52 protein-coding genes and 1 tRNA gene (1 of these 53 only partly in view) are annotated in these 56,829 nt (G+C 63.7%); 50 read left to right on the forward strand and 3 right to left on the reverse strand.

The window, feature by feature from the left end; translation table 11 throughout:
* Nucleotides 1-30 precede the first annotated feature (30 nt).
* The 15 genes from AC3WMU_RS28750 to AC3WMU_RS28820 all read left to right on the forward strand — a co-directional run bounded on the left by AC3WMU_RS28750 (nucleotide 31) and on the right by AC3WMU_RS28820 (nucleotide 17,475).
* Entirely contained in the window at nucleotides 31-903 is an 873-nt protein-coding gene (locus AC3WMU_RS28750; RefSeq protein WP_492283341.1) for an MOSC domain-containing protein, read from the forward strand.
* Between the two features lie 178 nt (nucleotides 904-1,081).
* Nucleotides 1,082-1,450, forward strand: a complete 369-nt coding sequence (gene panD, locus AC3WMU_RS28755; RefSeq protein WP_006224022.1) for an aspartate 1-decarboxylase — start codon at nucleotides 1,082-1,084, stop codon at nucleotides 1,448-1,450.
* A gap of 70 nt (nucleotides 1,451-1,520) precedes the next feature.
* A complete protein-coding gene (locus tag AC3WMU_RS28760; protein ID WP_280029095.1) occupies nucleotides 1,521-2,567 on the forward strand; it encodes a CDP-6-deoxy-delta-3,4-glucoseen reductase in 1,047 nt (348 codons plus the stop codon).
* 344 nt (nucleotides 2,568-2,911) lie between these two features.
* Nucleotides 2,912-4,168 (forward strand): D-amino acid dehydrogenase, encoded by a 1,257-nt coding sequence (locus AC3WMU_RS28765; RefSeq protein WP_492283342.1) that lies wholly within the window; start codon nucleotides 2,912-2,914, stop codon nucleotides 4,166-4,168.
* Between the two features lie 4 nt (nucleotides 4,169-4,172).
* On the forward strand, nucleotides 4,173-5,513 hold the full coding sequence (locus tag AC3WMU_RS28770; protein WP_006224019.1) for an extracellular solute-binding protein: 1,341 nt from the start codon (nucleotides 4,173-4,175) through the stop codon (nucleotides 5,511-5,513).
* A 214-nt stretch (nucleotides 5,514-5,727) separates the two neighbouring features.
* Nucleotides 5,728-6,543 (forward strand): TrbG/VirB9 family P-type conjugative transfer protein, encoded by an 816-nt coding sequence (locus AC3WMU_RS28775; RefSeq protein ID WP_280029096.1) that lies wholly within the window; start codon nucleotides 5,728-5,730, stop codon nucleotides 6,541-6,543.
* On the forward strand, nucleotides 6,540-8,141 hold the full coding sequence (locus AC3WMU_RS28780) for a hypothetical protein (protein WP_280029097.1): 1,602 nt from the start codon (nucleotides 6,540-6,542) through the stop codon (nucleotides 8,139-8,141). Before AC3WMU_RS28775 ends, AC3WMU_RS28780 begins: the two co-directional genes overlap by 4 nt.
* A 9-nt stretch (nucleotides 8,142-8,150) precedes the next feature.
* Nucleotides 8,151-9,470 (forward strand): type IV pilus inner membrane component PilO, encoded by a 1,320-nt coding sequence (locus AC3WMU_RS28785; RefSeq protein WP_492283343.1) that lies wholly within the window; start codon nucleotides 8,151-8,153, stop codon nucleotides 9,468-9,470.
* The gene (locus AC3WMU_RS28790; RefSeq protein ID WP_081534127.1) at nucleotides 9,457-9,954 is read left to right on the forward strand and encodes a hypothetical protein; all 498 of its coding nucleotides are present in this window, start codon (nucleotides 9,457-9,459) and stop codon (nucleotides 9,952-9,954) included. Before AC3WMU_RS28785 ends, AC3WMU_RS28790 begins: the two co-directional genes overlap by 14 nt.
* Nucleotides 9,951-11,687, forward strand: coding sequence for an ATPase, T2SS/T4P/T4SS family (locus AC3WMU_RS28795; RefSeq protein ID WP_006224014.1), 1,737 nt, complete (start codon nucleotides 9,951-9,953; stop codon nucleotides 11,685-11,687). Before AC3WMU_RS28790 ends, AC3WMU_RS28795 begins: the two co-directional genes overlap by 4 nt.
* Nucleotides 11,684-12,775 (forward strand): hypothetical protein, encoded by a 1,092-nt coding sequence (locus AC3WMU_RS28800; protein WP_006224013.1) that lies wholly within the window; start codon nucleotides 11,684-11,686, stop codon nucleotides 12,773-12,775. The genes AC3WMU_RS28795 and AC3WMU_RS28800 overlap by 4 nt, the downstream gene beginning before the upstream one ends.
* A gap of 31 nt (nucleotides 12,776-12,806) precedes the next feature.
* Complete coding sequence (locus AC3WMU_RS28805) at nucleotides 12,807-13,424, forward strand: type 4 pilus major pilin (RefSeq protein ID WP_006224012.1); 618 nt, start codon at nucleotides 12,807-12,809, stop codon at nucleotides 13,422-13,424.
* Between the two features lie 86 nt (nucleotides 13,425-13,510).
* Nucleotides 13,511-14,503 (forward strand): prepilin, encoded by a 993-nt coding sequence (locus AC3WMU_RS28810; protein WP_234704776.1) that lies wholly within the window; start codon nucleotides 13,511-13,513, stop codon nucleotides 14,501-14,503.
* 78 nt (nucleotides 14,504-14,581) lie between these two features.
* Nucleotides 14,582-17,206 (forward strand): alanine--tRNA ligase, encoded by a 2,625-nt coding sequence (alaS, locus tag AC3WMU_RS28815; protein ID WP_006224010.1) that lies wholly within the window; start codon nucleotides 14,582-14,584, stop codon nucleotides 17,204-17,206.
* Nucleotides 17,206-17,475: a sulfurtransferase TusA family protein gene (locus AC3WMU_RS28820; protein WP_006224009.1), complete on the forward strand. Its 270-nt coding sequence runs from the start codon at nucleotides 17,206-17,208 to the stop codon at nucleotides 17,473-17,475. Before alaS ends, AC3WMU_RS28820 begins: the two co-directional genes overlap by 1 nt.
* An 89-nt stretch (nucleotides 17,476-17,564) precedes the next feature.
* Here the strand turns inward: AC3WMU_RS28820 and AC3WMU_RS28825 are convergent, their stop codons facing one another.
* Nucleotides 17,565-18,146: a hypothetical protein gene (locus tag AC3WMU_RS28825; RefSeq protein ID WP_088590953.1), complete on the reverse strand. Its 582-nt coding sequence runs from the start codon at nucleotides 18,144-18,146 to the stop codon at nucleotides 17,565-17,567.
* A gap of 437 nt (nucleotides 18,147-18,583) precedes the next feature.
* On the opposite strand from AC3WMU_RS28825, the gene rpsP reads away from it, so the two are divergent.
* From rpsP to AC3WMU_RS28865, 8 genes are all read left to right on the forward strand, one after another.
* Nucleotides 18,584-18,844 carry a 30S ribosomal protein S16 gene (gene rpsP / locus AC3WMU_RS28830; RefSeq protein ID WP_006224007.1) on the forward strand — a complete coding sequence of 87 codons (261 nt, stop codon included), beginning with the start codon at nucleotides 18,584-18,586 and terminating at the stop codon, nucleotides 18,842-18,844.
* A gap of 84 nt (nucleotides 18,845-18,928) precedes the next feature.
* Complete coding sequence (gene rimM / locus AC3WMU_RS28835) at nucleotides 18,929-19,546, forward strand: ribosome maturation factor RimM (protein WP_006224006.1); 618 nt, start codon at nucleotides 18,929-18,931, stop codon at nucleotides 19,544-19,546.
* A complete protein-coding gene (trmD, locus tag AC3WMU_RS28840; protein WP_006224005.1) occupies nucleotides 19,546-20,394 on the forward strand; it encodes a tRNA (guanosine(37)-N1)-methyltransferase TrmD in 849 nt (282 codons plus the stop codon). Before rimM ends, trmD begins: the two co-directional genes overlap by 1 nt.
* Nucleotides 20,395-20,501: 107 nt before the next feature.
* On the forward strand, nucleotides 20,502-21,188 hold the full coding sequence (locus AC3WMU_RS28845) for a helix-turn-helix domain-containing protein (protein WP_035212872.1): 687 nt from the start codon (nucleotides 20,502-20,504) through the stop codon (nucleotides 21,186-21,188).
* 99 nt (nucleotides 21,189-21,287) lie between these two features.
* Nucleotides 21,288-22,043, forward strand: a complete 756-nt coding sequence (locus tag AC3WMU_RS28850) for an ABC transporter substrate-binding protein (protein ID WP_006224003.1) — start codon at nucleotides 21,288-21,290, stop codon at nucleotides 22,041-22,043.
* A 122-nt stretch (nucleotides 22,044-22,165) separates the two neighbouring features.
* Nucleotides 22,166-22,819, forward strand: a complete 654-nt coding sequence (locus tag AC3WMU_RS28855; protein ID WP_006224002.1) for an amino acid ABC transporter permease — start codon at nucleotides 22,166-22,168, stop codon at nucleotides 22,817-22,819.
* Nucleotides 22,816-23,547, forward strand: a complete 732-nt coding sequence (locus AC3WMU_RS28860; RefSeq protein WP_006224000.1) for an amino acid ABC transporter ATP-binding protein — start codon at nucleotides 22,816-22,818, stop codon at nucleotides 23,545-23,547. The genes AC3WMU_RS28855 and AC3WMU_RS28860 overlap by 4 nt, the downstream gene beginning before the upstream one ends.
* Before the next feature lie 12 nt (nucleotides 23,548-23,559).
* Nucleotides 23,560-24,849 (forward strand): NAD(P)/FAD-dependent oxidoreductase, encoded by a 1,290-nt coding sequence (locus tag AC3WMU_RS28865; RefSeq protein WP_492283344.1) that lies wholly within the window; start codon nucleotides 23,560-23,562, stop codon nucleotides 24,847-24,849.
* 83 nt (nucleotides 24,850-24,932) lie between these two features.
* Here AC3WMU_RS28865 and AC3WMU_RS28870 read toward each other — a convergent pair whose 3' ends face one another.
* Complete coding sequence (locus AC3WMU_RS28870) at nucleotides 24,933-27,827, reverse strand: valine--tRNA ligase (protein ID WP_315136713.1); 2,895 nt, start codon at nucleotides 27,825-27,827, stop codon at nucleotides 24,933-24,935.
* 404 nt (nucleotides 27,828-28,231) lie between these two features.
* On the opposite strand from AC3WMU_RS28870, the gene ndk reads away from it, so the two are divergent.
* From ndk to AC3WMU_RS28975, 21 genes are all read left to right on the forward strand, one after another.
* Nucleotides 28,232-28,657, forward strand: coding sequence for a nucleoside-diphosphate kinase (ndk, locus tag AC3WMU_RS28875; protein WP_006223997.1), 426 nt, complete (start codon nucleotides 28,232-28,234; stop codon nucleotides 28,655-28,657).
* A gap of 44 nt (nucleotides 28,658-28,701) precedes the next feature.
* Entirely contained in the window at nucleotides 28,702-29,856 is a 1,155-nt protein-coding gene (gene rlmN / locus AC3WMU_RS28880; protein ID WP_006223996.1) for a dual-specificity RNA methyltransferase RlmN, read from the forward strand.
* A complete protein-coding gene (locus AC3WMU_RS28885; RefSeq protein ID WP_088590960.1) occupies nucleotides 29,853-30,347 on the forward strand; it encodes a helix-turn-helix domain-containing protein in 495 nt (164 codons plus the stop codon). The genes rlmN and AC3WMU_RS28885 overlap by 4 nt, the downstream gene beginning before the upstream one ends.
* Nucleotides 30,348-30,360: 13 nt before the next feature.
* A complete protein-coding gene (ispG, locus tag AC3WMU_RS28890; RefSeq protein ID WP_006223994.1) occupies nucleotides 30,361-31,647 on the forward strand; it encodes a flavodoxin-dependent (E)-4-hydroxy-3-methylbut-2-enyl-diphosphate synthase in 1,287 nt (428 codons plus the stop codon).
* Between the two features lie 55 nt (nucleotides 31,648-31,702).
* Nucleotides 31,703-32,989 (forward strand): histidine--tRNA ligase, encoded by a 1,287-nt coding sequence (gene hisS, locus AC3WMU_RS28895; RefSeq protein WP_088590971.1) that lies wholly within the window; start codon nucleotides 31,703-31,705, stop codon nucleotides 32,987-32,989.
* Between the two features lie 3 nt (nucleotides 32,990-32,992).
* On the forward strand, nucleotides 32,993-33,631 hold the full coding sequence (locus AC3WMU_RS28900) for a YfgM family protein (protein WP_006223992.1): 639 nt from the start codon (nucleotides 32,993-32,995) through the stop codon (nucleotides 33,629-33,631).
* Nucleotides 33,632-33,636: 5 nt separating this feature from the next.
* Nucleotides 33,637-34,794: an outer membrane protein assembly factor BamB gene (gene bamB, locus AC3WMU_RS28905; protein WP_035212870.1), complete on the forward strand. Its 1,158-nt coding sequence runs from the start codon at nucleotides 33,637-33,639 to the stop codon at nucleotides 34,792-34,794.
* 25 nt (nucleotides 34,795-34,819) lie between these two features.
* Nucleotides 34,820-36,172 carry a ribosome biogenesis GTPase Der gene (gene der, locus AC3WMU_RS28910; RefSeq protein ID WP_006223990.1) on the forward strand — a complete coding sequence of 451 codons (1,353 nt, stop codon included), beginning with the start codon at nucleotides 34,820-34,822 and terminating at the stop codon, nucleotides 36,170-36,172.
* Nucleotides 36,173-36,175: 3 nt separating this feature from the next.
* Complete coding sequence (gene hisC, locus AC3WMU_RS28915; RefSeq protein ID WP_492283345.1) at nucleotides 36,176-37,249, forward strand: histidinol-phosphate transaminase; 1,074 nt, start codon at nucleotides 36,176-36,178, stop codon at nucleotides 37,247-37,249.
* Between the two features lie 158 nt (nucleotides 37,250-37,407).
* The gene (gene hfq, locus AC3WMU_RS28920) at nucleotides 37,408-37,644 is read left to right on the forward strand and encodes an RNA chaperone Hfq (RefSeq protein WP_006218585.1); all 237 of its coding nucleotides are present in this window, start codon (nucleotides 37,408-37,410) and stop codon (nucleotides 37,642-37,644) included.
* Nucleotides 37,645-37,728: 84 nt separating this feature from the next.
* Nucleotides 37,729-38,835: a GTPase HflX gene (hflX, locus tag AC3WMU_RS28925; RefSeq protein WP_006223988.1), complete on the forward strand. Its 1,107-nt coding sequence runs from the start codon at nucleotides 37,729-37,731 to the stop codon at nucleotides 38,833-38,835.
* Nucleotides 38,801-40,105 carry an FtsH protease activity modulator HflK gene (gene hflK / locus AC3WMU_RS28930; protein WP_006223987.1) on the forward strand — a complete coding sequence of 435 codons (1,305 nt, stop codon included), beginning with the start codon at nucleotides 38,801-38,803 and terminating at the stop codon, nucleotides 40,103-40,105. Before hflX ends, hflK begins: the two co-directional genes overlap by 35 nt.
* A gap of 18 nt (nucleotides 40,106-40,123) precedes the next feature.
* Complete coding sequence (gene hflC / locus AC3WMU_RS28935) at nucleotides 40,124-41,026, forward strand: protease modulator HflC (RefSeq protein ID WP_006223986.1); 903 nt, start codon at nucleotides 40,124-40,126, stop codon at nucleotides 41,024-41,026.
* 265 nt (nucleotides 41,027-41,291) lie between these two features.
* Entirely contained in the window at nucleotides 41,292-42,449 is a 1,158-nt protein-coding gene (locus AC3WMU_RS28940; protein ID WP_006223985.1) for an ATP phosphoribosyltransferase regulatory subunit, read from the forward strand.
* A gap of 76 nt (nucleotides 42,450-42,525) precedes the next feature.
* Nucleotides 42,526-43,821, forward strand: a complete 1,296-nt coding sequence (locus AC3WMU_RS28945) for an adenylosuccinate synthase (protein WP_006223984.1) — start codon at nucleotides 42,526-42,528, stop codon at nucleotides 43,819-43,821.
* A gap of 83 nt (nucleotides 43,822-43,904) precedes the next feature.
* Nucleotides 43,905-44,447 carry a phosphoribosyltransferase gene (locus tag AC3WMU_RS28950; RefSeq protein ID WP_006223983.1) on the forward strand — a complete coding sequence of 181 codons (543 nt, stop codon included), beginning with the start codon at nucleotides 43,905-43,907 and terminating at the stop codon, nucleotides 44,445-44,447.
* Between the two features lie 421 nt (nucleotides 44,448-44,868).
* Entirely contained in the window at nucleotides 44,869-45,081 is a 213-nt protein-coding gene (gene rpsU / locus AC3WMU_RS28955; protein ID WP_006218592.1) for a 30S ribosomal protein S21, read from the forward strand.
* A gap of 19 nt (nucleotides 45,082-45,100) precedes the next feature.
* Nucleotides 45,101-47,161 (forward strand): DNA primase, encoded by a 2,061-nt coding sequence (gene dnaG / locus AC3WMU_RS28960; RefSeq protein WP_006223982.1) that lies wholly within the window; start codon nucleotides 45,101-45,103, stop codon nucleotides 47,159-47,161.
* Nucleotides 47,162-47,876: 715 nt separating this feature from the next.
* Complete coding sequence (gene rpoD / locus AC3WMU_RS28965) at nucleotides 47,877-50,147, forward strand: RNA polymerase sigma factor RpoD (protein ID WP_006223981.1); 2,271 nt, start codon at nucleotides 47,877-47,879, stop codon at nucleotides 50,145-50,147.
* A gap of 9 nt (nucleotides 50,148-50,156) precedes the next feature.
* A tRNA-Ile gene (locus AC3WMU_RS28970) sits at nucleotides 50,157-50,235 on the forward strand.
* A gap of 156 nt (nucleotides 50,236-50,391) precedes the next feature.
* The gene (locus AC3WMU_RS28975) at nucleotides 50,392-50,634 is read left to right on the forward strand and encodes a hypothetical protein (RefSeq protein WP_280029110.1); all 243 of its coding nucleotides are present in this window, start codon (nucleotides 50,392-50,394) and stop codon (nucleotides 50,632-50,634) included.
* A 99-nt stretch (nucleotides 50,635-50,733) separates the two neighbouring features.
* On the opposite strand, the gene AC3WMU_RS28980 is transcribed toward AC3WMU_RS28975, so the two are convergent.
* Nucleotides 50,734-51,027: a hypothetical protein gene (locus AC3WMU_RS28980; protein WP_280029111.1), complete on the reverse strand. Its 294-nt coding sequence runs from the start codon at nucleotides 51,025-51,027 to the stop codon at nucleotides 50,734-50,736.
* Nucleotides 51,028-51,194: 167 nt separating this feature from the next.
* Here AC3WMU_RS28980 and mdtD point away from each other — a divergent pair, with 167 nt between their 5' ends.
* From mdtD to cpaB, 6 genes are all read left to right on the forward strand, one after another.
* A complete protein-coding gene (gene mdtD, locus AC3WMU_RS28985) occupies nucleotides 51,195-52,616 on the forward strand; it encodes a multidrug transporter subunit MdtD (RefSeq protein WP_427937084.1) in 1,422 nt (473 codons plus the stop codon).
* 388 nt (nucleotides 52,617-53,004) lie between these two features.
* Nucleotides 53,005-53,271, forward strand: a complete 267-nt coding sequence (locus AC3WMU_RS28990) for a hypothetical protein (RefSeq protein WP_035212866.1) — start codon at nucleotides 53,005-53,007, stop codon at nucleotides 53,269-53,271.
* Nucleotides 53,272-53,327: 56 nt separating this feature from the next.
* Entirely contained in the window at nucleotides 53,328-54,692 is a 1,365-nt protein-coding gene (locus AC3WMU_RS28995; RefSeq protein ID WP_280029113.1) for a hypothetical protein, read from the forward strand.
* The gene (locus AC3WMU_RS29000; protein ID WP_427937088.1) at nucleotides 54,689-55,324 is read left to right on the forward strand and encodes a TadE/TadG family type IV pilus assembly protein; all 636 of its coding nucleotides are present in this window, start codon (nucleotides 54,689-54,691) and stop codon (nucleotides 55,322-55,324) included. The genes AC3WMU_RS28995 and AC3WMU_RS29000 overlap by 4 nt, the downstream gene beginning before the upstream one ends.
* Nucleotides 55,325-55,482: 158 nt before the next feature.
* Nucleotides 55,483-56,055, forward strand: a complete 573-nt coding sequence (locus AC3WMU_RS29005) for a hypothetical protein (RefSeq protein WP_280029116.1) — start codon at nucleotides 55,483-55,485, stop codon at nucleotides 56,053-56,055.
* On the forward strand, nucleotides 56,052-56,829 hold the 5' portion of the coding sequence (cpaB, locus tag AC3WMU_RS29010; protein WP_100220382.1) for a Flp pilus assembly protein CpaB. The gene runs 74 nt beyond the window's last position; the window shows 778 of its 852 coding nt (coding positions 1-778); the start codon lies at nucleotides 56,052-56,054; its stop codon lies beyond the right edge, outside the window. Before AC3WMU_RS29005 ends, cpaB begins: the two co-directional genes overlap by 4 nt.

The raw sequence follows: 56,829 nt of genomic DNA on the forward strand, positions 1-56,829 counted from the left end.
TCGCGCATTCTTCGCTGACTTTTCGCCGCCATGTCCGCCCGTATCCTCAGCTTGCATATCTACCCGATCAAATCCTGCGCAGGCATCGACCTGGCGGAATCCCCCATCGACCGGGCCGGCCTGGCCCAAGACCGCCGCTGGATGCTGATCAGCGCCGACGGCCAATTCATGACCCAGCGGCAATGGCCCGCGATGGCGCTGATCCGCACCGCGCTCACGGCCGACGCGTTGCGCCTGTCCGCGCCGGGCATGGCTGACCTGGATGTGCCGTTGGATGGGTCCGGCCTGGAGCAGGGGGCGGAAACCGTGGCGGTCTGGAGCGACACCATTTCCGCCCAGCGCGAAAGCGCGGCAGTCGGGCTGTGGTTTTCCGATTTCCTCAAGACGCCTTGCCGCCTGCTCAAGGTGGACACGGCTGCCCAGCGCAACGCCAAGCCCGACTGGGTGTCCCGCTGGGTCGACGCGCATCCCGATCTGGCGGAGACGTTCGCCGGGGAACACCACTTCGGCTTTGCCGACGGCTTTCCCCTGCTGATCGCCAACAAGGCCTCGCTTGATGATTTGAACGTCCGCTTGCAAGCCAAGGGCGTGGCGCCCGTGCCGATGGACCGTTTCCGGCCCAATATCGTGGTCGAGGGCGAATGGGAACCCTTCGAGGAAGACCATACGGCCATGATCACCGCCGCCGGGGTCAAGATGGCGTTCGTCAAACCCTGCACGCGGTGTTCGATCCCCGATATCGACCAGCGTACGGCGCAGCAGTACGACGAGCCCGGGCGCACGCTGGCGGGCTACCGGAATCTGGAAATAGGGGTGGTGTTCGGCCAGAACGCCATTCTGGATGCGCCGGCCGGCGCGCGCCTGAAGGTCGGCGACGCGGTCGAGATCGAACTGGATTTCTAGGCGCGCGGGCGGGCGCTGTTTCCGCCTCTGCTGCGAAGTCGGCCACCTGCGCGATGGCATGGCGGACGTCCCGGTGCGGCAAAAATTATAGAATACCGGGTTCCAACGGCAATACCGGATGCCGGGCATCACTTAGCAACGCTTCGCGGACCGGGCCGCGAACCAGGATATTTCTATCATGCAACGCATCATGCTGCGGGCAAAGCTGCACCGCGTCACGGTCACCGAAGCCGACCTTCATTACGAAGGGTCTTGTGGCATCGACGAAGACCTGCTGGACGCTGCCGGCATGCGCGAGTTCGAACGCATCGAACTCTACAACGTCACCAACGGCGAACGTTTCGACACGTACATCATCAAGGCGGCCCGCGGTAGCGGCGCCATCTCGCTGAACGGTGCAGCGGCCCGTCGGGCCCAGGTCGGCGATCTGCTGATCATCTGCACCTACGGCCCGATGTCCGAAGCCGATTCCGCCACGCATAAGCCGCAAGTGGTGTTGGTGGACGACGCAAACCGCGTCAAGGAAATCCGCAAGTTCCCGGCCTGACGCCGGGCCGGGCGCAGCGGCGCTTCCGGTCAGGCCGGAAGACGCTGCGTCAACTCAGAACCGTTTCATCATGAGCTTCCAGGTCACCATTCAACCCAGCAAGCATCAATTCCCGGTCGAGCCCGGCCAGACCGTGCTCGACGGCGCCTTGGCTGCCGGCATCGTGCTGCCTTACAGCTGTCGCAACGGCGCGTGCTCCACCTGCAAGGGCAAAGTGGTGTCCGGGGAGTTCGACGCCGGACAATATCCTGCCCAGATCCTGTCGCCCGAGGAACTGGCCGACGGCTATACACTGTTCTGCCAGGCCCGTCCGGGGTCGGACATGGTGGTCGAATCCACCGAAGTCCGCCTGGCCAGCGACATCCAGATCCGCAAGCTGCCGTCGCGCGTGCAGACGCTTGAGCGCGTGGCGCCCGACGTCACCGTGATCAAGCTGCAGCTGCCGGCTTCGGAACAGTTCCGCTATTACGCGGGGCAGTACATCGAAGTCATCCTGAAGGACGGCCGCCGCCGCAGCTATTCCATGGCCGGCGCCCCGCACACCGGCAGCCCGCTGGAACTGCACATCCGGCACATGCCGGGTGGGCTGTTCACCGACCACGTCTTCGGCGCGGGCGACACGCAGATGAAAGAGCGCGAGATCCTGCGCCTGGAAGGCCCGTTCGGCTCGTTCTTCCTGCGCGAAGATAGCGACAAGCCGATCGTGCTGCTGGCCAGCGGTACGGGGTTCGCCCCGGTGAAGGCCATCGTGGAGCACATGATCCACAAGAACATCGGCCGCCCGGTCACCCTGTACTGGGGCGGCCGCCGTCCGCGCGACCTGTATATGGACGCGCTGGCGCAATCCTGGTCGAGCCTGCTGCCGGGGTTCACCTATGTCCCGGTCGTGTCCAACGCGCTGCAGGAAGACGGTTGGACGGGCCGCACCGGTTTTGTCCACGAGGCCGTCATGCAGGACATCGCCGACATGTCCGGCCACCAGGTCTACGCCTGCGGCACGCCGCTGATGGTTGACGCCGCCCGCCGCGAGTTCAGCGCGCAGAACGGCCTGCCGCCGGAAGAGTTCTACGCGGACGCCTTCACGTCCGAAGCCGACCTGGCGAAAGCCGCGTCGTAACTGGACCAGCACGAAGCAAGGGGGTGGAATTCACAAGCGGAAAAGGCTCGTGACTTCCGCCCCTTTTTACCGATGGGCCGCCCCAAGGTAAAAAAGCCCCCTCGGGGGGCAGCAAGCACGCAGAGCGTGCGCGGCGTGGGGGCGTATTTTTACCGATGGGCCGCCCCAAGGTAAAAAAGCCCCCTCGGGGGGCAGCAAGCACGCAGAGCGTGTGCGGCGTGGGGGTGTATTTTTATTACGTAGGCGAAGGCAAATCGGCGGGGTAAACTGCCCTGGCAGCGGCTTGCCAAGGGGGCGGACATCGGGTCCGTGAGCCGATTTGGCACGCAAGGAGCAATGCGGGCATGAAAGTAGCGGTATTGGGTAGCGGCATTATCGGAATCTCCAGCGCCTGGTGGCTAAGCCAGGCCGGCCATGACGTCGTGGTCATTGATCGCTGCACCGGTCCCGCGCAGGAAACCAGCCTGGCCAACGGCGCGCAGATCTCGGTCTCGTATGCCGAACCCTGGGCCAATCCGCAGGCTCCGCTCAAGCTGCTCAAATGGATGTTCCAGGACGACGCGCCGTTGCTGTTCCGCCCGCAACTGGATTGGCGGCAATGGATGTGGGGCTTGGCGTTCCTGCGCGAATGCCTGCCCAGTCGCCTGGCGCCGAATATCCGCGCCATGGTCCGCATGGCGGAATACAGCCGCGCCACCCTGCGCGGCATGCGCGCCGAGCTGGGCATCGAATACGACCACCTTGAACGCGGCATCCTGAATTTCTACCGCGACCCGCACGAATTCGAAAATTCCCAGCGCGCCGCTGGGCTGATGCGCGATTTCGGCGTCGAGCGCCGAGTGGTCTCGGCCGACGAGGTTATCGCCATCGAACCCGCCCTGGCGCCGCATCGGCAAACGATCGTCGGGGGCGACTACACCCCCGAAGACGAAAGCGGCGACGTGCACCTGTTCACGGTCGCGCTGGCCGAACGCTGCGCCCGCGCCGGCGTCGAATTCCGCTACAGCACGCGGGCGACCCGGCTTTTGACCCAGGGCGGCACTGTGCAGGGCGTCGAAGTCATTGAGCCCGATGGCCGCTACGGTTCGATCTCGGCCGACGCCTACGTCGTAGCCATGGGCAGTTTCAGCCCCAACATGCTGCGCCCGCTCGGCATCCCCTGCAACGTCTATCCCGCCAAGGGCTATTCGGCGACCTTCCCGGTGTTGAAACCGGAAGCCACGCCCACGGTGAGCCTGACGGACAGCAGCCACAAAATCGTGTTCTCGCGCCTGGGCGACCGGCTGCGCATGGCCGGCACGGCAGAGCTCTCGGGATACTCCCGGGGCCTGAACACCAGCCGTTGCGAAGCCTTGACCCGCCTGGCGCAAGAACTCTTTCCCGACGCGCTCGATTTCGGGCGCGTCAGCTATTGGTCGGGCTTGCGCCCGTCCACTCCCTCGAATGTGCCCATCATCGGCCGTAGCCGTATCCCCAATTTGTATATCAATACGGGACACGGTACGCTTGGCTGGACGATGGGTGTTGGCTCAGGCCGGGCATTGGCCGATCTGCTTAGCGGACGGCGGCCAGAACCGGAATTCCCTTTTCTTGGTCTGTGAACCTATGAAGAATCTGCAATTGGCGGGCGTTGCCCGCGCGATGTTCGCCAGCCGGCGTGCATGGGTGTTCGGCGCCGCCATGGCAATGGCAGGCGTGGCGAACGCCGCTCCCGTGGAAATCCAAGTCTGGCACACGCTGTCCGACGCGAATAAGGCCGAGTTCGAAAAGCTGGCCAAGCAGTACAACAAAGAACAGGACCAAGTCAGCGTCAAGCTGCGTGGGTTCAACTCGCAGGACGCGCTTGAGCAAGAGGCCGTCACGGCCGTCAAGGCCAAGAATGCGCCCAATCTGGTCCAGCTGACCGATAACCACTCCCCGGAAGTCGTGGCCCAGCACAAGGCCATCCTGCCGATGTACGAACTGCTGGCCAAGTACCCGATCAAGGATTTGAACTGGTTCGTGCCGGCCACCAGCAGCTTCACGCGCGACGGCAAGGGCCGTCTGCTGGCCTTCCCCTGGATGGCCGAGGTGCCGGTGATGTTCTACAACACCGCCGCCTACAAGAAGGCGGGCCTCGATCCCAACAATCCGGCCCGCACCTGGAACGGTCTGCAGGCCGAACTGTTGAAACTGCGTGACGTGGCGGATATCGATTGCCCCTACGCCTCCAGCGACCAGGTCACCGTGCACCTGGAGAACCTGGCGCCGATCAACGGCCAGCAATTCACCAGCAACAACAACGGGCTGGACGCGGTCACCAAGAAGAGCGCTGCGCCTGCCATGCAGTTCGACACGCTCTACATGCGCCACATTTCGCTGATGGTCAGCTGGAAGCGTTCGCTGCTGTTCATGGCGCACACGGGCGACGCCTCGGCTGACAAGCTGTTCGCCAAGGGCGAATGCGCGGTGCTGACGGCCAATTCGGGCGCCTTCGGTACCTTCCTGACCACCAAGTCGCTGTCGTTCGGCGTGGCGCCGGTGCCTTACTACGATCAGGCTACCAAGACCGCCGGCCAGCCGTTTGTCAGCGGCTCTGCCCTGTGGGCGCTTGAAGGTCGTCCGCAGGCCGAAGAAAAAGCCACGGCGCAATTCCTGGCCTGGCTTTCCAAGCCGGTGATCGCCGCGGAATGGCACCAGCGCACGGGGTTCCTGCCCCTGACGGAAGCCGCATTCCGCGCGTCCGACGTGTCGTTCTACAAGAGCATCCCGGGCGCGCAAGCCGTGATCGCTTCGATGAGCTCGCGTCCGGCCAGCAACAGCCGTGGCTTCCGGATGGCGAACTACAACCGCATCGAGCCCGTGCTGAACCAGCAACTGAACGATGCCTTTGAAGGCAAGGTGCCGCCCGTCTCGGCCCTGAACAATGCGGCGACCCAAGCGCGCAGCATCGCCACGCAACGTTGATCCTCCTGGCTTGAACCGGCAGCGCTGACGCCTGCCGGTTTCGCCCGCAAGAACCCGGTCCCACGACCGGGTTTTTTTTCGTCCGCAGATCGCGTTGGCGCAAGGTGGATCAATGCATCCATGCGTACATGCCAGTCTGGCGGGGCGCCAGCCCGTCGTCCACCATGCCGTTCATGCGTACCACTTCGGGTGCGCCCTTTGCTTGCGGTGAGGCATGGTTCGAATCTTCTTCCTGGTGGCAAGCCTGTCCGGCCTGGGCGCTTGCACAAGCTGGCCAGCCAATGGCGGCCCTGGCACGTCGTGGCAGGCGGCTGAGCCTGCCGCGGGTGGCTTCCGATTTGACTGGCGCCTGTCGGGCGATCCTGCGGTTGCGCCCGTGCAGGTGTTCGATAACGGCCAGGAAGTCTGGCTGCAGTTTGCGCCGGGCCAGGCCTTGCCCGCCGTTTTCGGCGTGCGGGGCGACGGCGAACATGCCTTGCCCTATGTGCGCCGCCATCCTTATGTGGTCGTGAACGGCGAATGGGCCGTGCTGCGCTTTCGCGGGGGCCGCTTGGCGGCAAGGGCGGAGCGTGAGGACGACCTGGCGAACATGGCAGCAGTGCCCGTGCAATCGGAGCAGGTGGCGATGCCCGGCGTCGGCACGTTGGCCGCTGAGGGGCCGCTGGCCGTCAATGGCCCGGCGGCGGTCGCAGCGCCGGAACCTGTGACATCCTCGCCGCCTGCCGTGCCGGTTCCGCAATTCCGGGCGGCTCCGCCAGACGCCACGCTTCGCGCCGTGCTGGCGCGTTGGGCGGAGGGTTCGGGGTGGACGTTCCAGCCGCAGCATTGGGCGGTGGACGTCGATATTCCGTTGTCCGCGTCGGCGGATTTCTCGGGCGACTTCAAGTCCGCCGTTCGTGAATTGCTGGGCGCAACGGAACTGGCCGAGAAGCCCTTGCAACCTTGCTTCTACGGCAACCAGGTGCTGCGCGTGGTGCCGCTTGCCCAGTCCTGCTCACGCATGGCATCACTGCAAGGAGGCGGAGCATGAAGATCAAACGTGTGGTGTGCGTGGCGGCGTGCGGGGTGCTGGGCTGGGTGTTGAGCGGTTGCGCGGCATCGGACCAGGCGGCGGATCTGACCCGGGCCGCGAACCAGCGGCATGCGGTGCTGGCAGGCCGCCACCAGGCATTCGCGGACCGTTTGACGGACCGCCAGGCGCGCATCGCCGCGCAGGAAGTCGCTGCGCCCTGGATCGCGGGCAAACCACAACCGCTGGCGCGCGCCGTGTCCTTGCCGCCTGCGTTGCGGGAAAACGTGCCCACGACACTGATGCTGGCCGACGAGGCAGATCTTTCCGCCCTGGCCCAACGCCTGGGTGCGGCCACCGGTATCCCGGTGCGAGTGCGGCCCGACGCCTTGCTCCCGCTTGAGCAGTTCCTGCCGCGCCTGGCCGTGGATACAGGGCTGGCGGCGCCGTCCCCGGTACGGCTTGAAGTCCGGGAAGGGCCCTTGCCGCTGGCCGATCTTTTGGATGCGTTGGCTGCCCGGTTCTCGGTGCACTGGCGCTATGTGCGAGATGCACTGGAGTTCTACCGCACCGAAACCCGCGTGTTTGATGTGCGGGCGCTGTCGCTGGCCAGTGCCGTCGATGTGCGCTTGGGCCGCTCGGGTAGCGAAGACGGAGAGGGCTTCGAAAGCACCTCCAACACCACCTTGTCGGCGAAGGAGCACAACGCATTGGCGGTTCTGCGCGCCAGCATCGTCCCCTTCCTGACGCGCTCGGGCCTCGTCGCGGATGCCGTGGACGGTGCGTCGTCATTGGTAGTCACGGACACGCCCGAGGCCCTGGAACGCGTTGCGCACTTTCTCGACCGCGAGAATAAGGCGATGACGCGCCGCGTGCGGCTCGTCTTCGAGGAAATCACCGTCATCCTCAAACAATCTGCAGCGGGCGGCGTGGACTGGAATGCGCTCTACGCCGCGGCAGGCGCATCAGCGCGCCTGGCCTTGCCCGGGGCCGCCCCATTGGGCGCGGGCATGCTCGAGGCCGGCGTCGACCGGGGGCCGTTCGACGGGTCGCGCGCGGTTGTCTCCGCGCTCAGCACGATGGGCGCGATCGTGCGCCACCGCAAGGTTCCCGTTCTGACCTTGAACCGCCGGCCGGTCACGCATGCGATCCGGACCACGTTTTCCTATATCGATCGGGTGCAAAGCACCGCCGTCCCGGGCACGACGGCTGGCGGTGCCAATGGTTCGCTGCCTGCGGTGTCGATCACGCAGAAGGAGGAAACCGTGGGCTCGTTCCTGACGCTGTTGCCTGACATCCAGGAAGACGGGCAGATCCTCTTGTCCGTCGCCTATGACAACGCCGTGGCGCAACCGCTGAAGACCATTACTTTCGGAGAGCGCGGCAATCAGGTCCAGGTCCAGCAGATCACGATCGATGGCAACGGCACCGTTCAGCAGATCGAGTTGCGGCCAGGTCTGCCCGTCATCCTGTCCGGTTTCGACCGCAGCCAGGACCAGCATGATCGTCAACGCCTGGCGCCGGGCCTGCCGCTGATCACTGGCGGCCAGGATAGTGCCGCCCAGGAACGCGAGACCACCCTGGTGCTGGTGACGGCGCAGGTCGAAGAAGGCTATTGAGGGCGCGCCATGAATCGAGCCCCCCATTTCATTCTGGTTGATTGCCCAGGCGCTGACCGCAAGCTGGCATTCGGCCTGAGCTGGCAGGTGCTGATCGGCTCCGATGTTGCCGGATTGGCGCGCGCCCGCGGTCGGCGGCTGCGGGCGACCCACCTCGTCGTCGGCGGTTCGCCCGCGACGGTAGCCGGGTATGGCCGGGCGCGTTCGTCATGGCGCCGGGGTTCGCCGGCAACGGCATCTCGGCGACGACACACACCGCATATCCAGGCCGCCGCGCAACTCTACGCATTGCGGTATCCCGAAGGCGGCATGTGCCTGGTCCCGCTTCCGGAAGGGCGCTATTGGTTGGCCGCGGCGCAAGACGGCTGCGTGCTGTCGCAGGCGGACAAGGTGTTTGCCTCGCACCGCGATGCCTTGGATGCGCATGCGCGCTTGCGGGAGCAACGTCCCGCCTTGCCAGAGCACGATGCCGACGCGGTGTGGGCCGCATTGCAGCAGGCCGTGGAGCCCGGCGCACGGCTGGCGGCGCTGCCGTCCCGGTGGGCCGCGATGCCGCTTGCCTTACGTCTGTTTCTGATATGCGTGGTGTTGTCGGCGGCCATACCGCCGCTCTGGAATGGCTTGTCGACGTGGATCTCCTCGCGCAATCCGGAAATGCTTGATCACGCGACGGGAGAACCGGTGGATCCCTATCTGGCAATGCTGGAAGCGACGCCTACGCATGCACCTGCGGATCTCTTGCGTTTGCTGGGTGCCGTAGGGAAGCTGCCCATCCAGGTGCAGGGGTGGGCGCTGCGCCACGCGCAATGCGATGCCGGGCCAAGGGCTTGGAACTGTTCCGCGCGCTACACCCGGGCGCATCCGTTCGCCACGAACCAGTTGCTGCACGCGCGGTTGCCTCCCGGCTGGCACGTGTCCTTCAAACCGCTGGACGAAGCCACGCTGTCTTGGCGGGTGGGGTCGGATGCCGTGCCTTTGGCGCGTTTGGCGCTGCCCAGCGCGTTGCGCGTGGATACCGAACTGGTCGCGGCGCTTCAGCGCTTGCAGCCAGCGTTCGCCTCCATCGCATTGGATCCGGCGGTCGCATTGCCGCTACCGCCGTCGCTCACGACGGAATCGCCTGCGTTCCCGGCGCCGGTCCCGCCGAACATCCGACGCCGCGCCTTGCGTATGGCCGGGCCATTGCGTTCATTCGCGTTGTTACCCGGGCCGCTTCCCGCAGTGCGGTGGTCGCGCCTGACGCTGGATGTGCAGCCGCAACGCCAGCCCAGCCTGGTTGCCAGCACGCTGGTCGCCGAATTGCACGGAGAACTGTATGAGCAGGAATGATTTTGCATCCGGCCGCGCGGCCTTCGCGCGTGGTGTCGCTTGGGTCCTGGCCGTGGGTTTCGCCCCTATGTCGGCTGCGGCGGCCCAGGCATTGCCGCCGCAATCCGAAGCCGCGCAAGAATGGCCAGAAGTAGAAACCGTGCGCACGCTGTTGCGCGCCGATGCCGCCGCCGCGTTAGCCGATTGCCGGATACCGGGCATTTGCCCCGCTGGTGCGGCACCGGTCGTGGCCGGCGAGCCCATGGTCCGGCGGCAGGATGATATCCGGGTAGCCGCGATATTCGGGCTGGCCAGGCGGCTTAGCGCCGACGTTGTCGTCAATGGTGAATTGCTGCGCTACCAGGCGGGCCGTGCCGCACCCGTTGCAGGGCAGGTCTCGGCAGGTGCTTATCAACTGCTTTCCATCGAAGGTGCCTGCGTGCGCTTGCGCCGGGACGCCGCAGACCATACCGCCTGCCTGACGGCGGGAAGGGTAGAGCCATGAACGCCCTGGCAACGGCGACGCAAACCCTGCTGCCCCGCGAGCTGCATACCGCCGACGACATTTCCCGCCTGGTACCGGCCTTTGCCCGCGCCTTGGCCCGGGAATTCGATCTGGCCGCATTGGCCGGCCGGTTATGCCCCGTGCTGCTGGAAAGCGGCGATGTGACCATCTTCGCCGTCAAGGAATACCTGCAGGGCGATCCCATCGACGAGGTCGAGCGCCTGGTGCGTTCGGGAGGATACCGGTTGGCGCAACCGTCCCGATACGCGCTGCCGGCGCCCTTGCTGCTGATGGTCGCCCGCGGGCAATTGACGGCGGCAGGGCTTGCCTCCCAGGGCGCGGGGCGGCAAGTCGAGCGCACCTCTGCGCTGGCGGCGCTCTTTTTGGACATCGTGCGGTGGGGCGTCGTCCAAGGCGCGAGCGACGTGCACATCAACGTGAACCGCCGTCGCGAGGCTTGCGACATCCGCTACACCATCAACGGTGAATACGTCACCACCGAGCGGTTCTCCGGCTTGTCCAATACGACCCTGCTCGAGGTGTTAGCGGTGGCATGGATGGACGTGCGCGGCGGCAATGGCGCCGTGTTCGATCCGGCTCTCGAGCAGCAGGGACGCATCGCGCTTGATGTGGACACTGTCCCGCTTGTGCTTCGTTGGGCGTCTCTGGCTACCGATGCGGGGCCGTCGGTCTGCCTGCGCATCTTGCGCCTGGACGCCGCCGCCGATGGCGACCTGCATGCGCTTGGCTACCTGCCTGCGCAGATCGAGACCTTGCTGCGCGCGCGCGAACGCGAAGGGGGGGCCATCGTGCTGGCGGGCGTCGTGGGGTCGGGCAAGTCCACCACCATTGCGACGCTGATGCGCGGCATCGCCGCCACTCGTAAAGTCATCACGCTGGAAGACCCGGTCGAATACGTCATTGCCAATGCCTTGCAGAATACGCTGGGAAGCGCGTTGGCCGAATCCGCTTGGCCGGCGTTCGACGCCAAGCTCAAGACCATCAAACGCTCGGCCATGAACGATCTGCTGATCGGTGAAATCCGCGATGTCGATACCGGCCGCGCCTTCATGGATCTTGCCGGCTCGGGCGTCAGTTTGTATGCCACCACGCACGCGGGCGCGGCAGCCCTGATTCCGGAGCGTCTTGCTTCGGATGCGATCGGCGTGTCACGTGACTTTCTTGCCACGCCAGGCATTCTGAAGCTCCTGGTCTATCAAACGCTGCTGCCCCGCTTGTGCGCAGCCTGCGCATTACCGGTGGACAGCTTGTGGCGGGGGCATACGCAAGCATCCGATGGCTTGCGGGATTGGCGGGCCTGGGCCGGTTGGCTGCAGCGGGCGTACCAGCTGGAGGCCGACGCGCTCAAGGTCAGGAATACGGCGGGGTGTGCCGCTTGCCGCCGGCCCCAATTGCCCGAGCTCAACGGCACGGCAGGGCGCAGCGTCGCGGCCGAATTGATCGAACCCGAGCGAGTGGACGGCTTCCTGGAGCGCGTACGCAAGCGCGACAACCTGGGTCTTGCCCAGTGGGGAGAAAGACCAGAAGCGGCCGGCGGTTGGCGCGAGGCGGACGGGCAGGGCTTGCGGGCCCTGCACTGCGCATTGCACAAAGTGAATGCCGGAGAAGTCGACCCTCGGGTGCTGCTGCGCCGTTTCGATCTCGCCGTCTCACCGCACGCTGTACGCGTGAGGCCTGTGGGGGCGCGCGCCGGGCGAGGGGTGCCGGCATGAACACTCATTTGCTTGCCCTGGATGCGCTGCGCTTCCGCACCCAGCGCGCGGACTATTACGAGTATCTGGCGGACCTTGTTGAAGGAACACAAGGGCGCAAGAGCTTGCGCGACATTTTCGATGACGATGCGCGCCGCTACGGGCAGCGCACCGTGCGGGGGCGCCTGTCGCACCACTGGGCCGTTGCCTACCTGGAGGCGGGGGGTGACCTTGGTATGGCGTGGTCCGGCACGCTGCCTGCCGAAGAATGTCTTCTGCTGAGCTGTGTCCAGGAAGAGGGGGGTGATCTGGCGGAGGCGCTGCGCGACTTGGCCCGCGCAGTCCGGCTTGGCGGAGATGCCTGGTTTGCCGTGGTATCGGCGGGTGCGGCCGGCGTGGCGGCTGCCGCTGTGGCGCTTGCCCTGTTGTGCGCGATCCCTTTCTTCAGCGTGCCGCGTTTGCAGCAGGTTTTTCAGATGGTGCCTGCAGAGGACTACGGGCGTCTGACACGCGGGCTGTTTGCCTTGGCCCAGGGGTTGCGGCAATGGTTGCTGCTGTGGCTGGTGCTGGGCGTGGGCATGGTCTTGCTGAGCTTATGGTCGCTTCCGAACGTCGCAGGCACTTTCCGCGCGGGACTCGACCGCTGGCTGCTGTGGCGGCTCTATCGCGATTTCCAGGCAATCCGCTTTCTTTGCCTGCTGTCGGTGCTGGTCCGACAGCACGGCGCGGCCGATACCCGCTTGCGCCACGCGTTGGCAGTCCAGGCGCGGGATGCGCGGCCGTGGATGCATGCGCATCTCCAATCCATGCTGGGCCGTCTGGACGGCGGCGCCAGCGGTCCCGAGATATTCAGCACGGGGCTGCTGGACGAGCAAACGTGGTGGTACCTGGCCGACATGATCGATGCACTCGGGCTGGAGACCGGACTGGCGCGGGTCCGGCATCGCGTCGAATCGCAGTTGCTGGTCAGAGTCCGGCGCCAGGCAGCCGCGTTGCGATGGGTGCTGCTGATCGCCTCGTTGGCGACCGTGCTTGGCGTCACGCTCTGGCACTACGCCGTCATGGATGAACTGCGCCGTGCCCTCACCAACTTCTATGCAAGCCAATAGCAGTGTCCTGTTTCACTTAACGGAGGTAATCATGCAACAGGTGAATCAAGTCCATTCCGGCGCGGCGCGCCAGCGGGGATTTTCCTTGATGGAGGTGTCCATCGTGACCGCGATCGTCTTGTTGATCGCGATCGTCGGCATCCCTGCGATCGGGGCTTATGTCATCGAGAACAAGGTGCCCAAGGTCGGCGAAGAGCTTCAGCGCTTTGTCGCCAGCATGAAAATCAATGCCCAGGGCGGAGGCGTCACACCTTATACCGGGCTGGATACCGGTGCTTTGGCCAACGCCATGCGCGACTCCAGCGTGCTGGCCGTGCAAGGCGCAGGGGCCTCTGCGCGCATCACGCATGGCCTGGGTGGTAGCGGATCGGGCCGCAACGGCGTCGTCGAGGTCGCTGCCGCAGCCTTGGGCGGCGCAGGGCTAGGCTCCGCATTCACGCTTACGCTGACCAACGTCAGCCATGCCGCCTGCCCCGCGCTGGCTTCCGTCATGCAGCGGGTTTCGGAAACCATTTCGATGGGAGGCAGTTCCGGCGCCAAAATCGTGAAGGACACGCTTGCGACGCCCGCGGTGCCGTACCGTGCCGCGCAGGCCCAGGCCCTATGCAGCCAGGGCGAGGTCAACACGTTCGTGTTCACCGCCAGATGACGGGCGTCTCCCTGTTCCATTGCGCCACGCCCCGTTGCCGACGCCAGGGTGGCTATTCATTGGCGGGTCTGGCGCTGGCGTTGGCCTTGACCTCTCTGCTCGCCCTTTGGGGTTCCAATCAGCTCGTCCAACGGATCGAGGATGCCGCGGCGCGTTCGGCGGGCGTGTGGATGGCGCAGGTTCGGCAGGCGGCTGCAGGCATGCTTGCGCGTCATTTTGACGCGCTGGCCAGAGGCGCTGCGCCCCTGGACGATACCGGCGCGGCGATGTTCGTGGATCCGCTATCACCTACCGTGGCGGAATTGCGCGCTCTGGCACACCTGCCGACCAACTTTCCCGAGAAGTCGGCTCTGGGTTTCGGCGCGCAGGTCCGGGTGCTAAGGGGAGGGGGGTGCCCGGGCGAGCGATGCCGGATCGATGCCCTGGTCTATAGCGCCACGCCGGTGTTGAAACCGGGGACACGGTCACCAGACCTGGTCAGCCTGGCATCCGTCATCGAAGCCGCGGGCGGCTATGGCGGCGCCGTCTGGCCCGAGACGCCGGCGCAGGCCCGGGGCGCCGCATTCAGCTTCAGCAATCCGCTCATGCCGGGCGCGCCCACCTATGCGCCCGGCACGCTGGCGCTTTGGGCCGGAGCAGGGTCCGAATTGGGGTCGGATACGCCGCCGGCTTTCCCCGATCTGGAACCCTTTGTCCGCATTGGCGATGCGCGCGACCCCACGCTCGCCGGTTCGTTGAGCGTCGCGGCCTCCGTTGCTGCGGGCGCCTATCTGAGTGTGGGTGCACGTGGCCTGCCAGGACATGCATGCGGCCTGGTCAACGGCACGATGGCCAGCACCGATGCGGGCGAGCTGCTGGCGTGCCAATCCGGCGTCTGGCAACCCGCCAGCAGCGGGTTCGGCGGCGCATTCAGCACCAACAACCGGTTCGGATGCCGGCATTATTCGGGCCAGTCGACAGCGAATCCGCGCACGGGAGATTGTTCGTGTCCCGCGGCCTACCAGCCCGTTATCGTGTCGGCGGGCGGGAAATGGACCGAAACCGAGGGCTGGACAACTGGCTATGTTTGCGTCCGTTAGCCTTGCCGCCCGTTCATTCCGCGCTTTTCCGCCAACCCTCTATAATCAAAGATTCGCCTAAATCCTGCGTCATCCACGATGAAATCCTCTGAGATTCGCCGCCAGTTCCTGCAATTCTTCCAGTCGAAGGGACACACCATTGTTCCTTCGTCGTCGCTCGTCCCCGGCAACGACCCGACCCTGCTCTTCACCAATTCGGGCATGGTCCAGTTCAAGGACGTCTTCACCGGCAAGGAATCGCGGTCGTACACGCGCGCCACGTCGTCGCAGCGCAGCGTGCGCGCCGGCGGCAAGCACAACGACCTGGAGAACGTGGGCTACACCGCCCGCCACCATACGTTCTTCGAAATGCTGGGCAACTTCAGCTTCGGCGACTACTTCAAGCGCGATGCCATCCAGTACGCCTGGGAACTGCTGACGCAGGTCTACAAGCTGCCAGCCGAGAAGCTCTGGGTCACCGTGTACCAGGAAGACGACGAGGCCTATGACATCTGGGCCAAGGAAGTCGGCGTGCCGACCGAGCGCATCATCCGCATCGGCGACAACAAGGGCGCGCGCTACGCCTCCGACAACTTCTGGCAGATGGCCGATACCGGCCCGTGCGGCCCGTGCTCGGAAATCTTCTTCGACCACGGCCCGGAAATCTGGGGCGGCCCCCCGGGATCGCCCGAGGAAGACGGCGACCGCTACATCGAGATCTGGAACCTGGTGTTCATGCAGTTCGAGCGCGACGCCGCCGGCAACATGCCGCGCCTGCCGCGCCCCTGTGTCGATACCGGCATGGGCCTGGAGCGTATCGCCGCTGTTCTGCAGGGCGTGCATTCCAACTACGAAATCGATCTTTTCCAGAAACTGATTCACGCTGCCGCTCGCGAAACCGGCATCAAAGACCTGGAAAACAATTCGCTCAAGGTCATCGCGGACCACATCCGCGCCTGCTCGTTCCTGATCGTGGACGGCGTGATCCCCAGCAACGAAGGCCGCGGCTACGTGCTGCGCCGCATCGTGCGCCGCGCGCTGCGTCACGGCTACAAGCTGGGCCAGACCAAGCCGTTCTTCCACCGTCTGGTGCCGGATCTGGTCGCCGAAATGGGCGAAGCCTATCCGGAACTGGCCGCCATGGCCGACCGCGTGGCCCAGGTGCTCAAGCAGGAAGAAGAGCGTTTCGGCGAAACGCTGGAACACGGCATGCGCATCCTGGACACGGCCCTGGCCAATGTGGCCAAGGGCGGAGTGCTGGACGGCAACACGCTGTTCACGCTGTACGACACCTACGGTTTCCCGGTTGACCTGACCGCCGACATCTGCCGCGAACGCGAAGTCGAGATCGACATGGCCGGCTTCGAGGTCGCCATGGAACGCCAGCGCGACCAGGCTCGCGCCGCCGGCAAGTTCAAGATGGCCGAAGGCCTCAGCTACGAAGGCGCCGACACGCGCTTCGAAGGCTATGAAAAGCTGGAGCTGGACAACGTCAAGGTCACCGCCTTGTACGTGGACGGCACCCAGGTGCAGGAAGTGAAGGCCGGCCAAAGCGCCGTGGTCGTGCTGGACGCCACCCCGTTCTATGCGGAGTCGGGCGGCCAGGTCGGCGACACGGGCTTGCTGGAAGCGGATGGTGTGCGCTTCGCCGTCGCCGACACCCTGAAGATCCAGGCAGGCGTTTTCGGCCACCATGGCGTGCTGGAATCCGGTTCGCTGTCCGTGGGCGACACCCTGCTGGCCCGTGTCGATGCGGTCCGCCGCGCCCGCACGGTCCGCAACCACTCGGCCACCCACCTGATGCACAAGGCCTTGCGCCAGGTGCTGGGCGCGCACGTGCAGCAACGCGGCTCGCTGGTGGACGCCGACAAGACCCGTTTCGACTTCGCGCAAGACGCGCCGATGACCGCCGAACAGATCGCGCGCGTCGAGGCCATCGTCAACGCCGAAGTGCTGGCCAACCAGCCCACCGTGGCCCAGGTCATGGCCTACGACGATGCGGTCAAGGGCGGCGCCATGGCGCTGTTCGGCGAAAAGTACGGCGATACCGTGCGGGTGTTGGATATCGGCTTCTCGCGCGAACTCTGCGGCGGTACGCACGTCAGCCGCACGGGCGATATCGGCCTGTTCAAGATCGTTTCCGAAGGCGGCGTGGCCGCGGGTGTGCGCCGTATCGAGGCCATCACCGGCGACAACGCGCTGGCTTGGGTGCAGAACCAGAACGCCTTGCTGACCCAGATCGCGGGCATGCTGCGCAGCACGCCGGCCGATGTGCCGGCCCGCATCGCGCAGGTGCAGGATCAGGTCAAGGCGCTGGAAAAAGACCTGGAACAATCGCGCAACAAGCTGGCCGCCAGCGCGGGCAACGACCTCGCCACCACTGCTGCGGTGGACGTCAAGGGCATCAAGGTCCTGGCCGCCAGCATCGGCGACGTGGATCCGAAGGCCTTGCGCGGCATGGTCGACAACCTGAAAGACCGCCTGAAGCCGGCCGTCGTGCTGCTTGCCACCGGCTCGGCCGATGGCAAGATCAGCGTGGTGGGTGGTGTCACGGCCGACCTGACCGACCGCATCAAGGCCGGCGACCTGGTGGGCTTCGTGGCCAGTCAGGTAGGCGGCAAGGGCGGCGGCCGCCCCGACATGGCCATGGGCGGTGGCACGGACCTCGCTGCCTTGCCTGCGGCGATCGCCGGTGTGCAGAAGTGGGTGGGCGAGCGTCTCTGATGGGCGGCGCGGATACCGGCCTCGACGCCGGCGCGCAAGCGCCTGCTTTCGAACAGGAAGTGGATGCCAGCGGCCTGACTTGCCCGTTGCCCATTCTGCGCGCCAAGAAGGCGTTGGCGCAGATGGCCAGCGGGGAGGTCTTGCGCGTCATTACGACGGACCGCAACGCCATCCGCGACTTCCAGGCTTTTGCTCGGCAAACCGGCAACACGCTGGTCTTGCAGCAAGAGGATGACGGCCGCGGCGTGCATTACCTGCGCCGGCGCTGATCCTCCAGGTGGGCCGCGGCTGGCGGCGCACCCTGCACCAACAAAAAGGCCCGCTTCGTGCGGGCCTTTTTTCGTTGATGCCGGCGTGCTTACTTGTGGATGGCTGCCGCGACGGCCTGGGTGATGGTGAAGTCCACCAGATCGCCTTCCTTGAGCTGTTGCAGACGCGCCTGCAGGGCGGGGTCCTTCACCTGGATCGTGCGCATGCCGCCTTGCGGGCCTTTCAGCGTGACCAGGTTGGCGCTTTTGTTGATGTGCCAGATCTCGGCGGTGATCGTCGTCTGGCGGCCCACGGCGCCGCCCGGCTTGGCGCCCTTGGCGCTGCGGTTGGCGGCGGTCTCGGTCACCACTTCGGGGGCGCCGGAACCGGCCGGGCGCACATCGACCGCGACGGACTCGTAATAGTCCAGCGTCAGCGTGTCGCCCGGCTTGATCTGTTGGAAGTTACGGACTTCCGGGCCTGCCAGCACGTCCACGGTATTACCGTTGGCGCCTTGCAGCGTGATGGTGCGGGTCGCGGGGTCAACGGCCGTGACCTTGCCCGAAGCGGTGGTCAATGCCGCGCCTACGACACGGGCGGAGGCCGCAAGCGGCATTGCCAGCGTGCCCAGCAGCAGGCCGGTCAGAGCAAGGCGCGCGACGGGAGCGAAGACGGATTTCTGGTTCTTCATGGTGTGGCACCTCTCCAATAGAGGAAGTGTTGGGAAAAAACACGGAAAAAACGCGGGGAAAACCGGGGAAGGAAAAAAGGGGGGATGGTCCACCCTCAGGACGAGGGCTTGAAAGCAGCAGAAGGGCGGCGCCGTAGCGGCGTAGCCAGGGGGAGCAAAGCGTCAGGTCTTGCGCAGGTCGACATAAAACCGATCTCTCCAATCGGGTTATTCTTCACACGCACTCAGGTTGAACCGCACAAATGCAGGCGCGAAGCGCGGCTGGGGGCTACACTTTCACCTGCGGCGGGCTCCGGCCCGTATTTGTAGAATACCCGCATGTGGTGTTTTAGGATACAAATTGCGCCGCCACGACTGATTCAGCACCTGCATTTGCCAGCCGGCTTGTTTAAGTGCTAGAATTTCCCGTTTTTCACAACTAATTCAAGGGATTACCTATGGTGGTGATTCGCCTGGCCCGCGGTGGGTCCAAGAAGCGTCCGTTTTACAACCTGGTGGCCACCGATTCGCGTAACCGTCGCGACGGCCGCTTCATCGAGCGCGTGGGTTTCTACAACCCCGTAGCTAGCGAAGGCACGGAAAACCTGCGCATTGCGCTGGATCGCGTGCAGTACTGGACCGGCACTGGTGCGCAACTGTCGCCCGCTGTCGAGCGTCTGGTCAAGGACTACTCGGCCAAGGTTTCCGCCGCAGCTTAATTGCCTGCGTCGTACAGCCAAGCCGTTAGTTCAGCTGTAAAGCTACCATTCTTAGCTGTTTCATCATTACGAAGAGCGCGATACATGTCTGATGCCGCAACCTCTAACGCGGCGCCTACGGATTTGATCGAGCTGGGCCGCATCAGTGCAGCCTACGGTGTGAAAGGCTGGGTTAAGGTGCAGCCACATTCGGCCAATGCCGAAGTGCTGCTCTCAGCGTCTCAATGGTGGTTGACTCGCCCTGTGCCTGAATTGGCGCGGGGCGCTGTCGCGTCTGCGCCTGTCGCAATCAAGGTTCTGCAAGTCCGTTCGCAGGGCGCCACCGTGGTGGCCCAGCTGGCAGGCATTGCGGATCGCGATCAGGCGGAAGCCTTGCGCGGATACTCCGTGCAAGCGCCGCGCGGTTCTTTTCCCGCGCCCAAGGAAGACGAATACTACTGGGTCGACCTCATCGGTTGTTCGCTGTATACCAGCGCCGCCGGTGAACCCGCGCTGATTGGCGTGGTGGACGAAGTCCTTGATAACGGCGCTCACGCCGTTTTGAAGGTCTTGTGCCAGAAGGTGGGGGCCGAAGGGCCCGAGCCTATCCTGAACGCCAAAGGCCGACCCGCCGAAATGCTTGTTCCGTTCGTACGCGCGCACATACACGCCGTCGATTTGGCTGCTCGCCGCATAGACAGCGACTGGCCGGCGGATCTTTGATGCGATTTGACGTCATTACGCTCTTTCCCGAAATGTTCGGGGTGGTGCGCGATCTAGGTGTCACCGGCCGGGCGCATGCCCAGGGCCGGTGGTCCTTGCACGCCTGGAATCCCCGCGATTTCACGCAGGACGTCCATCGCACCGTGGACGACCGCCCTTATGGCGGTGGCCCCGGAATGGTCATGATGGCGGCCCCTTTGGAAGCCGCTGTCAATGCCGCCCAGCAAGCGCGTGCCGCGCAAGGCCTGGGCCGCGCGCCCGTGGCGCTGCTGGCGCCTGTTGGCCAGCGCTACGATCAAGCGAGTGCCGAAACATTGGCCGCAAGCGACGGGATCATCCTGATTTGCGGCCGCTACGAAGGTGTGGACCAGCGCTTCATTGAACGTTGCGTCACGCATGAAATCTCGCTGGGCGACTTCGTGTTGTCCGGCGGAGAGATCGCCGCCCTCGCGGTGATCGACGCCGCCGTGCGCCTGGTGCCCGGCGTGTTGAACGATGGCGATTCCGCCTTGCAGGATTCGTTCAACGACACCTTGTCCGGCTTGCTGGACAGCCCGCATTACACGCGACCCGAAGTCTATGAGGGCGAATCCGTGCCCGCGCCGCTGCTAAGCGGTCACCACGCCAACATCGCCCGCTGGCGACGCGAGCGCTCGCTTGCGCTGACGGCCGCCCGGCGTCCCGAGCTGATCGAATCCGCCCGCGCCAAAGGCTGGCTGAACAAGGCGGACGAGCGCTACCTGGCCGAATTGGCCGGCACGTACGACCCCGCTACCGACGCGCCGAAACGCCGGCGCAAACCGTCGGCCACGCCCGCCCGGCCGCCCAAGACGCCCGACGCGTCGTAAGCGGTTTCCCTGCCTGATCCGGTCCGCAACCGCTAGGGATGTTCCTAGGTTGTGGCCGTTCTGGCTGCTCCTTAGTATTGAAAATTACATGCAAATGAAATTTTCATATGACCCGATCCTCTACTGGCCGAGCCGCTTCTGAACGCCGCACCGTCTTGCCGCCACTGGCAAGCGCGCTGGCGGGCAGGCCGGAATCCGCCGTCGACCTGTGGCTGGGCCAGCAACTGCGCCAACTGCGCAAGCAGCAAGGGCGTTCGCTGGCCGAAGTGGCCCGCGCTTGCGGCATGTCGCTGGGCTTGTTGAGCCAGATCGAACGTGGCCTGAGTTCCGCGTCGGTAAAGGTTCTGCACCTGCTGGCCCGCGAATTCAACGTGTCCGTGAATTCGCTGCTGCGCAATGCCGAGCACACGCAAAGCGAGGACGGCGGCCGCGTCGCCCGTGCGGGCACGCACCGCTATATCGATCTGAGCGAAAAGGGCATCAGCAAAGAGATGTACACGCCGCCAGCGTGCCGCAGCATGGACCTGTGCCGCGCCACCATTGAGCCGGGCGGCTCGACCGGTCAGGAGCTTTTCGTGACGGGGCAGGGCGAGCAGATCGGCGTGGTGCTCAAGGGCTCGCTGGAGCTTTGGGTGGGCGACCGTGTGATGCTGCTCAATGAAGGCGACAGTTTTTGCTATGCCAGCAGCACACCGCGCCGCTGGCGCAATCCCGGGTCGCAGACGACCGAGGTCATCTGGGCCATCTCCAACATCAATCAACCCGCGGGAGACGACACGCAACAGGCGCCCTAAGCGCATAGCTTCCATAGCGGCGCGATGACTCAGGGGATCGTCGCGCCACCGGGCACGCCGCGCGTTGTCCGGTCTTCTTTGCCACGATGAGGATATGTCATGAAATTCAAGACTCTGGTTGTCTCGGTATTCGCAGCATTGTCCATGGCCGCGGGCGCGCACGCCCAGACGGTGTTGAAAGTGGGGTCCACACCCACCGGCAGTCCTTTCACCTTTCTCGATACCAAAACCAACAGCATCGAAGGGGTGATGGTCGACATCGTGAAAGCCGTCGGCAAAGAGGCGGGGTTTGAAGTGCAGATCGAGCCCATGGCGTTCTCGGCGCTGATCGGCTCGCTGACTTCCAAGCGCATCGACATCGTGTCGGCCGCCATGTTCATCACGCCGCAGCGGCAGCAGGTCGTCAGCTTTTCGGACCCCGTCTACCGCTATGGCGAGGGGTTGATGGTGCTGAAGACCGATAACAAGGAATACAAGTCCTTCGCCGACATGAAGGGCATGACGGTCGGCGTGCAGGTCGGCACCGCGTTTGTCGAGCCGATCCAGAAAAGCGGCATGTTCAAGGAAGTGAAGCTCTACGACAATCCGCCCGACATGATGCGCGACGCCAACGCCGGCCGCATCCAGGGCGGTTTCATGGACTTCCCCATCGCGGCCTACATCCTGACGCAGGGCAACTATCCCAACTTGAAGATGGCGTCGTCCTACCAGCCGACCATCATGGGCAGCCTGGGCCTGGCGACGCGCAAGGAAGACTCGGCCTTGCTTGATCGCATCAACAAGGCGCTGGTCAAGCTGAAGGCAGACGGCGCGATCGACGCCATCCTGAAAAAGTGGGGCTTGTCCGGCGGCTGATGCCGGCCTGATCCCACGCAATCAAGCGTTATTGCATCGACCTGGCCGGCGCGCGTCCGCGCGCTGGCAGGCCGGGCGCACCCCGCGTGCCAGCGCGCGGTCTTGTCGGGATGGGTGAAGTCATGACGGAATTCTTCAAGGACTCGGCGGAGTACCTGCCGATATTGCTGCAAGGGGCGAAGCTGACGATCCTGGTGACGCTGGGCTCGCTCGCGTTGTCGACCGTGCTGGGCTTGGTCTGGGCGCTGATGCGAGTCTCCGGGAATTCGTTCCTGTCCAAGCTCAGCGGCGGGATCATCAACTTGCTGCGCGGCATCCCGATCATCGTGCTGCTGTTCTATATCTACTTCGTGATGCCCGACATGGGGGTGTCGCTGACGGCCGTGCAGGCGGCCATCATCGGCCTGGGCGTGGCGTATTCCGCCTATCAGGCCGAAAACTTCCGCGCCGGCATCCAGGCCATCGACCGCGGCCAGATCGAAGCCGCCATGGCGATGGGCATGAGCTGGAGCATGACGATGCGGCGCGTGGTGTTGCCGCAAGCCGTGAAGATCGTGCTGCCGCCCTACGGCAACATCATGATCATGATGCTGAAGGATTCGTCTCAGGCCTCCACCATCACGGTGGCCGAACTAGCCCTGCAGGGCAAGCTGATCGCCGTCTCGACGTTCAAGAACGCCACCGTGTTCTCGCTGGTCGCGCTGATGTACCTGGTGATGTGCGTGCCGCTGATCCTGCTGGTCCGGCATCTGGAAAAGAGGAGCGCCACGAAATGATCGAGCTCAAAGGAGTCCGCAAGAGCTTCGGCCCGCTTGAGGTGCTCAAGGGCATCGACGCCGAAGTCACCAAGGGCGAAGTCGTGTGCGTGATCGGCCCGTCCGGTTCCGGCAAGTCCACCATCCTGCGCTGCATCAACGGGCTTGAGCGCTACAACGCCGGGCGCATCACGGTCGATGGCGAGCTGGTCGACGCCGACGCCCCGTCCATCGTGTCCATCCGCACGCAGGTGGCGATGGTGTTCCAGCGCTTCAACCTGTTCCCGCATCGCACCGCGCTGGAAAACGTGATCGAGGGGCCGATTTTCGTGAAGAAAGAGCCTCGCGCGCAGGTGCTGGAGCGCGGCCGCGAGCTGCTGGCCAGTGTGGGTCTGGCCGACAAGGCGGACGCGCACCCGAACCAGTTGTCGGGCGGGCAGCAGCAACGCGTGGCCATCGCGCGCGCGCTGGCGATGCAGCCCAAGGCCATCCTGTTCGACGAGCCGACGTCCGCACTGGATCCCGAGCTGGTGGGCGACGTGCTGGGCGTGATGCGCAAGCTTGCCGAGGCCGGCATGACCATGGTCGTCGTGACCCATGAAATGAGCTTCGCGCGCGAGGTCGCCGACCGCGTCATGTTCTTCGACGGCGGCGTCATGGTCGAACAGGGCGCCGCCCGAGAGCTCCTGAATCATCCGCAGCACCCCCGCACGCAGGATTTCCTGCGCCGTGTGCTGCATCCCATGTAGGAAGGAACCATCATGCAGCAAGTGCCGTTTCCTCTTTCCCCCTCGTTATGGGCAGCGACCGCCGCGGCGCCTCCGTCGACCCAGCCGCTTGCCGCCTCCGTGCAGGCGGATGTGCTGGTCATCGGCGGGGGGTACGCCGGCCTGAGCACGGCGCTGCATCTGGCGGAGCGCGGCGTGAATGCCGTGGTGCTGGAAGCGCGAGAGATCGGGTTTGGTGGTTCGGGCCGCAATGGCGGCCAGGTGATTCCGGGACTGAAGTACGACCCGGATGCCTTGATCTCGATGTTCGGCCAAGAGCGTGGCGAACGCCTGCTGCGGTTCGCGGGCTCGACCGCGGACGCGGTGTTCAACCTGATCGACCGCCACGCCATGGATGTGCCGCACGTCCGCAAAGGCTGGATCCAGGGTGCTCACAATGCCGACGCGCTGCGTATCGCGCACGACCGCGCGGCGCAATGGGCTCGCCATGGCGTGGATGCGCAACCCCTGGATCGTGCGCAGGTGGGCCGCTTGCTGGGCACGGACCGCTATCTGGGCGGATGGGTGGATAGCCGTGCCGGCGCGGTGCAGCCGCTGAGCTATGCGCGAGGGCTGGCGCGCGCCGCACTGAATGCCGGCGCCACGATCCATACGGATACACCCGTCGCCGCCCTGGCCCGCAACGGCGGCAAATGGGTAGCGACGACAGCCGGTGGCGCGACGGTCACCGCCGACCGGGTGGTGATGTGCACCAACGCCTATGGCGGTGACCTGTTGCCCGGCTTGAAGACGTCCATCATCGATGCCAACACCTTCCAGGTGGCCACGGCGCCGTTGCCGGAGACGGTGCGCGCGGGCATCCTTCCTGAAGGGCACGTCAGCTCCGACACCCGCAACCTGTTGCTGTATTTCCGGCTGGACCATCAGGGCCGGTTGCTGATGGGCGGGCGCGGCCCGTTCCGTGAACCCAAGGGGCCGCAAGACTGGGCGCACTTGGAACGCGTGATGCTGAAGCTGTTCCCGCAGGTGGCGGGTACGCCGTTCGAGTACCGCTGGTGCGGGCGCGTCGCCGTTACTCGCGACTACCTCCCGCATCTGCACGAGCCGCAACCGGGCTTGCTGGTGGACATCGGTTGCCAGGGCCGCGGGGTGGGGCTGCAGACCAGCATGGGCCGCGCCATGGCCCAGTACGTAGCGACGGGCGATGCCAGCGCGCTGCCTCTGCCCTTGTCGCCGGTTGTGCCGTTTCCGATGTACGGCCTGCGGCGGCTCTACGTCAATGCGGTGGTGACCTGGTATCGCATGACGGATGGCGGCGTCTGACTGTTGCGGCCCTTGTTGCCCATGAAATGAAAAACCCCGGAACCAGTCCGGGGTTTCTCGTTTCAGCCGGGTAGGGCGGCCGTTCAGTCGCCCAGCTTGGCGCGCTGTTCACGCACCTTCTGCAGGGTTTCGCCGAACTGCGCCATGCGCGCCTTCTCCTGTTCGACGACCGCGGCCGGGGCGCGTTCGACGAAGCTGGCGTTCGACAGCTTGCCGTTGGCCTTGGCGATTTCGCCTTCCAGGCGCGCAATCTCCTTGTCCAGGCGAATGCGCTCGGCGGCCACGTCGATCTCGACGTGCAGCATCAAACGGCTGGCGCCCACGACCTGGACTGGCGCGCCGGCGTCCGGCAGGGTGTCCAGCACGTCGACCTGGCTCAGCTTGGCCAGCGCGGCCAGGTAGGGCGCGTTGCGCGTGAGCGTGGGCGCGTCGCCCTGGGCGCACAACGGCACCTTCTGGGCGGGCGACAGGTTCATTTCGCCGCGCAGGGCGCGCACGGCTTCGACCTGGGCCTTGAGCTCGGCCACGTCGGCCTCGGCGGCGGCATCCACCGCGGCCGGGTTGGCTTGCGGGTAAGGCTGCACGCTGACGCTGTCGGCGACGCCTTCCTTGCGCTTGCCGGCCACCACCGACACCTTCTGCCAGAGTTCTTCCGTGATGAACGGAATGATCGGGTGAGCCAGGCGCAACACGCATTCCAGCACGCGGATCAGCGTACGGCGCGTGCCCAGCTGCTGGGCGGGCGTGCCGGTCTGGATCTGCACCTTGGCCAGTTCCAGGTACCAGTCGCAGTATTCGTCCCAGACAAAGCGGTACAGCGCGTTGGCGATGTTGTCGAAGCGGTAGTCGGCAAAGCCGCGCGCCACATCGGCTTCCAGCGTCTGCATCTGGCTGATGATCCAGCGATCCACGAACGAAGTCTCGCCTGCGTCCGTGCCCGCCAGGTCATGGCCTTCGGTATTCATCAGCACGAAGCGCGTGGCGTTCCACAGCTTGTTGCAGAAGTTGCGGTAGCCCTCGCAACGCTTCAGGTCGAAGTTGATGTTGCGGCCCAGCGTGGCGTAGGCGGCCATCGTGAAACGCAGCGCGTCGGTGCCGAAGGCGGGGATGCCGTCCGGATACTGACGGCGCGTCGCCTTTTCGATGGCGCCGGCCTGCTTGGGATTCATCAGGCCGTAGGTGCGCTTGGCGACCAGGCCGTCCAGATCGATGCCGTCGATCAGGTCGACCGGGTCCAGCGTGTTGCCCTTGGACTTGCTCATCTTCTGGCCATCCGCGTCGCGGATCAGGCCGTGCACGTAGACGTGCTTGAACGGGATCTGGCCGGTCAGGTGCGTGGTCAGCATGACCATGCGGGCGACCCAGAAGAAGATGATGTCAAAGCCCGTGACCAGCACGCTGGAGGGCAGGTAGCGTTGCAGGTCCGGCGTGTTTTCCGGCCAGCCCAGCGTCGTGAAGGGCACGAGGCCCGACGAGAACCAGGTGTCCAGCACGTCCGGGTCGCGCTTGAGGTCGCCCGTCACGCCGGCGGCGCGCGCCTGTTCGATGGCGCCAGCTTCGTCGTGCGCCACGAAGACCTGGCCGTCTTCCGAGTACCAGGCCGGGATCTGATGGCCCCACCACAGTTGACGCGAGATGCACCAGTCCTGGATGTTGTTCAGCCACTGGTTGTAGATGGTGGTCCAGTTGTCCGGGTAGAACTTGATGCGGCCGTCGGCCACCACGTCCAGCGCCACTTCGGTGATGCTCTTGCCCGGATTCAGCGTGCCTTCCGGGGCCGGCTTGCTCATGGCCACGAACCACTGGTCCGTCAGCATGGGCTCCAGCACGACGCCGGTGCGGTCGCCCTTGGGCTGCATCATCTTGTGCGGTTCGATCTTGACCAGATAGCCTTCGGCATCCAGTTGGGCGACGACCGCCTTGCGGGCCTCGTAGCGCTCCAGGCCCTGGAACTGCTTGGGGCCGTTTTCGTTGATGTGCGCATCCAGCGTGAAGATCACGATCAGCGGCAGATCATGGCGCATCGCGCAGGCGTAGTCGTTGAAATCGTGTGCGCCGGTGATCTTGACGCAACCCGTGCCGAATTCGGGGTCGACGAAATCGTCCGCGATGATCGGGATGTTGCGGTCGCACAGCGGCAGTTCGACTTCCTTGCCGATCAGGTGCTGGTAGCGCGGATCGTCGGGGTGCACGCACAGGGCGCCGTCGGCCAGCATCGTTTCCGGTCGGGTCGTGGCGATCGTCATGCCGCGCAGCGTGACGGTCTGGCCGTCCTTGTCGACGATGGTCTGCGGCCCGTCGACGAAGGGGTAGAGGATGTGCCACATGTGGCCATCGGTCTCTTCGGACTGGACTTCCAGGTCGGACACGGCGGTCAGCAGTTTGGGATCCCAGTTGACCAGGCGCTTGCCGCGGTAGATCAGTCCCTGTTTATGCAGGCGCACGAAGGTTTCCACCACGCCGCGCGACATGCGGTCGTCCATGGTGAAGTATTCGCGGGGCCAGTCGGCCGAGGCGCCCAGGCGGCGCACCTGCTCGGTGATGGCGTTGCCCGACTTTTCCTTCCATTCCCAGACTTTTTCCACGAATTTTTCGCGGCCGAGGTCGTGGCGGGAAACCTTCTGGGCATCCAGCTGTCTTTCAACAACGATCTGGGTGGCGATGCCGGCGTGGTCGGTGCCGGGGATGAATACGGTGTCGTCGCCCGCCATGCGGCGGTAGCGCACCAGCCCGTCCATGATGGTCTGGTTGAACGCGTGGCCCATGTGGAGGGTGCCCGTCACGTTGGGCGGCGGGAACTGGATCACATAGGGCTGGCTTTCCGTCCCCGTTTTTACATGCTGGCCCGCCGTGAAGTAGCCGCGCTTGTCCCACTCGGCGTACCAGCGGGATTCCAGTTCGGAAGGTTCGAAGCTCTTGGAGAGTTCCGGGGTGTCGCTCGCGGGATTCGCGGCGTTCGGGGGAGCGGCTTGAGTCATTACAGGGTTCCGGCAAACAGGGCGCCCGGGGTAGGGATACGGGCAGCAAACCGCTCATTTTAAGATGTAATGCGGTCTTCTCAGCGTGTTAGAATACCGGGTTACTGTAAACCTTTTAGAAGTCCCTGAATTCATTAAGGATTCCTTCGGAAATGCGCACGGAAAAGTGCACGTTTCAGAAATCCGAAGCAGAATTGAGGGCGCGTCCGATCGGTAGGCAGTGTCGAATCCCTGCCTTGGCCATGTGGTTCAGGACGGCCCGGAGCGTTCAACAGAACTGTTCAAACAACCCGGACCGCCTGTGCGCCAGCGCGCGATGACACTTCAAGGGTGACACCGACAAGTGCAGAGCCACGCCAGGCAATTCATCAGAAACCAGTCAGAAATCAGCTTTCGGAGTTCTTATGTCCATCCAACGCACCCTCTCGATCATCAAGCCCGACGCCGTCGCCAAGAACGTCATCGGCCAGATCGTCGGCCGCTTCGAGCAAGCCGGCCTGAAGGTCATCGCCGCCCGCCTGGCCCAACTGTCGCGCGCCGACGCCGAGCGTTTCTACGCTGTGCACTCGGAACGCCCCTTCTTCAAGGACCTGGTCGATTTCATGATCTCGGGCCCGGTCTTCGTGCAAGTGCTGGAAGGTGAAGACGCCATCCTGAAGAACCGCGACCTGATGGGCGCCACGGACCCGAAGAAGGCTGCTCCCGGCACCATCCGCGCCGACTTCGCCGACAGCATCGACGCCAACGCCGTTCACGGCTCCGACGCTCCGGAAACGGCTGCTGTCGAAATCGCTTTCTTCTTCCCCGAAATCAACATCCACAGCCGTTGATTTTCGCGAAAGCACTGTTTTAGTTTTTTAGCGTTACCCAGGTCATGGAATCCGTCGAACGAATCAATTTGCTGGGGCTGGATGGCTCCGCCCTGTCCGAACTTGTCGGGCAGTGGGGCGGCAAGCCTTTTCGCGCCCGTCAGCTGCAACGCTGGATGCACCAGCGTGGCGCCGATTCGTTCGACGCCATGACCGATCTGGCCCGCGAATTCCGCGGCCAGCTCGCATCGCATTGCCGCATCGAAGCCTTGCCCGTCAATATCGAGCAACGCTCGACCGACGGCACGCGCAAGTGGCTGTTCGATGTGGGCCAAGGCAATGCCATCGAAACCGTCTTCATCCCCGAAGACGATCGCGGCACCCTCTGCATTTCCAGCCAAGCCGGCTGCGTGGTGAACTGCCGCTTTTGCTCGACCGGGCATCAGGGCTTCAACCGCAACCTGAAAACCAGCGAAATCATCGGTCAGCTGTGGTGGGCCAAGCGCGTGCTGGAAGCCGACATCGGCACCGCCCGCCTGGAAAGCGCCAAGGCCACCGAAGATACGCGCGTCATCAGCAACGTGGTCATGATGGGCATGGGCGAACCCCTGCTCAACTACGACCAGGTCCTGCCGGCGCTGCGCCTGATGCTGGACGACAACGCCTATGGCTTGTCGCGCCGCCGCGTCACGGTATCCACCTCGGGCGTCGTCCCCATGATGGACCGCCTGTCGCAGGACTGTCCGGTGGCACTCGCCGTCTCGCTGCATGCGCCCAACGATGCGCTGCGCGACGAGCTGGTGCCGCTGAACAAAAAGTACCCGCTGAAAGAGTTGCTGGCGGCTTGCGAACGCTATCTGGCGTTTGCCCCGCGCGACTTCATCACGTTTGAATATTGCATGCTGGACGGCATCAACGATACCGACCAGCATGCCAAGGAACTGATCCAAATTGCACGCCAGCTGCGCTGCAAGCTCAATCTGATTCCGTTCAACCCCTTCCCCGAGTCGGGCCTGAAACGTTCCAACTCGGCGCGCGTCAAGGTGTTCGCGCAGCGCCTGATGGACGCGGGCATCATCACGACCGTGCGCAAGACCCGGGGCGACGACATCGATGCAGCTTGTGGTCAACTGGCCGGAGAAGTGCGGGATCGCACTCGGATTACCGAGCGCAATGCCGCACAGCGCCAGACCATACCAATTAAACAGGTGCATGCATGACGCAGGATTTCGCTTCTGCAGTTTCTGAAACGCCCGCAAGCGCTGCGGGCAACGTGGGCTCGGCATTGCGCACGCTGCGCCAGTCCAAAGGCTGGTCGCTCGACGAAGTGTCCAGTCGCATCAAGTTTTCCACGAAGCAGATCGAAGCCCTTGAAAACGAAGCGTGGGCGGACCTGCCCACGGGCGTTTCCCTGCGCGGCCTGGTCCGCAACTACGCGCGCCTGCTGGGCGCCGATTCGCAAGCCATCGTCGATTCGCTGGACCCCAAGGCCCGCGTCACCGGTCCGGTGAAGCTGAGCCCGGGCGCCCTGCATTCGGCGCATTCCATCCCCCAGTCCAGCGCCGATGACGACCGTTCGTCTTCGACCTCCTGGGGATGGCTCATCGCCATCGTGCTGGTGCTGGCCGCCGGCGTGGCGTATGCCTTCTGGCAAGGCTGGTTGCCGCAGCAATGGCTGCCGTTCGACTGGCTGCAGAAGCCGACCAAGTAACCCGGTTCCACCGATGCAAGATTCTTCTTTGCCTTGCCAGGATGCGCCGCCTCCCGCCGTGGGGGCCGCGATGCGCCGCGCCACGCGTTCGGTGGCAGTGAAGTGGGGCGATCGCGTTGTGATGGTGGGCGGCGACGCCCCGGTCGTGGTGCAGTCCATGACCAACACCGACACCGCCGACGCCATCGCCACGGCGATCCAGGTCAAAGAGCTGGCGCTGGCCGGCTCTGAACTGGTGCGGATCACGGTGAATACGCCCGAGGCGGCCCGCGAAGTGGTCGCCATCCGCGAACAGCTCGACCGCATGGGCGTGAATGTGCCGCTGGTGGGTGACTTTCACTACAACGGCCACAAGCTGCTGACGCAGTTTCCCGAGTGCGCGCAGGCGCTGTCCAAATACCGGATCAACCCCGGCAACATGGGCGGCGGCAAGCGGCGCGACGACAATTTCGCGCAGATGATCGAAGTGGCCTGCCGCTACGACAAGCCCGTGCGCATCGGCGTGAACTGGGGCAGCCTGGATCACGAACTGATGGCGCGCAAGATGGACGAAAACAGTCGTCGCGCACAGCCCTGGGAGGCCCAGGCCGTGATGCGCGACGCGCTGGTCGTGTCTGCCATCACCAACGCGCAACGCGCGGAAGAGCTCGGCCTGCGGCGCGACGCCATCATCCTGTCGTGCAAGGTCAGCCACGTCCAGGACCTGATCGCGGTCTACCGCGACCTGTCCGCCCGTTGCGACTACCCCCTGCACCTGGGGCTGACCGAAGCCGGCATGGGCAGCAAGGGCATCGTGGCGTCTACCGCCGCGCTGGCCGTGCTGCTGCAGCAGGGTATCGGCGACACGATCCGCATTTCGCTCACGCCGGAACCTGGCGGCGATCGCAGCCGCGAAGCCGTCGTGGCGCAGGAAATCCTGCAGACGATGGGTCTGCGTGCGTTCACGCCAATGGTCGTGGCATGCCCCGGTTGCGGCCGCACCAGCAGCACGTTCTTCCAGGAACTGGCTGATAGCATCCAGTCCTATCTGCGCCGTCAGATGCCGGTCTGGAAGGCGCAATATCCGGGCGTCGAAAGCATGAACGTCGCGGTCATGGGCTGTGTGGTCAATGGGCCGGGCGAAAGCCGTCATGCCGATATCGGAATCAGTCTGCCGGGAACGGGCGAAGTGCCCGCGGCGCCGGTATTCGTGGACGGGGAACGCACGGTCACGCTCAAAGGCGACCATATCGCCGAAGAGTTCCAGGCCATCGTCGAAGACTACGTGGCGCGCCGTTACGGCGCGCTCGCCTCTCATTAAAAGAAAGGGTGTAGCCGCGGACGCGCCGGCAGGCGCGTGATGCGGCATGATCAAGATGACTCAAGCTTTCCAGAAAGTGGCCGCCATACGCGGCATGAATGACGTGTTGCCCGGGCCGAGCGCCCGCTGGGAACAGTTCGAGGAAATCGTGCGCGGCTGGCTGCGCGGCTATGGCTATCGCAACGTGCGTACGCCCGTGCTTGAGCATACGCGCCTGTTTACGCGCGGCATCGGCGAAGTCACCGACATCGTCGAAAAAGAGATGTACACCTTCACCGACGCATTGAACGGCGAATCGCTGACGATGCGTCCCGAGATGACGGCCGGCATCGTGCGCGCCTCGATCGAGCACAACATGCTCTACGACCGCCCGCAACGCGTCTACTCGATCGGCCCCGTCTTTCGCCACGAGCGCCCGCAGCGCGGCCGCTACCGCCAGTTCCATCAGATCGACGTCGAGGCCCTGGGCTTTGCCGGGCCTGACGTGGACGCCGAACTGATCGTCATGCTGGCCCGTCTGTGGAAGCTGCTGGGCCTGAAGGATGTGCGCCTGGAGCTGAACTCCCTGGGTCAGCCCGCCGAGCGCGCCGCGCACCGCGCCGCCTTGATCGAGCACCTGGAAAAGCATCGCGACATCCTGGATGAAGACGGCCAGCGTCGCCTGTACACCAACCCGCTGCGCGTGTTGGACACCAAGAACCCCGCCATGCAGGAAATGGCCAACAGCGCGCCGCGCCTGTTCGACTTCCTGGGCGAAGAGTCCCGCGCACACTTCGATGGCGTGTGCCAGCGCCTGACGGACGCGGGCATCGAATACAGCCTGAACCCGCGCCTGGTGCGCGGCCTTGACTACTACAACCTGACGGTTTTCGAGTGGGTCACCGACCGCCTGGGCTCCCAGGGCACGGTCTGCGGCGGCGGCCGCTACGACGGCCTGGTCGAACTGCTGGGCGGCAAGCACGCGCCCGCGGTCGGCTTCGCAATCGGCATGGAACGTCTGCTGGACCTCTGGGAGCAGAGCGTGCAGCTGGAGGCGCCGGCGGAATGCGAAGTCTACGTCGTGCATCAGGGCGAAGAAGCCCAGCGCCTGGCAGCCCGGGTTGGCGAAGACCTGCGTGATGCCGGCCTGTCGGTCGTCGTGCATGCCGGTTCGGCCGGTTTCAAGTCCCAATTCAAGCGCGCGGATGCCAGCGGCGCCAAGGTTGCGGTTATTCTTGGCGCCGATGAAGTTGCGTCGCAGACCGCCAGCGTCAAATATTTGCGTGCGGACGCCCAGGGCGACGCGGCTCAGCAGCAGGTCCCGCTGAAGGATCTGGCTGCGGTACTGAACAACAAGGGTTAAGGCATGGCATACGATCTCGAAGAACAGGAAAAACTGGACGCAATCAAGGCGTGGTGGGCCCGTTACGGGACGCTGGTTGTCACGCTGTTTGCCGTCGTCGCGCTGTCCTGGGGCGGTTGGTGGGGCTGGAAGGCCTACGAATCGCACCGTGCCAATCAGGCCATGGGCTACTTCGAAGCGCTGGAAGACGCGGCCCGCCTAGGTGGCGCCGATTCCGCCGTGCGCATCAAGACCGCTGCCGCCACGCTGCGCGACCAATACCCGGCCACCGGCTACGCCGCCCGCGGCGCGCTGGTTGCGGCGCAGGCCCTGCAGGCTCAGAAGGACGAGGCCGGTGCTCGTGAACAGCTGGAATGGCTGGCCGCGCAAGGCAAGAACCCGGCCATGCAAGCCGTGGCGCGCCTGCGCCTGGCCGGCATGCTGCTGGATCAGAAGCAATACGACCCGGCGCTTGCACAACTGAACAATCCGCCGGCCGCCTTTGCCGCCTTGTTCGCGGACCGCCGTGGCGATATCCTCGCTGCGCAAGGCAAGCGCGATGAAGCGCGTGCGGCATGGCAGAGCGCCATTGATGGCCTGGGTACGGCGAATCCGATGACCCAGGTTGTGCAACTGAAATTGGATGCCTTGAGCGGAGCGTGACTGTAATGCGTAAATTTGCACCTGGTCGTACGTGGCGTGGCGCCGTTTGCCTGGCAAGCTTGCTTGCGCTGGGCGGATGCGGCTTGTTTTCGCACGATGACGGCCGTTACGATCCCGCACCGCTGACCGAGTACAAGGCCGGCATGTCCGTCCACCAAGTCTGGTCGACGTCGATCGGCAGCGGTTCGGGCCTGGGCTTCGCGCCCACGGTCCTGGGCAGCGCCGTCTACGCTGCTACGCCGGATGGCTCGGTGGGCAAGTTCGACCTTCAAAGCGGCCGTCCCCTGTGGAAGGCCAAGACCGACGGCAAGCTGTCGGCCGGCGCCGGCAGCGACGGCACCACCACCGCGGTTGCTTCGCCCGACGGCGACGTGATTGCCTTCGACGACAGCGGCAAGGTGAAGTGGAAGGTCCGCGCCACCAGCGATGTCACGATTCCGCCGGTGGTGGGTTATGGCATCGTGGTGGTCCGCAGCGGCGACTACCGCATCCAGGCGTTCGACGCCAACAGCGGCGAGCGCGTCTGGAACGTGCAGCGCCCGGGCCCCTCGCTGGCATTGCGCAGCGTGTCGCAGATGGTGCTGGCCGAAGGCTTGGTCATCACCGGCCTGCCAGGCGGCAAGCTGATGGCGATCGCCTCCGACAGCGGCAACGTGCAATGGGAAGGCACCGTGGCGACGCCCAAGGGCGCCAGCGACCTCGAGCGCCTGACCGACGTCGTCGGCGCCCCGCGCATCGCGGGTAATCTCCTTTGCGCGGTCGCCTATCAAGGGCGTATCGTCTGCTTTGACGTCACGGCCGGCGGCCGTCCGTTGTGGGCCAAGGACTTCTCCAGCGTCAGCGGCGTTTCGCTGGACGAGCGCTTCGCCTATGCGGCGGACCAGAACAGCGTCGTCAGCGCGTTTGCGCTGGATAATGGCGGCAATGTCTGGAAGCAGGCAGCGCTGAAGAACCGCCAAGTGACTGCACCGGCTATGCTGGGCGGTGCGCTTGCAGTTGGCGACCTGGAAGGCTATCTGCACTTCCTGTCGCGTAGTGATGGCAGCCTGATGGCGCGGCTGTCCGTGGGTGGAGGCGCCGTCGTTTCGCCGCCGCAAACCACCCCCCAAGGTGTGCTGGTCCAGACGGGCAATGGCAATCTCGTCATGATCGGCGCCAACTAAAACCTATAGAACAAAGCCTTACACCGTGTCTTTCAAGCCTGTCGTTGCCCTGGTCGGTCGCCCCAATGTGGGGAAGTCGACCCTTTTCAACCGCCTGACGCGATCGCGCGCCGCGTTGGTGGCCGATTTTTCCGGCCTGACCCGCGATCGCCATTACGGTGAGGGCAGGGTAGGCGAGATCCCGTTCATCGCTATCGATACCGGCGGTTTCGAACCGGTCGCCAAAGACGGCATCCTGCTGGAGATGGCGCGCCAGACCCGGCAGGCCATCGCCGAGGCGGACGTGGTGGTGTTCCTGGTCGATGCCCGCGCCGGCATCAATGCGCACGACCACGAAATCGCGCAGTTGCTGCGCAAGTCCGGCCAGCAGCGCGTGCTGTTGGCGGTGAACAAGGCGGAAGGCATGGGCCTGGGCCCGGCCATCTCCGAGTTCCACGAGCTTGGATTGGGCCAGCCCTATCCGATTTCGGCGGCGCACGGCGACGGCATCGTCGACCTGATCGAACTGGCGCTGAAAGACCTGGCCGAACCGCCTGTCGAAGAAGAAGTCTTCGAGGAAGGCGATCACGATCACCGCATCAAGCTGGCGATCGTGGGCCGTCCGAACGTCGGCAAATCGACCCTCATCAATACCTTGATGGGCGAAGAGCGCGTGATCGCGTTCGACTTGCCGGGCACCACGCGCGACGCCATCGAGATCGATTTCGACCGTGACGGCCGCCGCTACACGCTGATCGACACGGCCGGCCTGCGCAAGCGCGGCAAGGTGTTCGAGGCCGTGGAAAAATTCTCCGTCATCAAGACGCTGCAGGCCATCGAGGCCAGCAACGTCGTGCTGCTGATGCTGGATGCGCACACCGAGATTTCCGAGCAGGATGCCCACATCGCGGGCTTCGTGCTGGAAACCGGCCGCGCGGTCGTGGTGGCCATCAACAAGTGGGATGGCCTGGACGGCGAGGAAAAGGAACGCATCGAACGCGAATTCCAGCGCAAGCTGCGTTTCCTGTCGTTCGCGCGCATGCACACCATTTCGGCCTTGCGCGGGCAGGGCATCAAGCCGCTCTTGAAGTCCATCAATTCGGCGCATGCCGCCGCGTTCGCCAAGCTGTCCACGCCCAAACTGACGCGTGAACTGCAGGCCGCCATCGAGCAGCAGCAGCCGCCCCGCAAGGGCATCTTCCGTCCCAAGATGCGCTATGCGCACCAGGGCGGTCAGAACCCGCCGCTGGTCGTCATCCACGGCAATGCGCTGGACGCCATCCCGGATTCGTATCGCCGGTACCTGGAAACGCGTTTCCGCAATGCGTTCGATCTGGCCGGTACGCCTTTGCGCATCGAATTCAAGTCTTCGCACAACCCCTACGCGCAGGAAAGCTGATCCATGAGCCGTTTCTGGAGTCCCGTGGTCGGGACGCTCAGTCCGTATGTCCCGGGCGAGCAGCCCAAGCTTCAGAACCTGATCAAGCTGAATACCAACGAGCATCCTTACGGGCCGTCGCCCAAGGTGCTCGATGCCATTCGCGCAGCCTGCGATGACACGCTCAAGCTGTACCCGGACCCGTCGTCCGACCGCCTTCGCCAGGCGATCGCGTCGACACTGGGCGCGCAGCCGGGCCAGGTGTTCGTGGGCAACGGCTCCGACGAGGTGCTGGCGCACGTGTTCCTGGCGTTGCTCAAGCACGAGCGTCCGCTGCGCTTTCCAGACATCACCTACAGTTTCTACCCGGTCTACTGCGGCCTGTACGGTATCGAATACGAAACCGTGCCGCTGACGGCGGATTTCCGCATTGACGTGGAAGACTACCTGCCGGGTGCCCGCGGGCAGGCCGGCGCCATCATTTTCCCGAACCCCAATGCCCCCACGGGCCGCGCACTCAGCCTGGCCGAGGTCGAGCGCATCGTCGCGGGCAACCCCGACGCCGTCGTCGTAGTCGACGAGGCCTATGTGGATTTCGGCGGTGAATCGGCCGTGGGCCTGGTCGCGCGCTATGACAACTTGCTGGTCGTGCAGACCTTGTCCAAGTCGCGTTCGCTGGCCGGGCTGCGCGTAGGCTTCGCCGTGGGCAGCGCCGAGCTCATCGATGGGCTCGACCGCGTAAAGAACAGTTTCAACTCCTACCCCATTGATCGCCTGGCATCGGCCGGCGCAGTGGCGGCATTGGAAGATACAGAGTACTTTGAGAAGACTCGCCAAGCCGTGATCGAAACCCGGTCGCGGATGACGGCGGGCCTGGAGTCGCTGGGTTTTGAAGTGCTGCCGTCGGCTGCGAATTTCGTGTTCGCGCGGCACCCCTCCAAAGACGCTTCGGGTCTGGCCGCCGCCTTGCGCGAGCGCAGCATCATCGTGCGCCATTTCCGTCATGCGCGCATCGATCAGTTTCTCCGCATTACCGTGGGCACGGACGAGCAGGTAGACCTGCTTCTGAAGGGGCTCGCGGAGGTCCTGCAAGCGTGATCGTCAGGGGCTTTTCAGCTTGAAAACTCTGGTGTCACTTTTGCCTCCTGGCCAAGTAGCACGGGCCGGGAAAACCCTGTAGAGTACGTATTTCGGTGTGCTCCACCAGTACAAAAAAGCACATCATCACTCAATAACAAACAAATGGAGCCTGGCCAATGAGCAATAAAGGGCAAACTCTGCAAGATCCGTTCCTGAACACGCTGCGCAAGGATCATGTGCCCGTGTCGATTTACTTGGTGAACGGTATCAAGCTTCAAGGGCAAATCGAATCTTTTGACCAGTACGTGGTGCTGTTGCGCAATACGGTTACGCAAATGGTCTACAAGCATGCCATTTCCACCGTCGTTCCCGCCCGCGCCGTGAATTTCCAGGTGGAAGTCCCTGCTGAGTAATCTCGCTCCAGCTGTACCTTTTTTTGCCCGCCAGACGGATGACGTCGGCGGGCATTTTCGCTTTGGCTCCAATATGGTGCATGTATGCGCGCTCTGATTATCAGCGTGGATCTGGGTGACCCGGACTTCACGGCCCATGCCGAGGAATTTGCGATGCTGGCCAAGGGCGCGGGCGCGGAAGTCGTCGGCACCTTGACCGCCCGGCGCGACCGGCCCGACGCCAAGTTCTTCATCGGTTCTGGCAAGGCGGACGAGGGTGTCGCGATGTCGCAGGCGCTTCTCGCCGACATCGTCCTGTTCGATCAGCCCTTGTCGCCCGCCCAGCAACGCAACCTGGAACGCGTTTTCAATTTACGCGTGGTGGACCGCGTTGCCCTCATTCTGGACATCTTCGCCCTGCGCGCAAAGAGCCACGAAGGCAAGCTGCAGGTCGAGCTGGCGCAGTTGCAGCATTTGTCCACGCGCCTGACGCGCATGTGGAGCCACTTGGAGCGTCAGCGTGGCGGTATCGGGATGCGCGGCCCCGGCGAATCCCAGCTTGAAATGGACCGCCGCATGATCGGCGCCAAGGTCAAGACGCTGCGCGAGCGGCTGGATCGCGTTGAACGCCAGCGCGTGACCCAGCGCCGCGCGCGGGCACGAGGCGGCGCGCTGTCCGTGTCGCTCGTGGGTTACACCAACGCCGGCAAGTCCACGTTATTCAATGCGCTGACGCGCGCGGATACCTACGCGGCGGATCAACTGTTCGCCACCCTGGATACGACCACGCGGCGCATCTGGATCGAGGGCGCCGGGAACGTTGTGATATCGGATACGGTCGGATTCATCCGCGACCTGCCTCATGACCTGATCGCCGCATTTCGCGCGACGCTGGAAGAGACGGTGCACGCGGATCTATTGCTGCACGTAGTCGACGCGGCCAGTCCGCAGCGCGACGAGCAGATTTTCGAAGTCAACAAGGTTCTCGCTGAAATCGGCGCCTCCACCGTTCCGACCATTCTGGTATACAACAAGATTGACCGGGCTGGTTTGGAACCCCGGGTGGAGCGCGATGCACATGGTACGATTGCGCGAGTATTTGTAAGCGCCACCGAGCGCGCCGGTCTGGATGCGTTGCGCGGGGCAATTGCGGAGACCGGACAGATTGTGGGAAACAATGCCGCGAATTATCAAACTCTTCAATCTGAATGACCCCGGTTGGGGTCGTGGGAACAACAATGGCTCCGAGCCGCCGCCGAAGCGGCCTCAAGGCAATGGAGACGGCCCTCCCGACCTGGACGAGGTCTGGCGCGATTTCAATAATCGCATCGGATCCCTGTTCGGTCGCAAGGGCGGTGGCGGTGGCAACAACCGTCCCGGCAACCGTGGCGGCATGACGCCGCCTTCACCGCGTGGTGCGCGCATCGGCCTGGGCGTCATTGCCCTGGTGGCGGTGGGCATCTGGGCGGCTAGCGGCTTCTACATCGTGCAAGAAGGCCAGGTCGCGGTTGTGACCCAGTTCGGCAAATACAAGAGCACGTCGCAGGCCGGTTTCCAATGGCGCCTGCCGTATCCCATTCAAAGCCAGGAAATCGTCAACGTGTCGCAATTGCGTACGTTCGAAGTCGGTTTCCGTGGCGGTTCGCGCAACAAGGTGCTGCCTGAATCGCTGATGCTCACGACGGACGAGAACATCGTCGATATGCAGTTCGTCGTCCAGTATCGCCTGCGCGCCGATGGTGCGCCGGACTACCTCTTCATGACGCGCGACCCGGACGAATCCGTCCGCCAGGCCTCCGAAACGGCCATGCGCGAAGTCGTGGGCAAGCAGTCGATGGACTTCGTGCTGTACGAAGGTCGTACGATGGTTGCCACGCAAGTGCAGGCGCTGATGCAGCAGATCCTGGACCGCTACCAAAGCGGCGTCCAGGTCAGCACGGTCGCCATCCAGAACGTGCAGCCGCCCGAGCAGGTGCAAGCCGCCTTCGACGACGCCGTCAAGGCCGGTCAGGACCGCGAGCGCCAGATCAACGAAGGCCAGGCTTACGCCAACCAGGTCGTGCCGCTGGCAAGTGGCCAGGCTTCGCGTATGACCGAGCAGGCCGAAGGCTACAAGGCCAAGGTCGTTGGCGACGCCCAGGGTAATACTTCGCGCTTCACCAGCATCCTGGGTGAATACGAAAAGTCGCCGCAGGTCATGCGCCAGCGCATGTATCTGGAGAGCATGCAGGACATCTTCACGCGCGCCAGCAAGGTCATGGTCGACACCAAGAGCAACAACAACATGTTGTACCTGCCCTTGGACAAGATCATGCATCTGGCCGCCCAGGACGGCAGCAAGTCCAGTGTCGGCAATCCGGGTTCGCCTGCGTTGATCAGTCCGCCGGTTCAGCCGCCGTTGCGTAGCGGCGCGGTCCCGGTGCCCCAGTCTTCCGGCAGCAGCAATAGCAACACGCTGCCCCGCGACCGTACGTCGCGCTAACCCGGAGGAGTCCTGATCATGCAACGTTTTATGCCCATCCTGGTCGGCCTGCTCATTGTGCTGGCCGCCCTGTCTTCCTGCGTCTTCGTCGTGCGCGAGCGCGACTACGCCCTGGTGTTCTCGCTGGGTGAAGTGCGCAAGACCATCAGTGAACCTGGCCTGTATTTCAAGGCCCCGCCGCCGTTCCAGAACGTCGTCACGCTCGACAAGCGCATCCTGACCATCGAAACCAACGAAGCCGAACGCATCCAGACTTCTGAAAAGAAGAACCTGCTGATCGATTCCTACGTCAAGTGGCGTATTGCGGATCCCCGCCAATACTACGTCTCGACGGGCGGCAACGAGCGCGTGGCGCAAGAGCGCCTGCAAGCGCTCATCCGCGACGCGCTGAACGCATCGGTCAACGTGCGCACGGTGCGCGACGTGGTCTCGACCGAACGCGACAAGATCATGGCCGAGATCCTGACCAACGTGGCCAAGCGCGCCGAGCCCCTGGGCGTGCAGATCGTCGACGTGCGTCTGCGCCGTATCGAATTCGCGCCGGAAATTTCGGAATCGGTGTACCGCCGCATGGAAGCGGAGCGCACGCGCGTCGCCAACGAGCTGCGTTCCATCGGCGCCGCCGAAGGCGAGAAGATCCGCGCTGAGGCCGACCGCCAACGTGAAGTCATTGTGGCTCAGGCGTATGCCAAGGCCCAGGGCATCATGGGTGAGGGCGATGCCGCCGCGGCATCGATCTACGCGCAGGCCTACGGCAAGAACCCGCAGTTCTACACGTACTACAAGAGCCTGGAAGCCTACCGCGCTTCGTTCTCGAAGCCGGGCGACGTGCTGGTGGTCGACCCCAGCTCCAGCTTCTTCCAGTTCATGAAGGACCCGGCCGGCGCAGCTCTGGCGCCGGTTACCGTGCCGGCCAAGTAAGGCGGCGCATGTAGCGGAACGAAAAGCCCCTTGGAAATCCAAGGGGCTTTTTACTGGTGCGAAGTGCAGCGGTTCCAGGTGCGCCGGCAATTGGGGGACAGCTCTGTTTGCCCGTAATCCCGGCTGGCGCTGCCCGCTGACTCATGTACAATACCGCGTAAGCTAGAAAACATTCCGCAGCGGCTGAGCGGGCTTACGCCCCCTCAGCCGCTTTTTCGTTTGGGCGACGCCCACGCATCACTTGGCGTTCATCAGGTAAACATTCATGGGTAACTGGTTGCTGCCCGAGAGCCTTGCCGACGTACTTCCGGCAGAGGCCCGGCGCATCGAGGAACTGCGCCGCGAACTTCTCGATTTGTACCGTACTTACGGCTTCGAGCTGGTCGCGCCGCCCCTGGTCGAATACATTGATTCATTGCTGTCCGGCACCGGAAGCGATCTGGATCTGCGCACGTGCAAGCTGGTCGACCAGCTGACCGGCCGCACGCTGGGCGTGCGGGCGGACATGACTCCTCAGGTCACGCGCATTGATGCGCACTTGTTGAACCGCGCCGGCGTGACCCGCCTGTGCTATTGCGGCAACGTGTTGCACGCGCGTCCGGCGGACCTGCTGTCCAGCCGCGAGCTGTTGCAGATCGGTGCCGAGATCTACGGCCATGCCGGTTTTGAAGCCGATCTGGAAATCATCCAGCTCGTGCTGGAAACGGTAGCGATCGCCGGGGTGCGCAATCCCCGTCTGGACTTGTGCCATTCGGGCGTGGTTCGCGCCATCCTGGAATCGGACCCGGCGGCCGTGGCGGTATCGCAGGAAATCATCCGCTTGCTGCGCGAGAAAGACGTGCCGGGCCTGGGTGAATTGGCCCAGCGCGCGCCGGGCATGCGGGATGAAACGCTGAAGGCGTTGCAGTTGCTGCCGAATCTGTACGGCGGCCCGGAAGTGCTGAAGGCGGCGCGTCGCGATCTGCCGCTGCTGCCGGGTGTCGCTGTGGCGCTGGATGCCTTGCAGGTGGTGGTGGATGCGATGCCGAACGTCGCGTTCAGCGTCGACTTGGCCGATGTGGGAGGCTATGGCTACCACTCCGGCGTGAAGTTCGCGCTGTATGCGGAAGGCTGGCACGACGCACTGGTCAGCGGTGGCCGCTATGACGACGTCAGCCGGGCATTCGGCCGCGCGCGTCCGGCTACCGGTTTCAGTCTGGATTTACGCAAACTGGCGGCAGGTCTGCCGCCAGCGGAACGGGCGCGTGCAGTTCGCGCGCCTTGGGGGCAGGCCCCCGCTCTGACCGAGGCGGTTCGCCGCCTGCGCCGGTCAGGGGAGATTGTCGTTCAGGTATTGCCCGGTCACGAGCAGGATCAGGACGAATTCGTTTGCGATCGCGAGCTGGCGCTGCAAGATGGCGCCTGGACGGTCAGAACGCTGTGACTAACTCCCTCTTGGAAACAAGAGGGCCGCGGGGAGATTTCCGGATTTCCCGAGAAACTCGATATTGATTCGTAACATGAGCAAGAACGTAGTCGTAATCGGCACCCAATGGGGTGACGAGGGCAAAGGCAAGATCGTCGATTGGCTGGCGGAATCCGTCCAAGGCGTGGTCCGCTTCCAGGGCGGTCACAATGCCGGCCATACGCTGTGGATCAATGGCAAGAAGACGATTCTTCGCCTGATCCCGTCCGGCATCATGCATCCCGGCGTCACCTGCTTTATCGGCAACGGCGTCGTGCTGTCCCCGGAAGCCCTGCTCAAGGAAATCGAAGAGCTGGAGGCTGCTGGCCTGGACGTGCGCTCGCGCCTGCAGATTTCCGAAATCTGCCCGCTGATCCTGCCGTACCACGTGGCCATCGACAAGGCGCGCGAAGCGCGCAAGGGCGAAGGCAAGATCGGCACGACCGGTCGTGGCATCGGCCCGGCATACGAGGACAAGGTCGCCCGCCGCGCATTGCGCGTGCAAGACCTGTTCAATCCTTCGCTGTTCGACGAGAAGCTCGCCGAAGTGCTGGATTACCACAACTTCGTGCTGACCAAGTATCTGGGCGCCGAAGCGGTTTCTGCCGACGAAGTGCGTGATCAGGCCATGGCACTGGCTCCCGCCATCGCGCCGATGGTCAAGGATGTGTCCAGCAACCTGTATGCCATGCAGCAGGAAGGCAAGCGCATTCTGTTCGAAGGCGCGCAAGGCGCGTTGCTGGATGTGGACCACGGCACCTATCCCTTCGTCACCAGCAGCAATTGCGTGGCTGGCGCGGCGTCGGCTGGCGCCGGCGTGGGCCCGCAGCAGTTGGATTACGTCCTGGGCATCACCAAGGCTTACACGACCCGCGTCGGTTCGGGCCCGTTCCCGACCGAACTGGTCGACGAGATCGGTACCCGCCTGGCCACCATTGGCAAGGAATTCGGTTCGGTTACCGGCCGCCCGCGTCGTTGCGGCTGGTTCGACGGCGCCGCGCTGAAGCGCTCGGTCCGCCTGAACGGCATTTCCGGCCTGTGCATCACCAAGCTGGATGTGCTGGACGGCCTGGAAACCATCCAGTTGGGCGTCGGCTACCGTGTCAATGGTGAATTCCGTGACGTGCTGCCTTACGGCGCCCACGCGGTCGCCCAGGCGCAGCCGGTGCTGGAAGAGCTGCCGGGCTGGTCGGAATCGACCGTCGGCATCACCGAGTACGACAAGCTGCCCGAAGCCGCTCGTCGCTACCTCGAGCGCGTTGCCGAAGTCTGCGGTGTGCCGATCGACCTCGTGTCGACCGGTCCTGACCGCAATGAAACCATTGTCCTGCGTCACCCCCTGAAGGGCTGACATCGGGTTAATATTCCAAAGGCCGCCGCCGGTCTCATACCGGCGGCGGCCTTTTCGTATCTTTAAGCAGGAGATGCTTGCCTATGAGCACGCCGACCAATGATGACAGCCATCTGTGGGTGACGTGGGACGATTACAACCGCTTGATCGAACGCCTTACCTTGCAGGTGCATCAATCGGGATGGAAGTTCGACAAGATTCTTTGTCTGGCGCGCGGCGGTATGCGCGTCGGTGACGTAATGTCCCGCATTTTCGATGTGCCGCTGGGTATCCTGGCCACGAGCAGCTACCGCGAAGCCGCCGGCACGAAGCAAGGCGACATGGATATCGCCCAGTTCATCACCATTACGCGCGGCACGTTGTCCGGGCGTGTGTTGTTGGTGGACGACATGGTCGATACCGGCAAAACCTTCAGCAAGGTCTATGACCACCTGAAGAGCCAGTTCGCGGACATCACCGAACTGCGCAGTGCCGTGCTGTGGTGGAAAGGGCATTCCCAGGCAACGCCCGACTATTATGTCGAGAAGCTGCCGACGAACCCCTGGATCCACCAGCCGTTCGAAGATTACGACAGCCTGCGTCCGCACCAGCTCGAAGCCTGGATCCGCAAGGGTTCCAAGAGCTGAGCCCGGATGGGATCAGGGGAGGGGTGCCTGGCGCTCTCTGGGTGCCAAGTGTCCCTCCTAGTAGTCAAAATGGTCGTGACCATGCTAGAATCGCTGGTTATCGCTAAACCGAACTTGGCTTGTTACTCTTTGGGTAGTCTTTGGGTAACGGAAACAGCCAGCGGAAATCCGGGAAATGGAAGGCAAGGCCGCGTGCAGCATCTGCAGCGCGCAGCGCATGTGTCCTAGTCCCGGGTTGCGCTCCAAGGTTCCTCGTTTCCGCGGTACTTTCCTTTGTGTTGTGGTTGCGTGCCTGGTGTACCAGTGCATGCCTATAGCGCGAGGGGATGTTTTCGCGGACCTGGATCCTAGGCAGCGTTGCTGGTAAGCAAGCCAGGTTTGTCATCAACTTTTGTTACCCTACAAGCAGGCCAATCACTTTATGCCTATCGTTCGACTGAAGGAAAACGAACCGTTTGAAGCCGCTCTGCGCCGCTTCAAGCGCACCATCGAAAAGACCGGTTTGCTCACCGAGCTGCGTTCGCGCGAGTTCTATGAGAAGCCCACGGCAGAGCGCAAGCGCAAGCACGCCGCCGCTGTGAAGCGCCACTACAAGCGCATCCGTAGCCAACAACTGCCCCCGCGCCTGTATTGATTTTTGATTCCCGAATCTATTGATTCCAGAATCATTCATCCAGGATCTACTCGCCCGAGTCGACGTTGTCGACGTAGTCGGGCGATACGTGCAGTTGCGAAAGGGTGGGGCCAACTTGCTTGGCCTGTGCCCCTTTCATAACGAAAAAAGTCCGTCGTTCACTGTCAGCCCCACCAAGCAGTTCTACCACTGCTTCGGCTGTGGAGCACATGGCAGCGCCATCACTTTCCTGATGGAACATACGGGTACCAGTTTCCCCGAAGCCGTGCGCACGCTCGCGGCTTCGGCGGGAATGACGGTCCCCGAAGAAAATCGCAGTCCACGCCAGCAACAGGAATCCGCGCGCCGCAAAGCCGAGGAATCCCGTCATACGCAGGTGCTGGATGCCGCTCAGGCGCATTATCTGAAGCAGTTGCGCGCGTCGCCCGCAGCGATCCGCTATCTGAAGCAGCGCGGCCTGACTGGCGAAATCGCGGCACATTTTGGGTTGGGGTGGTCGGGTACCGACCGCCACGGCCTGTCGCAAGTTTTTCCCAATTACGACGACCCCACGCTAGTGGAATCCGGGCTGGTCATCGAGTCCGAAGACGGCCGTCGCTACGACCGTTTCCGTGAGCGCGTCATGTTTCCGATCCGCAATGTGCGGGGCAGCCTCATTGGCTTCGGCGGACGCATCATCGGCAAAGGCGAGCCCAAGTACCTGAATTCCCCCGAAACGCCCCTGTTCTCGAAGGGCCATGAGCTCTACGGGTTGTGGGAGGCGCGCCAGTCCATCCGCCAGGAAGGGCAGGTGATCGTGGTCGAAGGCTACATGGACGTCGTCGGCCTAGCGCAGCAAGGCATCGCCAACGCGGTCGCCACGCTGGGTACGGCCACGACGCCCGATCACGTGAAGAAGCTGCTGCGCACAAGCGACAAGGTGATCTTCAGCTTCGACGGCGACGGCGCCGGCCGGCGTGCCGCCTGGCGGGCGTTGCAGGCTTGCCTGCCCGTGCTGCGCGACGATATCGCCATTCGATTCCTGTTCCTGCCGTCCGAGCATGACCCGGACTCGTATGTGCGCGAGTTGGGCGCAGAAGCGTTCCGCGCCTGTCTGGCCGATGCGGTGGCGCTGTCGCGCTTCCTGCTGGACGAGCTGGCGTCGCGGCACAACATGAACGAGGCCGAAGGGCGCGCCAGTTGCCTGCATGAAGCCAAGCCGCTGTTGGCGTCGATTCCCGAGTGTGCGCTGCGCGTGCAGATCGAGCGGGAAATGGCCAAGCTGGTGCAGCTGACCCCTGAAGAAATGGCGCAGATCCTGGCGCAACAGCCAGCCAAGCCGTTCGCGCCGGCCGCGTCGCCCAAGCCGGCGGCAGGCGAATCTGCCGGAGCAACCGGGCCGGATCATGACGGTGGTCACCCCGATATGGGCTATGACTTCGCCGGGCATGATTTTCACGATATTCCCGCCGAAGAGCCGGACTACGCCGACTACGGCCATTTTCCGTCGCAAGGCGGGGGTGAATTCACGGGTGGTGGCGGTGGTCAGCGCGCTGGCGGCAAGCAGGAATGGAAGGGCAAGAGCGACTGGAAAAGCAAGGGCGACTGGAAACCTGGCAAAGGCAACTGGAAAGGGCGTCGCGATAACGACGTCGGAGGCTTCGAAGGCCGCCGGACCATGCCATCGTTGGCCAAGCGCTTGCTTGGGTTGTTGCTGGCGCATCCTGAATTGGTGGACTCCATGGGAGACCAGCAGCTTGAAGTCATCGACCATGGCCCCCATCTAGGATTGGTAAGGGACTTGATCATGCTGGCGCAATCCAGCGGCGCGCGCCATGTGGGCGCATTGCTGGAAGCTGCCGAGCCTGATTCCGACCTGGCCACGGTATTGAAGGGCTTGCGGGCGGATATCCTGTCCCAGGAAGACCTGCCTGACCCCCAGACCGAGTGGGATGATGCTCTGCGGCGTATCGAATTCGACTCAGCCAAGCTGGAGATGGCCAAGTTGGCGGCTGCAGGCTTGTCCACGGATGACGCGCGCAAACGCTATCTGGAACTCTCAAGCCGCATGGCGACGCTGAAAGGTGCCGGGATACGCTAAATGCGCTAAAATCAAAGGTTGTCCGCTTGCCGAGGGGCCATTTATCTTGGCTGTTACGCGGCGGACGGATAGTGGCGGACGGATAGTGACGGACGGATAGTCAGGCCGAAGCAGATGTCCCATTGATGCGTTTTCAGTTGATTGCGGCTTAATTCATGCTGAATATGCTGCTAGTCCTGGCGTGAAATGGGCTAGGCAGTGGGTAGACCATGGATCATGGAATCTATTACCGCCGGCCGAATCTAATCCAGTAGTGATGTTTGAAGATGTGTAGTGCGATTTGACCCGCAGAAATTATCAGGCTGGCGCGTCAAATTTGTTACATAGTTAATTAATATAGCTGATAGCTGAGCGGTGAATCAGGCAGTTCAGCGGCGAGTCGTTTCGCGTAGCGTTAGTGGTCTGGGTGCTGTGTCTACATAAGCTGCTAGGGGCAAGGTCCCCATAAGCAAGCAAAGCCTATTTATAGGCAGACAGCCCCCCCAACGCCCGAAATCCGCCGCGGAATGAGGTCATGCACGTCAAGCGCCCAACGGTATTGCACCGTGATGGCGACTAGCGGGCTCGAAAGAGCTGGCGCTGCGAACAACGCAGCCGCGTGACTTCTGCCAATTCACCAGTTTTACCCGTATTTGCGCCGCGCTGGGCCACCGTCCAGGGCGGCTCTATGCGGTGCAACATGCCCAAACGGGTTGCGACGACCACGGAAGCGACTATGACCAAATCCACCGGCAAATCCTCCTCTGCAATTGATGCGGCTGAAATCAAGGCCCCTGCGGCCAAGCGCGCCGTAAGCATGGCGGCGGAAAAAGCGCCCGCCAAAACGGCGGTGAAGGTCGCCAAGCCCGCTGCCAAAACGGCTGCCAAGAAGGCAACCAAGACGGCTGCGGCTGACAAGCCCGAAAAAGTGACGAAGGCTCGCGCCAAGAAGGCTGAAGACAAGCTCGCCGACTTGGTGGGGGGCAGCGCACGTCCGGCAGTGCCCAGCGGTCGCCGCCCGGGCCGGCCCGCGAAGAATGCGAACAACGATTCAGACGGTTTCGACGACACGATGGACGGCGAAGGCGAAGTCCTGCCCGATCTGAAGCCGCCCAAGCGCGGTGGCAAGCGCGGCAAGGCGGATCCCAAGGATCTGATCGCCCGTGGCCCCGTGACCCCGGAAGAATACGAAGCGCGCCGCAACCGCCTGAAGCAGCTGATCAAGCTGGGCAAGGATCGCGGCTACCTGACGTACGGCGAAATCAACGACCATCTGCCTGACGACCTGGTCGACGCTGAAGCCATCGACGGCATCATCAGCACGTTCAGCGACATGGGTATCGCGGTCTATGACCAGGCCCCGGACGCCGAAACGCTGCTGATGAGCGAAAACGCGCCGGTTGCGTCCAACGACGACGACGTCGAAGACGAAGCCGAAGCCGCGCTGACCACCGTGGACTCCGATTTCGGCCGCACCACCGACCCCGTGCGTATGTACATGCGCGAAATGGGTTCGGTCGAGCTGCTGACCCGCGAAGGCGAAATCGAGATCGCCAAGCGCATCGAAGACGGCCTGAAGCACATGGTCATGGCCATTTCGGCCTGCCCGACCACGATCAACGAGATCCTTGCCCACATCCTGCGCGTTCGCGAAGGCCAGGCGCAGATCGACGAAGTCGTCGACGGCCTGGTGGATCCGGAAGACGGCGAAGAGTACGCCGGCGCCGGTGTCACCGCTGACGAAGACGAAAGCGATGACGGCCCCGCGGGCGGCATGTCCAGCAAGCAGCTGGAAGACCTGCGCGTGAAGGCATTGGCCAAGTTCGACGAGGTCAATAAGCAGTTCGACAAGATGCGTCTGTCGTACGAGAAGGACGGCTACAAGTCGGACGTCTACGTGCGTGCACAGGAATCCATCCAGAATGAACTGATGGGCATCCGCTTCACGGCCAAGATGGTCGAAAAGCTGGCTGACACCCTGCGCAACCAGGTTGAAGAAGTGCGCCAGCTTGAGCGCGCCGTTCTGCATACGTGTGTGGACCGTGCCGGCATGCCGCGCACGCACTTCATCAAGGTCTTCCCGGGCAACGAAACCAACCTGCAGTGGGTGGTGGAAGAAGTCGCCGCCGGCCATCCGTATGCCGAGACGCTGGAGCGCCAGATTCCCGCCGTGCAGGAACTGCAGCAAAAGCTGATCGACCTGCAAACGCGCGTCGTGCTGCCGCTGAAGGACCTGAAAGACGTCAACAAGCGCATGGCCACCGGCGAAGCCAAGGCCCGCAAGGCCAAGCGCGAAATGACCGAGGCCAACCTGCGTCTGGTGATCTCGATCGCCAAGAAGTACACGAACCGTGGCCTGCAGTTCCTGGATCTGATCCAGGAAGGCAACATCGGCTTGATGAAGGCCGTGGACAAGTTCGAATACCGCCGCGGCTACAAATTCTCGACGTACGCCACGTGGTGGATCCGTCAGGCCATCACGCGTTCGATCGCCGACCAGGCGCGCACCATCCGTATCCCGGTCCACATGATCGAAACGATCAACAAGATGAACCGGATCAGCCGTCAGATCCTGCAGGAAACCGGGGCCGAGCCGGATCCCGCGACCCTGGCGCAGAAGATGGACATGCCGGAAGACAAGATCCGCAAGATCCTGAAGATCGCGAAGGAACCGATCTCCATGGAAACGCCGATTGGTGACGACGATGACTCGCACCTGGGCGATTTCATCGAAGACACGTCCACCCTGGCACCTTCGGACGCGGCATTGCACGGCTCCATGCGTGATGTGGTCAAGGAAGTGCTAGACTCTCTCACCCCGCGTGAAGCCAAGGTTCTGCGTATGCGTTTCGGCATCGAAATGAGCACCGACCAGACCCTGGAAGAAGTGGGTAAGCAATTCGACGTCACGCGTGAGCGCATTCGCCAAATAGAGGCTAAAGCGCTGCGCAAGCTGCGTCACCCCAGCCGGGCCGATAAGCTGAAGAGCTTCCTGGAAGGGCAGTAATCGTTTCCTGGGCCTCTAGCTCATGCCTGGTTAGAGCAGCGGACTCATAATCCGTTGGTGCCGAGTTCGACTCTCGGGGGGCCTACCAAAGAAATCAAGGGGTTACGCCAATTGGGCGTAGCCCCTTGTTCTTTTTGGAATTGGGCCGCGTGTACAACTCCGCATGACCCTCATGCCGCTGGAACTTTTGCGTCAGCGCGGGTTCTGATTTCTTCCTTATAGGACACGCCAACAGAGTGCTCTGATGAAATCAAAAGCCTTACCTGCTGCAGTCACGGATCCGCAGGCCTTCGAGGCGGAAGCCCAAGAATGGAACGGCACGGCCTCAATGGCCTCTACCGTTTCAACAATGTCTTCCCTTCAACTGATGAAACACGCGTTGGTGAAACTCGAGAATGCTTCGGTTCATCAGACGCCAGAGAAAGTTGCCGCGATGCAGTATCTGATGAGTGCCATCAGCATGGTCAGTGTTGTCACATGCAGTTGAGCGGGGAAGTGGGCTGATAGGCTAGGCGACCCGCGGACGCCTTTGCAATAAACCTCCGCGGTCGAATGACGCTTGGGCGATGCTGCGCGCCCATTGCTCCTACCGAGGTGCCATCCCCTTTCTCAGCCTGTCCGGCGCTTCCATCAACGATGTCGTCATCCCGTCGCGCTCCTGGACACAGGGTTCATCCCGCAGGCCTTTCATGAAGTCGTCGTAGAGCTCGCCTGTCAGACCGGCTGGCCGCTTCAGGTCTGCAGACAGTTGATAGGCGCGCAGTAGCACTGAGCGCAGCCGCTTGACCTCCCATAGCAATGAGATAACGTCGGCGTTCCAGGGCTGGCGCTCGCGGATGATGCGTAGGTCGGCGTGGGTAAGGGGGGCTTTGAACGGCATGATGGAAAAGACTGTTTATTTATCCAGTATATTCCACAAAAAACGGGGTCATTCCACCGCGCTGGATATCTGCCGCAAGGAGCTTCCGGTGGCAAGAAATCGCGTGTCAGGTCCGACTGACGCAAGCACAGCGCCGCCCTAAGCGCCTCCCCGCTGTCAGCCGTCCGTTGGCATTCGCGCAGTACGATTCGTCCATGGCTAAACCCTCATCACAGCAGGCCCTGCTTTGGGTCGTCGCTGCCTGCTTTTTCATGCAGACGCTGGACACTACGATCGTCAATACGGCGCTGCCCGCCATGGCGCGCAGCCTTGGCGAGGAGGCGCTTGCGCTGAAGCCTGTCGTGGTGGCGTACACCTTGACGATGGCCATGTTGACGCCGGCCTCGGGCTGGTTGGCTGACCGCTACGGCACCCGTCGTGTGTACCTGGCGGCAATCCTGATATTCGCGATGGGATCGGTGTTCTGCGCCATGGCGCAAACCCTGACGCAGTTGACCGTTGCGCGCGTGGTCCAGGGCGTGGGTGGGTCCATGCTGGTGCCGATCGGACGGCTGGCGGTGCTGCGCAGGGTGCCGGGCGATCAATACATTTCCGCATTGGCTTTTGTGTCGATCGCGGGTCAGGTTGGTCCTATTTTTGGTCCCACTTTGGGCGGCCTGCTGGTCCAGGTGGCAAGCTGGCATTGGATCTTCATGATCAATGTGCCTATCGGCATTGCCGGTTTGTTGGCGGTGCGGAGATATTTGCCCGAGGATGCGTTGTCAGACGTGGCGCCTTTCGATGTGCTGGGTTGCACCTTGCTGTCCTTGTGCATGGTGTCGTTTTCACTCGGTTTGGACTTACCCGCAGGCGCGGGGCGCATGGCGTGGTCGACGGGCCTGTTCGCGCTTAGCGCGTTGACCGTGCTGCTTTATGTGGTCCATGCGCGCAAACGTCAGAATCCGCTCTTTCAATTGCGTCTGTTTCGCGAGCCCAATTTCAGTGTAGGGCTGGTCGGAAATCTGGTGTGTCGCATCGGCAGCAGCGCGGTGCCGTTCTTGCTGCCGCTGTTGCTGCAACTGCAATTGGGCTATTCGCCGTTGCAGTCCGGACTCATGATGTTGCCTGCGGCGATTGCGGGCACGATCACCAAACCCTGGATCGCGCCGCTGGTTCGGCGCTACGGGTATGACACCTTTTTGCTGGTCAACACGGTATTGGTCGGTGCATCCATTGTCTCTTTCGCGGCGATTTCGCCCGGATGGCCGTTGGCATTGCAGGTTGCCCAACTTGCCCTGTTCGGCGCGACCAATTCCATGCAGTTCGCGGCGATGAATAGCGTGACCTTGAAGGGGTTGAGCAAGCGGGATGCCGCCAGTGGGAACAGCCTGTTTTCGATGATCCAGATGCTGGCCATCGGGTTGGGCGTGACGATCGGCGGTGGGCTGGTCGGTATGTTCTCGGGCGAGGCCAACGCATCATTGGGGCGTGCGTTCACGCTGAGCTTCGTGTGCGTGGGCGTGATCACGCTTTTGTCGGGCTGGGTGTTCCGACGGTTGGATATGTCGCAGCTGGGGCGTCCCGCAGACAATCGGCCGGCAGCCGGCTAGGCATTTTGCCGTTCTGAATACTGCGCAGAAGCGGCGGCGGAAATGGAAGAGCGCCCCAGCTCTAGATGAGTCTGAGGCGCTCCTGCCCGGCTTCGCACGCGATGGGTGTCAGACAGCCCGGCAACTCAAATCTACTGCCGGGTCAGGGTGCCGGCAATAGGGAAAACCCTGGAAAATTAGTGAGTTACAAGATTTCCGGGTATTTGAATTTGCCCCCGATTTGAACCCCTCGACGCTTGCGTACGAGGGGTTTTTTCTTGCCACCGGGGCGGCTTTCACAAGTGTCAATGCACCCGTGTTCATTTTGCCCGCCTCGGCATCCGCGAATTGTTGCCTTTACCCGTCAGGCCGACACTGCATCCCACATTCATTGCATCGGAGAGCGGACATGTGGGGACTTCGGAAGCGTCAGTTGGGTCAGGGTATGACGGAGTACATCGTGGTTGTGGCCTTGGTGGCGGTGGCGGCAATTGCCGTCTATCAGTACTTCGGACAGGTGGTGCGTTCGCAAACCGCCGCCATGGCTCGAGAACTTGCGGGCGAAGATGGCAGCACGCAGAGTCGCGCGGCGCAGCAGGCGGCGCAAAAGGCTGCCGCACAGACCAAGGCGCGCTCGCTCAAGTCGTTTACCGGCAACGCCGCGGATGCGAAGTGATGCTCCCTCGGCGCATGCCCGCCGCCCGTCAGCATGGCCAGGCGCTTGTACTAGGCATGCTGATCGTGGCCGTGGCCGCGACCTCCCTGGTGGTGCTTTACAACCTGGGCCAGACGGTTGAGGGCAGGGTGCGGCTGACGCACGCTGCGGATGCCGCCGCGTACAGCGGTGCGCTTGAGCAGGCGCGCGCGCTGAATGCAATTGCCTACGTCAACCGAACACAGATCGCGCATCAGGTGGCAATGGCGCATCTGGTCACGTTGGCCGCGTCGGCGCAGTACGGAGGCGCATTGCAGTCGCAACGCAACCGCGGCAACCCGCCGATGAGTCTGATCGCGATGTTGTTCGGGCCTGACATGGGGATTGCCTATGGGGCAGGGCGAGCGTTGCCGAGCGCCGAGGCACGACTGGCCAGCGCCTTCGCGCAGCACGACCGTGCCGTGTATCAGGTGTTGGAAACGGCTGCGGCGTCCGCCATGTCGGAACTGCCCGCATCGCGCGACCGTGTCATGCGCAAGGTGCTTGCCGCCAACTTCAGTGAAGCCGACGGCAGTGAAGCAGGTGGCCGTAAACCAACGGGTGCGCAGGGGTTGGCGCTGCAGTTGTTGTCGGATGCGTGGCCGGGCTTCATCGAGCGCCAGGCCGCTACCCGCAAATCGGGTCTACGGCCGACCGTGGAGCAGGCGGTCGAGCGTTACGGGTTCTTGAAAAAACGCAATGAAACACGGCGCAATCCTTGGCCGGTCAGCTTGCGATGCCCGCTGTATCGGCATGAGCTGCGCCGCCGCGGATCGACCTGGCTTGGGCCGGATGGGCGCTGGGGAGCCTTGGACACGCAGTCGTTCCATGCCCTGCGATCCAATCGATGGATCGGCTGCTACTTTCGTGAATACGCGATGGGCTGGGGCACCGCGCAAGGCCAAAAGAGCAAGGCGCCTGAAGGCGTGGATTACGTTGAAGAACCGCCCGTCGATTTTTCTCAGGAAGATTTCTGGCGGTGGGTGGAGCAATCGACGTCGTGGGACATATTCAGCGGCGTCACCAATCCCATGGCCAATTCGTATGCGATGGCATCGGCACAGCGATGGCCCGGCCGGGGCTTGCCTGCTTATCGCGAGGTCGCCGCGTCGCGGGTGCGGGATCCGTTGCGTTTCGCGGTCAGGGTGAGTCTGGCGGGCGCCGTGTTGAAAACCACTGACGCGGACAGCGCGCTGGCGGCGCCCACCGGCTTGTTTCGCTATGCCGGGCTGGGACGCACCGACGGCATCACGGCGACTAGCGCCGCCGAGACCTATTTCCTGCGTCCTGAACAACGTGCCGATGGCCGTGGCGAATTGGCCACCCTGTTTCGGCCTTACTGGCAGGCGCGTTTGTCCGCGGTCCGATCTCAGGAAGTCCTGCTTGCCGGGAGGTCGCCATGACGATGGAAAGGGGTAGGGCGCGACGCTTTGATCGCCAGCAAGGCCAGGCAGCGGTGGAAGCGCTGTTGCTCTTGCCGTTGATGGCCGTGATGGTCTGGGCGGTGAGCGGAATCGGCAGCTTGCAATTCGCGGCGCAGCAAATGTCGCAGGCGAGCCGCAAGGCGGCGATGTCAAGTGCGCTGGGGCAGCCGTTGCCGTCATCGTGGTCCCGAGCATCTTCAGTTATGACAAGCCAGGCCAAGGCGTTGCGGGGCATCGCGCCGCTCCGCGTGAGCGCGTTGCAGGATGAATGGTTCGGCGTGGGCTTGCAGTTGCTGACGGTGAAGGCGCAGACCATGCCGACCCCGGGCAGTGGCGAGTTGGCGCCGTCGATTACCCGGTTGACCCGGGTGGCGATCGGGGCCGGGCATGCGTACGGGGATGCGGATGCGCAGCGCCGGATCGGCAATGCGCCGACGGCTTGGCGGCAGGCTGAAAAGGCGTCGCTGGCGCAGGCTCGACGCGTGGGAGTGCTTGCGCAACGCATGGACGGCCCTTGGGGCCGATCAGCGGTGTCGATGGACTGGCTATCCGCGTGGGCGGACCTGGTGCCATCAGACCGCTTGGGCAAACGTGGAGGGTTGATTCGATGAGTGCGTACCTGCTTCCCTGGTCTCGCTGGAAAAGGCGTGCCCTTGTAGGGTCGCGCCGCTTGATGCTTGCAGGCGGATTGGTGGCCAACGCAACGGCGTTGGCTCCCGCAATGGCCTTAGCGACGGATGGGATCGGGACGAAGCCTGCCGCAGCGTCCTTGAGCCGGTTGCGCTTTCCTGAAGGTTCCCGGCATGCGGTGCTGGCCGAACGTTTGTGGCTGTACGGCCAAGCCGCGCAGGTCGTGGTGTTTGATGTGCCGATGAAGGCGCCGGATCTGGTGCGCGTCCTGTCCGGGCAGCAATCCGCATTGGCGGATTTGAATGTGTTGCCCGGCCAACTGATCCTTTCCGGGCAGATCGGTGATGAGCAATGGGTGGCGCAGATGGAAGATGCCGGCCCAGGGCGTACGGTCGGCAGTATTTCTTCGCTGCGTCTACGCGCCTCGCCTGCATCCCCCGCCCCTGCGTGGTTGCCGGAAGGGGCACGGCTGCGCTTGGATGTTGCCGTCATGGATAAGAACGTCAGGGTGTCCGAGCGGATCTGGCAACATGCGATGACGCCCACGCGGATGATGTCCTTGCTGGACACGGGCCTATTGCGGGAGGGGTGGCAGCGTTTGCGGGGGGACGGTGATACCCAATCCTGGGCGCGAGGTAGCCAGCGCCTGCAGGTTTCCGTGGTGCCCCTTGATACCGGCAGCGGTATTCGCGTCAGGGGGTGGGCATCGTGAAGGCCCTGCTTATCCATGGCATGCGGCGGTTGCGCCGTGTGGGCGTTTATGGGCTGGCGTTGGTGGCTGGCCTGGTGTCGGCGTGGGCGGTGCGCGAGCACGTGCAGCAGCGGGTTCAGGCCCTGGAGGCGCAAGCGCGCACGCCCGTCGTCGAACGCCTGGTCGCAGCCTATGACTTGCCCGCGGGCACTAGTCTGGAAGAGATGCATCTGGCAGTGCGTGAAATCCCCGCGCAGTGGGCATCCAGCGCAAGCCTGGATCCGCTGGATCTGAGTAGCCTGCTTGGCGCAACCCTGGTGGCGGACGTGGCGCATGGCGAACCTTTGCTGAAGACTCATCTGACCTTTACGGCGCCAGCGCCCGCGCTGGCGTCGCGGCTTCGGGCTGGCCAGCGGGCGCTGACGGTTGCCGCCGGCGATTTGGGCGGCTTGGCCGAGATGCTGCGCGCTGGCGATCTGATCGATATCTACGTGAGCTTCTCTCATCGCCAGCGCGAGCTCACCGTTCCGTTGCTGCAGGGCATGCGGGTGCTGACCGTGGGCGCAGAGACCGATCCTGATGGCTCCGGCGCAGGCAACATCACGTTGGCAGCCGATCCGGACGAAGCGGTTCGCTTTGTCGCAGCCAGACAATCGGGAACCCTGACGGCCATGCTGCGTCATCGTGACGATGCCGGGGCGGTGAAGGCATCGGCCCAGACGGATCTGGCAACGCTGGTCGGGCTGGATCCCGAGCCTGAACCCATTCCCGGCGTGGCCATCCTGTACGGGGACC

It is taken from the genome of Achromobacter sp. FW305-C-13 (genome assembly GCF_058783475.1).

Bases quoted from the DNA above. Each gene is read 5' to 3' on its own strand.
- AC3WMU_RS28750 (WP_492283341.1), top strand. From the start codon at position 31: ATGTCCGCCCGTATCCTCAGCTTGCATATCTACCCGATCAAATCCTGC.
- panD (WP_006224022.1), top strand. From the start codon at position 1,082: ATGCAACGCATCATGCTGCGGGCAAAGCTGCACCGCGTCACGGTCACC.
- AC3WMU_RS28760 (WP_280029095.1), top strand. From the start codon at position 1,521: ATGAGCTTCCAGGTCACCATTCAACCCAGCAAGCATCAATTCCCGGTC.
- AC3WMU_RS28765 (WP_492283342.1), top strand. From the start codon at position 2,912: ATGAAAGTAGCGGTATTGGGTAGCGGCATTATCGGAATCTCCAGCGCC.
- AC3WMU_RS28770 (WP_006224019.1), top strand. From the start codon at position 4,173: ATGAAGAATCTGCAATTGGCGGGCGTTGCCCGCGCGATGTTCGCCAGC.
- AC3WMU_RS28775 (WP_280029096.1), top strand. From the start codon at position 5,728: ATGGTTCGAATCTTCTTCCTGGTGGCAAGCCTGTCCGGCCTGGGCGCT.
- AC3WMU_RS28780 (WP_280029097.1), top strand. From the start codon at position 6,540: ATGAAGATCAAACGTGTGGTGTGCGTGGCGGCGTGCGGGGTGCTGGGC.
- AC3WMU_RS28785 (WP_492283343.1), top strand. From the start codon at position 8,151: ATGAATCGAGCCCCCCATTTCATTCTGGTTGATTGCCCAGGCGCTGAC.
- AC3WMU_RS28790 (WP_081534127.1), top strand. From the start codon at position 9,457: ATGAGCAGGAATGATTTTGCATCCGGCCGCGCGGCCTTCGCGCGTGGT.
- AC3WMU_RS28795 (WP_006224014.1), top strand. From the start codon at position 9,951: ATGAACGCCCTGGCAACGGCGACGCAAACCCTGCTGCCCCGCGAGCTG.
- AC3WMU_RS28800 (WP_006224013.1), top strand. From the start codon at position 11,684: ATGAACACTCATTTGCTTGCCCTGGATGCGCTGCGCTTCCGCACCCAG.
- AC3WMU_RS28805 (WP_006224012.1), top strand. From the start codon at position 12,807: ATGCAACAGGTGAATCAAGTCCATTCCGGCGCGGCGCGCCAGCGGGGA.
- alaS (WP_006224010.1), top strand. From the start codon at position 14,582: ATGAAATCCTCTGAGATTCGCCGCCAGTTCCTGCAATTCTTCCAGTCG.
- AC3WMU_RS28820 (WP_006224009.1), top strand. From the start codon at position 17,206: ATGGGCGGCGCGGATACCGGCCTCGACGCCGGCGCGCAAGCGCCTGCT.
- AC3WMU_RS28825 (WP_088590953.1), bottom strand. From the start codon at position 18,146: ATGAAGAACCAGAAATCCGTCTTCGCTCCCGTCGCGCGCCTTGCTCTG.
- rpsP (WP_006224007.1), top strand. From the start codon at position 18,584: ATGGTGGTGATTCGCCTGGCCCGCGGTGGGTCCAAGAAGCGTCCGTTT.
- rimM (WP_006224006.1), top strand. From the start codon at position 18,929: ATGTCTGATGCCGCAACCTCTAACGCGGCGCCTACGGATTTGATCGAG.
- trmD (WP_006224005.1), top strand. From the start codon at position 19,546: ATGCGATTTGACGTCATTACGCTCTTTCCCGAAATGTTCGGGGTGGTG.
- AC3WMU_RS28845 (WP_035212872.1), top strand. From the start codon at position 20,502: ATGACCCGATCCTCTACTGGCCGAGCCGCTTCTGAACGCCGCACCGTC.
- AC3WMU_RS28850 (WP_006224003.1), top strand. From the start codon at position 21,288: ATGAAATTCAAGACTCTGGTTGTCTCGGTATTCGCAGCATTGTCCATG.
- AC3WMU_RS28855 (WP_006224002.1), top strand. From the start codon at position 22,166: ATGACGGAATTCTTCAAGGACTCGGCGGAGTACCTGCCGATATTGCTG.
- AC3WMU_RS28860 (WP_006224000.1), top strand. From the start codon at position 22,816: ATGATCGAGCTCAAAGGAGTCCGCAAGAGCTTCGGCCCGCTTGAGGTG.
- AC3WMU_RS28865 (WP_492283344.1), top strand. From the start codon at position 23,560: ATGCAGCAAGTGCCGTTTCCTCTTTCCCCCTCGTTATGGGCAGCGACC.
- AC3WMU_RS28870 (WP_315136713.1), bottom strand. From the start codon at position 27,827: ATGACTCAAGCCGCTCCCCCGAACGCCGCGAATCCCGCGAGCGACACC.
- ndk (WP_006223997.1), top strand. From the start codon at position 28,232: ATGTCCATCCAACGCACCCTCTCGATCATCAAGCCCGACGCCGTCGCC.
- rlmN (WP_006223996.1), top strand. From the start codon at position 28,702: ATGGAATCCGTCGAACGAATCAATTTGCTGGGGCTGGATGGCTCCGCC.
- AC3WMU_RS28885 (WP_088590960.1), top strand. From the start codon at position 29,853: ATGACGCAGGATTTCGCTTCTGCAGTTTCTGAAACGCCCGCAAGCGCT.
- ispG (WP_006223994.1), top strand. From the start codon at position 30,361: ATGCAAGATTCTTCTTTGCCTTGCCAGGATGCGCCGCCTCCCGCCGTG.
- hisS (WP_088590971.1), top strand. From the start codon at position 31,703: ATGACTCAAGCTTTCCAGAAAGTGGCCGCCATACGCGGCATGAATGAC.
- AC3WMU_RS28900 (WP_006223992.1), top strand. From the start codon at position 32,993: ATGGCATACGATCTCGAAGAACAGGAAAAACTGGACGCAATCAAGGCG.
- bamB (WP_035212870.1), top strand. From the start codon at position 33,637: ATGCGTAAATTTGCACCTGGTCGTACGTGGCGTGGCGCCGTTTGCCTG.
- hisC (WP_492283345.1), top strand. From the start codon at position 36,176: ATGAGCCGTTTCTGGAGTCCCGTGGTCGGGACGCTCAGTCCGTATGTC.
- hfq (WP_006218585.1), top strand. From the start codon at position 37,408: ATGAGCAATAAAGGGCAAACTCTGCAAGATCCGTTCCTGAACACGCTG.
- hflX (WP_006223988.1), top strand. From the start codon at position 37,729: ATGCGCGCTCTGATTATCAGCGTGGATCTGGGTGACCCGGACTTCACG.
- hflK (WP_006223987.1), top strand. From the start codon at position 38,801: ATGCCGCGAATTATCAAACTCTTCAATCTGAATGACCCCGGTTGGGGT.
- hflC (WP_006223986.1), top strand. From the start codon at position 40,124: ATGCAACGTTTTATGCCCATCCTGGTCGGCCTGCTCATTGTGCTGGCC.
- AC3WMU_RS28940 (WP_006223985.1), top strand. From the start codon at position 41,292: ATGGGTAACTGGTTGCTGCCCGAGAGCCTTGCCGACGTACTTCCGGCA.
- AC3WMU_RS28945 (WP_006223984.1), top strand. From the start codon at position 42,526: ATGAGCAAGAACGTAGTCGTAATCGGCACCCAATGGGGTGACGAGGGC.
- AC3WMU_RS28950 (WP_006223983.1), top strand. From the start codon at position 43,905: ATGAGCACGCCGACCAATGATGACAGCCATCTGTGGGTGACGTGGGAC.
- rpsU (WP_006218592.1), top strand. From the start codon at position 44,869: ATGCCTATCGTTCGACTGAAGGAAAACGAACCGTTTGAAGCCGCTCTG.
- rpoD (WP_006223981.1), top strand. From the start codon at position 47,877: ATGACCAAATCCACCGGCAAATCCTCCTCTGCAATTGATGCGGCTGAA.
- AC3WMU_RS28975 (WP_280029110.1), top strand. From the start codon at position 50,392: ATGAAATCAAAAGCCTTACCTGCTGCAGTCACGGATCCGCAGGCCTTC.
- AC3WMU_RS28980 (WP_280029111.1), bottom strand. From the start codon at position 51,027: ATGCCGTTCAAAGCCCCCCTTACCCACGCCGACCTACGCATCATCCGC.
- AC3WMU_RS28990 (WP_035212866.1), top strand. From the start codon at position 53,005: ATGTGGGGACTTCGGAAGCGTCAGTTGGGTCAGGGTATGACGGAGTAC.
- AC3WMU_RS28995 (WP_280029113.1), top strand. From the start codon at position 53,328: ATGCTGATCGTGGCCGTGGCCGCGACCTCCCTGGTGGTGCTTTACAAC.
- AC3WMU_RS29000 (WP_427937088.1), top strand. From the start codon at position 54,689: ATGACGATGGAAAGGGGTAGGGCGCGACGCTTTGATCGCCAGCAAGGC.